The sequence below is a fragment of the Pelistega europaea genome, assembly GCF_013133775.1.
GTDB lineage: Bacteria > Pseudomonadota > Gammaproteobacteria > Burkholderiales > Burkholderiaceae_B > Taylorella > Taylorella europaea.
In genome coordinates this window covers 115,343-173,013 of record NZ_JABGBO010000002.1, presented here as the reverse complement: position 1 = coordinate 173,013, position 57,671 = coordinate 115,343, and the positions used below count along the sequence as shown (strand labels likewise).

Annotated in this window: 49 protein-coding genes; 41 read left to right on the top strand and 8 right to left on the bottom strand. The window is 41.4% G+C overall.

The annotated features are described in order from the left end of the window. Positions 1-88: 88 nt before the first annotated feature. The 3 genes from HKX40_RS02350 to map all read right to left on the bottom strand — a co-directional run bounded on the left by HKX40_RS02350 (position 89) and on the right by map (position 4,385). Positions 89-778, bottom strand: a complete 690-nt coding sequence (locus tag HKX40_RS02350) for a MarC family protein (RefSeq protein WP_171587969.1) — start codon at positions 776-778, stop codon at positions 89-91. 60 nt (positions 779-838) lie between these two features. After that, positions 839-3,427: a [protein-PII] uridylyltransferase gene (locus HKX40_RS02345; RefSeq protein WP_171587968.1), complete on the bottom strand. Its 2,589-nt coding sequence runs from the start codon at positions 3,425-3,427 to the stop codon at positions 839-841. A 151-nt stretch (positions 3,428-3,578) separates the two neighbouring features. Beyond that, complete coding sequence (gene map, locus HKX40_RS02340) at positions 3,579-4,385, bottom strand: type I methionyl aminopeptidase (protein WP_171587967.1); 807 nt, start codon at positions 4,383-4,385, stop codon at positions 3,579-3,581. A 259-nt stretch (positions 4,386-4,644) separates the two neighbouring features. Between map and rpsB the strand changes: the two genes are divergently transcribed. From rpsB to HKX40_RS02260, 16 genes are all read left to right on the top strand, one after another. Continuing rightward, on the top strand, positions 4,645-5,382 hold the full coding sequence (gene rpsB / locus HKX40_RS02335; protein ID WP_171587966.1) for a 30S ribosomal protein S2: 738 nt from the start codon (positions 4,645-4,647) through the stop codon (positions 5,380-5,382). A gap of 30 nt (positions 5,383-5,412) precedes the next feature. Further along, the gene (gene tsf, locus HKX40_RS02330; RefSeq protein WP_171587965.1) at positions 5,413-6,279 is read left to right on the top strand and encodes a translation elongation factor Ts; all 867 of its coding nucleotides are present in this window, start codon (positions 5,413-5,415) and stop codon (positions 6,277-6,279) included. A gap of 124 nt (positions 6,280-6,403) precedes the next feature. Continuing rightward, complete coding sequence (pyrH, locus tag HKX40_RS02325; protein ID WP_171587964.1) at positions 6,404-7,117, top strand: UMP kinase; 714 nt, start codon at positions 6,404-6,406, stop codon at positions 7,115-7,117. A 102-nt stretch (positions 7,118-7,219) separates the two neighbouring features. Next, positions 7,220-7,780: a ribosome recycling factor gene (gene frr, locus HKX40_RS02320; protein ID WP_171587963.1), complete on the top strand. Its 561-nt coding sequence runs from the start codon at positions 7,220-7,222 to the stop codon at positions 7,778-7,780. Positions 7,781-7,787: 7 nt separating this feature from the next. Then, a complete protein-coding gene (gene uppS / locus HKX40_RS02315; RefSeq protein ID WP_171587962.1) occupies positions 7,788-8,531 on the top strand; it encodes a polyprenyl diphosphate synthase in 744 nt (247 codons plus the stop codon). 2 nt (positions 8,532-8,533) lie between these two features. After that, the gene (locus HKX40_RS02310) at positions 8,534-9,445 is read left to right on the top strand and encodes a phosphatidate cytidylyltransferase (protein WP_171587961.1); all 912 of its coding nucleotides are present in this window, start codon (positions 8,534-8,536) and stop codon (positions 9,443-9,445) included. 26 nt (positions 9,446-9,471) lie between these two features. After that, positions 9,472-10,635, top strand: a complete 1,164-nt coding sequence (gene dxr / locus HKX40_RS02305) for a 1-deoxy-D-xylulose-5-phosphate reductoisomerase (protein ID WP_171587960.1) — start codon at positions 9,472-9,474, stop codon at positions 10,633-10,635. 91 nt (positions 10,636-10,726) lie between these two features. Then, positions 10,727-12,058 (top strand): RIP metalloprotease RseP, encoded by a 1,332-nt coding sequence (gene rseP / locus HKX40_RS02300; protein WP_171587959.1) that lies wholly within the window; start codon positions 10,727-10,729, stop codon positions 12,056-12,058. Between the two features lie 128 nt (positions 12,059-12,186). Further along, the gene (bamA, locus tag HKX40_RS02295; RefSeq protein ID WP_171587958.1) at positions 12,187-14,556 is read left to right on the top strand and encodes an outer membrane protein assembly factor BamA; all 2,370 of its coding nucleotides are present in this window, start codon (positions 12,187-12,189) and stop codon (positions 14,554-14,556) included. Positions 14,557-14,628: 72 nt separating this feature from the next. Beyond that, positions 14,629-15,234: an OmpH/Skp family outer membrane protein gene (locus HKX40_RS02290; protein WP_246233524.1), complete on the top strand. Its 606-nt coding sequence runs from the start codon at positions 14,629-14,631 to the stop codon at positions 15,232-15,234. Between the two features lie 3 nt (positions 15,235-15,237). Beyond that, positions 15,238-16,344 (top strand): UDP-3-O-(3-hydroxymyristoyl)glucosamine N-acyltransferase, encoded by a 1,107-nt coding sequence (lpxD, locus tag HKX40_RS02285; RefSeq protein ID WP_171587957.1) that lies wholly within the window; start codon positions 15,238-15,240, stop codon positions 16,342-16,344. Between the two features lie 17 nt (positions 16,345-16,361). Then, positions 16,362-16,817 carry a 3-hydroxyacyl-ACP dehydratase FabZ gene (gene fabZ, locus HKX40_RS02280; RefSeq protein WP_171587956.1) on the top strand — a complete coding sequence of 152 codons (456 nt, stop codon included), beginning with the start codon at positions 16,362-16,364 and terminating at the stop codon, positions 16,815-16,817. Beyond that, positions 16,817-17,608 (top strand): acyl-ACP--UDP-N-acetylglucosamine O-acyltransferase, encoded by a 792-nt coding sequence (lpxA, locus tag HKX40_RS02275; protein WP_171587955.1) that lies wholly within the window; start codon positions 16,817-16,819, stop codon positions 17,606-17,608. The genes fabZ and lpxA overlap by 1 nt, the downstream gene beginning before the upstream one ends. Positions 17,609-17,708: 100 nt before the next feature. Continuing rightward, a complete protein-coding gene (lpxB, locus tag HKX40_RS02270; RefSeq protein WP_171587954.1) occupies positions 17,709-19,013 on the top strand; it encodes a lipid-A-disaccharide synthase in 1,305 nt (434 codons plus the stop codon). A gap of 14 nt (positions 19,014-19,027) precedes the next feature. Further along, positions 19,028-19,636, top strand: coding sequence for a ribonuclease HII (rnhB, locus tag HKX40_RS02265; protein ID WP_171587953.1), 609 nt, complete (start codon positions 19,028-19,030; stop codon positions 19,634-19,636). A gap of 245 nt (positions 19,637-19,881) precedes the next feature. Continuing rightward, complete coding sequence (locus HKX40_RS02260; RefSeq protein ID WP_171587952.1) at positions 19,882-21,006, top strand: fatty acid desaturase; 1,125 nt, start codon at positions 19,882-19,884, stop codon at positions 21,004-21,006. A 301-nt stretch (positions 21,007-21,307) separates the two neighbouring features. Here the strand turns inward: HKX40_RS02260 and HKX40_RS02255 are convergent, their stop codons facing one another. Further along, positions 21,308-21,844: a tetratricopeptide repeat protein gene (locus tag HKX40_RS02255; protein WP_171587951.1), complete on the bottom strand. Its 537-nt coding sequence runs from the start codon at positions 21,842-21,844 to the stop codon at positions 21,308-21,310. Positions 21,845-22,068: 224 nt separating this feature from the next. On the opposite strand from HKX40_RS02255, the gene HKX40_RS02250 reads away from it, so the two are divergent. Together HKX40_RS02250 and HKX40_RS10830 are read left to right on the top strand one after the other, a co-directional pair. Further along, positions 22,069-26,166, top strand: coding sequence for an autotransporter outer membrane beta-barrel domain-containing protein (locus HKX40_RS02250; protein ID WP_171587950.1), 4,098 nt, complete (start codon positions 22,069-22,071; stop codon positions 26,164-26,166). A 219-nt stretch (positions 26,167-26,385) separates the two neighbouring features. After that, complete coding sequence (locus tag HKX40_RS10830; RefSeq protein WP_171587949.1) at positions 26,386-27,159, top strand: TrmH family RNA methyltransferase; 774 nt, start codon at positions 26,386-26,388, stop codon at positions 27,157-27,159. 76 nt (positions 27,160-27,235) lie between these two features. On the opposite strand, the gene ppsR is transcribed toward HKX40_RS10830, so the two are convergent. Continuing rightward, positions 27,236-28,063, bottom strand: a complete 828-nt coding sequence (gene ppsR, locus HKX40_RS02240; RefSeq protein ID WP_171587948.1) for a posphoenolpyruvate synthetase regulatory kinase/phosphorylase PpsR — start codon at positions 28,061-28,063, stop codon at positions 27,236-27,238. Between the two features lie 150 nt (positions 28,064-28,213). On the opposite strand from ppsR, the gene ppsA reads away from it, so the two are divergent. The 3 genes from ppsA to HKX40_RS02225 all read left to right on the top strand — a co-directional run bounded on the left by ppsA (position 28,214) and on the right by HKX40_RS02225 (position 35,206). Next, positions 28,214-30,583: a phosphoenolpyruvate synthase gene (gene ppsA, locus HKX40_RS02235; protein ID WP_171587947.1), complete on the top strand. Its 2,370-nt coding sequence runs from the start codon at positions 28,214-28,216 to the stop codon at positions 30,581-30,583. A 277-nt stretch (positions 30,584-30,860) separates the two neighbouring features. Beyond that, positions 30,861-31,184, top strand: a complete 324-nt coding sequence (locus tag HKX40_RS02230) for an FKBP-type peptidyl-prolyl cis-trans isomerase (protein ID WP_171587946.1) — start codon at positions 30,861-30,863, stop codon at positions 31,182-31,184. Positions 31,185-31,627: 443 nt separating this feature from the next. Continuing rightward, on the top strand, positions 31,628-35,206 hold the full coding sequence (locus tag HKX40_RS02225) for an autotransporter outer membrane beta-barrel domain-containing protein (protein WP_171587945.1): 3,579 nt from the start codon (positions 31,628-31,630) through the stop codon (positions 35,204-35,206). A 62-nt stretch (positions 35,207-35,268) separates the two neighbouring features. Here HKX40_RS02225 and argH read toward each other — a convergent pair whose 3' ends face one another. Next, complete coding sequence (gene argH / locus HKX40_RS02220) at positions 35,269-36,666, bottom strand: argininosuccinate lyase (protein ID WP_171587944.1); 1,398 nt, start codon at positions 36,664-36,666, stop codon at positions 35,269-35,271. A 282-nt stretch (positions 36,667-36,948) separates the two neighbouring features. Between argH and HKX40_RS02215 the strand changes: the two genes are divergently transcribed. From HKX40_RS02215 to HKX40_RS02200, 4 genes are all read left to right on the top strand, one after another. Beyond that, positions 36,949-38,619 carry an NAD+ synthase gene (locus HKX40_RS02215; protein WP_171587943.1) on the top strand — a complete coding sequence of 557 codons (1,671 nt, stop codon included), beginning with the start codon at positions 36,949-36,951 and terminating at the stop codon, positions 38,617-38,619. 149 nt (positions 38,620-38,768) lie between these two features. Further along, the gene (locus HKX40_RS02210; protein WP_171587942.1) at positions 38,769-39,107 is read left to right on the top strand and encodes a P-II family nitrogen regulator; all 339 of its coding nucleotides are present in this window, start codon (positions 38,769-38,771) and stop codon (positions 39,105-39,107) included. 49 nt (positions 39,108-39,156) lie between these two features. Continuing rightward, positions 39,157-39,882: a pseudouridine synthase gene (locus HKX40_RS02205; protein ID WP_171588070.1), complete on the top strand. Its 726-nt coding sequence runs from the start codon at positions 39,157-39,159 to the stop codon at positions 39,880-39,882. 99 nt (positions 39,883-39,981) lie between these two features. Continuing rightward, the gene (locus HKX40_RS02200; protein ID WP_171587941.1) at positions 39,982-40,524 is read left to right on the top strand and encodes a SecDF P1 head subdomain-containing protein; all 543 of its coding nucleotides are present in this window, start codon (positions 39,982-39,984) and stop codon (positions 40,522-40,524) included. Between the two features lie 137 nt (positions 40,525-40,661). On the opposite strand, the gene xth is transcribed toward HKX40_RS02200, so the two are convergent. Further along, a complete protein-coding gene (xth, locus tag HKX40_RS02195) occupies positions 40,662-41,435 on the bottom strand; it encodes an exodeoxyribonuclease III (RefSeq protein WP_171587940.1) in 774 nt (257 codons plus the stop codon). Between the two features lie 145 nt (positions 41,436-41,580). On the opposite strand from xth, the gene HKX40_RS02190 reads away from it, so the two are divergent. From HKX40_RS02190 to HKX40_RS02150, 9 genes are all read left to right on the top strand, one after another. Continuing rightward, the gene (locus HKX40_RS02190; RefSeq protein ID WP_171587939.1) at positions 41,581-42,765 is read left to right on the top strand and encodes an acetyl-CoA C-acyltransferase family protein; all 1,185 of its coding nucleotides are present in this window, start codon (positions 41,581-41,583) and stop codon (positions 42,763-42,765) included. Then, positions 42,701-43,570: a spermine/spermidine synthase domain-containing protein gene (locus HKX40_RS02185; protein ID WP_216605137.1), complete on the top strand. Its 870-nt coding sequence runs from the start codon at positions 42,701-42,703 to the stop codon at positions 43,568-43,570. Before HKX40_RS02190 ends, HKX40_RS02185 begins: the two co-directional genes overlap by 65 nt. Before the next feature lie 112 nt (positions 43,571-43,682). Then, entirely contained in the window at positions 43,683-44,651 is a 969-nt protein-coding gene (locus HKX40_RS02180; RefSeq protein ID WP_171587938.1) for an ABC transporter substrate-binding protein, read from the top strand. Positions 44,652-44,682: 31 nt separating this feature from the next. Beyond that, a complete protein-coding gene (locus tag HKX40_RS02175) occupies positions 44,683-45,561 on the top strand; it encodes an ABC transporter permease (RefSeq protein ID WP_171587937.1) in 879 nt (292 codons plus the stop codon). 7 nt (positions 45,562-45,568) lie between these two features. Then, positions 45,569-46,363, top strand: coding sequence for an ABC transporter ATP-binding protein (locus tag HKX40_RS02170; RefSeq protein ID WP_171587936.1), 795 nt, complete (start codon positions 45,569-45,571; stop codon positions 46,361-46,363). 107 nt (positions 46,364-46,470) lie between these two features. Further along, complete coding sequence (smpB, locus tag HKX40_RS02165) at positions 46,471-46,920, top strand: SsrA-binding protein SmpB (protein ID WP_171587935.1); 450 nt, start codon at positions 46,471-46,473, stop codon at positions 46,918-46,920. Positions 46,921-47,109: 189 nt separating this feature from the next. Continuing rightward, positions 47,110-47,541: a type II toxin-antitoxin system RatA family toxin gene (locus HKX40_RS02160; protein ID WP_171587934.1), complete on the top strand. Its 432-nt coding sequence runs from the start codon at positions 47,110-47,112 to the stop codon at positions 47,539-47,541. A gap of 125 nt (positions 47,542-47,666) precedes the next feature. After that, entirely contained in the window at positions 47,667-48,035 is a 369-nt protein-coding gene (locus tag HKX40_RS02155; RefSeq protein ID WP_171587933.1) for an RnfH family protein, read from the top strand. A gap of 106 nt (positions 48,036-48,141) precedes the next feature. Then, positions 48,142-49,278 carry an enoyl-CoA hydratase/isomerase family protein gene (locus tag HKX40_RS02150; protein WP_171588069.1) on the top strand — a complete coding sequence of 379 codons (1,137 nt, stop codon included), beginning with the start codon at positions 48,142-48,144 and terminating at the stop codon, positions 49,276-49,278. Between the two features lie 37 nt (positions 49,279-49,315). Here the strand turns inward: HKX40_RS02150 and ygfZ are convergent, their stop codons facing one another. Beyond that, complete coding sequence (ygfZ, locus tag HKX40_RS02145) at positions 49,316-50,317, bottom strand: CAF17-like 4Fe-4S cluster assembly/insertion protein YgfZ (protein ID WP_171587932.1); 1,002 nt, start codon at positions 50,315-50,317, stop codon at positions 49,316-49,318. 201 nt (positions 50,318-50,518) lie between these two features. Here ygfZ and mltG point away from each other — a divergent pair, with 201 nt between their 5' ends. The 7 genes from mltG (at position 50,519) to HKX40_RS02110 (ending at position 57,594) form a co-directional block, all read left to right on the top strand. Further along, positions 50,519-51,568, top strand: a complete 1,050-nt coding sequence (gene mltG / locus HKX40_RS02140; protein WP_171587931.1) for an endolytic transglycosylase MltG — start codon at positions 50,519-50,521, stop codon at positions 51,566-51,568. Positions 51,569-51,692: 124 nt separating this feature from the next. Next, complete coding sequence (gene tmk, locus HKX40_RS02135; protein WP_171587930.1) at positions 51,693-52,319, top strand: dTMP kinase; 627 nt, start codon at positions 51,693-51,695, stop codon at positions 52,317-52,319. 87 nt (positions 52,320-52,406) lie between these two features. Beyond that, complete coding sequence (gene holB, locus HKX40_RS02130; RefSeq protein ID WP_171587929.1) at positions 52,407-53,468, top strand: DNA polymerase III subunit delta'; 1,062 nt, start codon at positions 52,407-52,409, stop codon at positions 53,466-53,468. A 116-nt stretch (positions 53,469-53,584) separates the two neighbouring features. Continuing rightward, positions 53,585-54,358: a TatD family hydrolase gene (locus tag HKX40_RS02125; protein WP_171587928.1), complete on the top strand. Its 774-nt coding sequence runs from the start codon at positions 53,585-53,587 to the stop codon at positions 54,356-54,358. Between the two features lie 59 nt (positions 54,359-54,417). Next, positions 54,418-55,032, top strand: a complete 615-nt coding sequence (locus HKX40_RS02120; RefSeq protein WP_171587927.1) for an ankyrin repeat domain-containing protein — start codon at positions 54,418-54,420, stop codon at positions 55,030-55,032. Between the two features lie 213 nt (positions 55,033-55,245). Then, positions 55,246-56,760: a siroheme synthase CysG gene (cysG, locus tag HKX40_RS02115; RefSeq protein WP_171587926.1), complete on the top strand. Its 1,515-nt coding sequence runs from the start codon at positions 55,246-55,248 to the stop codon at positions 56,758-56,760. Between the two features lie 78 nt (positions 56,761-56,838). Continuing rightward, positions 56,839-57,594 (top strand): phosphoadenylyl-sulfate reductase, encoded by a 756-nt coding sequence (locus HKX40_RS02110; protein WP_171587925.1) that lies wholly within the window; start codon positions 56,839-56,841, stop codon positions 57,592-57,594. Positions 57,595-57,671: the final 77 nt, after the last annotated feature.

Genomic DNA, 57,671 nt, shown 5'->3' with positions numbered 1-57,671 from the left:
AAAATAAGTGAGATGTATTTAACTTGCCAAAAAATAGGGTAAATAGGAGTAATTACCTTGGGGTAAATTAGACATGGCTTATCCAAAACTAATTAGACATATCTAGCATATCCGCATAAAGACTCATCACAAGGTCATGAATGCCAGTCCACAGAATCTGCACACCTATGCATAACAAAATAAACGCCGATAGACGCATAAAAATCACAGATCCATTTTTACCTAGTCGATGCAAAAATTGAGCAGCAAACCGTAGGCAGAAGTATACTGTTAGCGATACTACAGCAGAACCCACAATCATACCGCTAATTGTCGAAAAAGTGGCTAAATTAAAACCACTGTTGCGTAGTGTTGCACCAATAGTAATTGCCGCAGCCACAGAGCCAGGTCCGCAAGTAATAGGAAAAGTGAGTGGATAAAAGGCGTTATTTTTGGCTTTGTCTAAAGAATATTCTTCATTAGTAATAGGGTGTTTGCTGGTATCAGGATCTTCAGCATTAAGAAGTTTCCATGCAGCAGCGACTACCAATAAACCACCACCGATACGCACTACTTCTAGCGAAATTCCCAACATATTGAGAATCAAACTACCTAGGAAAATTGCAGCCAGAATGATGATGGAGACGTTAACTGCTATGCGTTTAGCGAGCATGAGCCGAGTGGCATTGGATGCACCACTAGTCATAGTCCAGAAAATAGGTGCTACGCCAGGGGGATTCACAATGGGTAAAATAGTCGCTAACACGAATAGCAGGTTATTAATAAAAAGCGAAAACATGGAGATAACCTAAAGCCACTAAACACACAAAGGTCAATTATATCGTGAAAATACAGGAAGTTACTTTAATTTTGTTAAACGATTCAGCATGTCTAATATGTCTCGTTCAAAAGCTAGTTGGCTTTTTTCATTGTCAAGCTGAGGACTATCAATAACAAATACGTCTTCGGCACGTTCGCCTAGTGTCATAATCTTTGCCATGTGCAGATTAATGCGATGTTGATTAAAGATATGAGCAAGGTGATATAAAATACCAGGGCTATCGGTTGCGACAATAGAAAGCAACCAAGAGCTGCCGTATTCATCTTTGACCAACTCCACGCTAGGCACAATAGGGAAGGTACGAGAACGACGTATATCTGCCCCCACCATTAATGAGGTTGGTCGTTGAGCAATCATTTCCTCAGAAGGTAGCTCATCATGAATACTCTTGGCTAAGTCAGTCTCAATAAGCGATACAAAATCACGTGGATTTTGGAAAACGGCAGAAGAAACAGAGAAACTATCAAGAGCATAACCATCGGCATTAGTATGGATACGGGCATCTAAAATATTGATATTATGCAGATAAAAATACACAGCGATACGCTCGAATAAGTTAACTTTATCACGTGTAAATACTGCAATCTGAATATGCTCACTCTTTTCTACAGGACGTGCCTTGACAACAGTATCAGCGACACCTATGTGGGAGTAAAGGGTACGAGTATGCCACGCAATATCACTGGCTTCTGTCCGTAGAAAGTAGGCAACATCCATTTTTGACCAGAATTTATCGCGTTGCTCATCAGAAAGCCCCGCTAATTTAATGATGGCATCAGCCTCAGCCTTACGTTGCGATAAGATAGTGTTACGGTCAAAGTGATCACCTGCAAATAAGTGTGAGGTGCTTTGGAAAAGGTTTTGCAACAGTTGTCCTTTCCATGCATTCCATACTTTAGGACTGGTGCCACGAATATCTGCTATGGTAAGCAGGTATAATGCTACGAGATGGCGGCGATCTTTGACTGTCTCGCTAAAATGTTTAATCACCTCAGGGTCAGATAAATCTTTTTTCTGTGCTACGTTAGACATAACAAGGTGATTAGCCACTAAAAATTCAAGCAACTCTACATCTTCAGGGGCAAGGCGATGTAATTCAGCAAATTGACGGACTTCCACCGCTCCAAGAGTAGAATGATCGCCACCACGTCCTTTAGCAATATCATGAAAAAGTGCAGCGATATATAACAACCAACTTTTATCAAAATCCGCAATTAACTGGGCGGCTAACGGATTATCCTGTGCGTACTCCGGCATAGTAAAACGACGCATATTGCGAATTACTTGAAGGGTATGCTGATCTACAGTGTACACATGGAATAAATCATGTTGCATTTGGCCTACAATCTTGGACCAGCTAGGAATATAACGAGGTAGTATTTTCAGTTTAGATAGGCGTCTAAAAGTGTGTACAATCCCTCGAGGTTGCTTGACAATTTCTAAGAAAAGATCCTGATTAACCGGGTTAGCTCTAAATGCTGCGTCAATACGCTTACGGTTGCCCCAAATAAGGCGTTGCGTACGTACTGAAAAATCTTCAAGTTCAGAATGCTGTTGTAAAACCAAAAAAGCCTTGAGCAGTAATGATGGGTTTTTCTCAAAAGCATCATCATGACGAATATCTAATAATTGCCCAATACGCTGGAAATCCTCATCAATAATGGATACCTGTTTATCATTGGGAAAGAGATAGTCTTTAAAGTTTTGCAGCATAAAGTGGGTAATCAGATTTACCATACGGGCTGCACCGTAGTAGTCCTGCATAAACATCTCTGAGGGACGTTTACCCGCTTGAGCAGTATAACCATAGACTTCTGCAAGACGTGGCTGGACGTGAAAAAGTACACGATCGTCTCGCTTATTGTGAATAAGGTGCAACTCAATACGAAAACGCTTAAAACTATGCTCAGTTTTCTTAATGACCTCAGCCTCTTTGTCTGTCATTAAATTTGCATCTACAAGGGATTGCCAGCTTCCTTTAATTTGGTTAGATAAAGCAAGCCAATGGATAAGTTGAATATCACGCAATGCTCCAGGAGACTCTTTACAGTTAGGCTCTAGCGCATAAGGGGTATTGTTATAACGAGCGTAACGTTGTTTGAATTCGAGTTGTTTGGCAAGGAAAAAATCTTGTGGATTATGATTCTTCATGAACTTTTGATGAAGTTCTTCCACCAAAGCTCGATTTCCCAGCAAATAACGACATTCAAGTAAACTGGTCTCAATAGTAATGTCTTTTTTGGCTTCGTTAAGGCAATCCTTAATGGTTCGTACACTGGCCCCAATATCTAGACCTAGATCCCAGAAAGACTGCACAAGTGTCTCAAGACGCTCCTTATCCGCTGCAGACGGTTCTTTGGCAAGCAATAACAAAATATCAATATCTGAAAAAGGATAAAGCTCATCGCGTCCATAGCCGCCAACGGCGCATAAAGCCGCTCCTTCGGGTAAAGGATAGGCCTTGATTACCTCTGCAAATCCTTGGTCTACTAATTGACTATGTTGGTGTAAAAAATCTTCAGGTAATAAATTACCCTCTTTATATTGGTTTTTGAGAGCTTCTCTATGTTCAAAAATGTGTTGGCGGATAGCGATGAGAGGGGGCATAACAGAATCCTCAAATGACAATAAAACAATTTAAGGGAAATAAGTGCATATTGTGACTACAGGTTTGAGCAAACAGACTATCACAAGAGACTGACTTTATTTCCCATAAAAAATAAGGGTAGACGATGTTATTTATCGAATCGACGAGAACTTACAATGCAGATTTAAACTTCTTCACAAAATCAGGTGGTTGACGCATACCTTCGGAAACGGTTAAGACTTCATAACCATCTGCCGTGACAATTAACGTATGCTCCCATTGAGCAGACAGACTGCGGTCTTTGGTCACTACTGTCCAGTGGTCAGGCATTAAACGTGTGGCATAGTGGCCTGCATTAATCATAGGTTCGATGGTGAATGTCATGCCTTCGACTAATTTCATGCCAGTGTGAGGTTTGCCATAGTGCAATACCATAGGCTCATCGTGGAAAACCTGACCAATACCATGCCCACAGTAATCACGCACTACAGAAAAACCTTGTGCTTGAGCATGAGATTGAATGGCATGACCAATATCGCCTAGAGTTGCACCAGGGCGAACTTGTTCGATACCCAACCACATACATTCAAAAGCGGTTTCGCTTAGTTTGCGGGCTTGTATCGACGGTTCACCGATACAATACATACGACTAGTATCACCAAACCAACCATCTTTAATAATGGTGATGTCAATGTTCATAATATCGCCATTTTTAAGAACACGATCACCTGGAATACCATGACAAATTACATTGTTAATAGAGGTGCAAATGCTAGCAGGAAAAGGAGGATTGCCATAGCCAATAGTGGCAGATTTAACATGTAAAACATTATCAATATAATCAATGACTAAACGATCCAATTCACCAGTGGTGACTCCAGCTTTAACAAAGGGAGTAATATAGTCCAATGCTTTGGCGGCATCTTGGCACGCTGCCCGCATTTTTTGAATATCTTCAGGATTTTTTAAAATAGGCATAAAACTTGTGTAAAGATAAAAAAACAGTATATAATTATAGGCTTATTTGCGTATAAGTCCAAGAGCCAATTCGTTAGAATGCGTTATTTTTATTCATTTTTAGTTATTGATTTTGGATTTTTAGGTAAATAGTATTGGTGCACATTTTTTTGTGCGATTTATTTTTTAAATAGCGTGCATTACCGCATAGGGTGTTGATGATAGAAGTCTAATATCAATACTGGTAATGTACAAGACATAACCCTGTGGAGTTTTTAATATGTCATTAATGCGTCAAATGTTAGAAGCTGGTGTTCACTTTGGTCACCAAACTCGTTACTGGAATCCTAAAATGGCTCAGTACATTTTTGGTCAACGTAACAAGATTCATATCATTAACCTTGAAAAAACAGTTGTTAAATATCTAGAAGCACTTGAGTTTGTACGTCAAACAGCTGCTCGTGGCGGTGAAATCCTATTTGTGGGTACTAAACGTTCAGCTCGTGAAATCATTGCTGCTGAAGCTACTCGTGCAGGCATGCCTTATGTTGACAACCGTTGGTTAGGCGGTATGATGACCAACTTCAAAACAGTGAAGTCTTCTATCAAACGTCTAAAAGACATGGAAACAGCTCAAACAGACGGTACTGTTGACCGTTTGAGCAAGAAAGAAGCGTTGATGTTTACTCGTGAACTTGAGAAACTCAACAAATCAATCGGTGGTATCAAAAACATGAATAAGTTGCCTGCAGCTTTATTCGTTGTTGACGTTGGTTATCACAAAATTGCTATTCAAGAAGCACGTACACTAGGTATTCCAGTTATCGCTGTTGTGGATACTAACCACTCTCCAGAGGGTGTGGATTTTGTTATCCCTGGTAACGATGACTCTGCTAAAGCTATCGAATTGTACGCTTCTGGTATTGCTAATGCGATTTTAGAAGGTCGTGAGCAAGGCGAAAACGCTTTAGTTGAAGAAATTCAAGCGGCTGCTGAAGAAGAAACTTCTGCTGAGTAAGCATAATCACTATTTTAGATTGGAGAAAACATGGCTGAGATTACCGCTGCAATGGTAAAAGAATTGCGCGAAAAAACAGATGCTCCTATGATGGAGTGCAAAAAGGCTTTAACAGAAGCTGAAGGTAATATGGAGCGTGCAGAAGAGATTCTTCGCGTGAAATTAGGTAATAAAGCTAGCAAGGCTGCTACTCGTGTAACTGCTGAAGGTCTTATCGGTACTTATATCGAAGGTGGTAAGGGTGCAATGATTGAAGTTAACTGCGAAACAGACTTCGTTGCTAAAAACCCAGAATTCGTGGCATTTGTTGAAGCACTTGCTAAGAAAGTGGCTCTTGAAAATCCAGCAGATATTGCTGCACTTAATGAGTTGCCTTTTGGCGAGGGTACTGTTGAGTCTACTCGTGCTGCTTTAGTTGGTAAAATCGGTGAGAATATGACTATTCGTCGTTTCTTCCGTGTAGAAACTGACAAACAGCTTGCTCACTACAGCCACGGTGGTCGTATCGGTGCTTTAGTTGAGTTCTCTGGTGATGAAGTGGTTGGTAAGGATGTGGCTATGCACGTAGCTGCTACTAAACCTAAAGCATTAAATGCTGATGGTGTACCAGCAGAAGACATTGCTAAAGAGCGTTCAGTGGCTGAGCAAAAAGCAGCTGAATCAGGTAAACCAGCAGAAATCGTTGCCAAGATGGTAGAGGGTTCTGTAGCTAAGTTCCTTAAAGAGGTGACTTTATTGAATCAACCTTTCGTTAAAAACGATAAGCAAACTGTTGAGCAAATGCTTAAAGAAAATAAAGCAACTGTTCATAGCTTTGGCTTACTCGTTGTAGGCGAGGGTATTGAGAAAGTTGCTTCTGACTTTGCAGCTGAAGTAGCAGCAATGGCTAAGAACTAATCAAGCAACGCTTTTTTAAGCCTATATACAAGCCATGATGAGTGCATCATCATGGCTTTTTTAGTATAATGTACGACAATTTAACTATAAGCACATTGCTGTTTTTTATGTAAGGATTTGAGTCATGGCCACATCATATAAACGAGTTCTTCTTAAGCTTTCTGGTGAAGCCTTAATGGGAGAAGACGCTTTCGGTATTAACCGTTCCACTATTGTTCGTATGACAGAAGAAATTGCCGAGGTAGCAAAGCAGGGAGTGGAGTTGGCGATTGTTATTGGTGGTGGTAATATCTTTCGCGGCATTGCTCCAGGCGCCCAAGGCATGGATCGTGCAACAGCAGATTATATGGGTATGTTGGCAACCGTGATGAACGCATTGGCTTTGCAAGATGCTCTGAAAAATCATGGTGTGGTAGCACGTGTACAATCGGCCTTGAATATTGATCAGGTGGTTGAACCTTATATTCGTCCCAAAGCATTACGTTACCTAGAAGAGAAGAAAGTTGTCATTTTTGCGGCAGGTACGGGTAATCCGTTTTTTACTACGGATACGGCAGCCGCTTTACGTGGGGCTGAGATGGGGGTTGAAATTGTCCTTAAAGCTACTAAAGTAGACGGTATCTACACCGCAGACCCCAAGAAAGATCCTACAGCAACTCGCTATTCTCGCATTTCTTTTGACGAAGTGATTAGCAAGCGTCTAGAAGTGATGGATGCCACCGCTTTTGCACTTTGTCGTGATCAAAAACTACCTATCAACGTCTTCTCTATCAATAAGGCTGGTGCGCTTAAACGTGCTATTGCAGGGGAAGACGAGGGTACTTTGGTTCACATTTAATCACAGTAGAGTGACCTAGAAAGATTATGGTCGCCTGCACCCTATGATAAGGAGTTTGCCGTCGTTGCAACACTCAATAACTATTGAAGACAAAGGATAAAAATGAGTATTAACGAAATTACTAAATCAGCAGAGACCCGTATGGGAAAATCTATTGAGAGCCTTAAGACTAACCTTTCTAAAATCCGTACAGGTCGTGCTCATGCAGGTATTTTAGACCATGTATTAGTGGATTACTATGGCTCTATGGTGCCTGTTGGTCAAGTGGCTAACGTAACAGTCGTTGATGCACGTACTTTAAATGTACAGCCTTGGGAAAAACAAATGACCCAAGTGATTGAAAAGGCAATCCGTGAATCGGATTTAGGTTTAAATCCTATGGCTATGGCAGAGTCGATTCGTGTGCCTATGCCCCCACTTACCGAGGAGCGTCGCCGTGATTTGACCAAGGTGGTGCGTTCAGAGGGTGAGGATGCCAAGATTGCAGTGCGTAACTTGCGCCGTGATGCCAACGAGGCACTTAAGCGTTCTCTTAAAGATAAAGAAATCTCTGAAGATGATGAGCGTCGTGCACAAGATGTCGTACAAAAATTGACGGATAAATACGTAGCAGAAGTAGACAAGCTTGTGGCTGAAAAAGAAGCCGAAATTATGAAGGTATAAGTTCAATATGACTCAGATGCACAGTATTCCTACTGTTACTGACGTTCCCAGCCATGTTGCTATTATCATGGATGGCAACGGTCGTTGGGCAACAGAGCGTCATTTGCCCCGGACGGCAGGGCATATCCGTGGAGTGCGGGCCGTGCGTAGGGCTGTGGAGTACTGTGTCAGACATCATATTGCCTATCTGACCTTATTTGCATTTAGCTCTGAAAATTGGCGACGCCCTCCCGAAGAAGTGGGTTTGTTGATGAAACTTTTTGTCAAGTCGCTCCAAAAGGAAGTCTCTAAGCTACACAAGAATAATATTCGTCTTCGAGTGATAGGGGATTTATCTGCCTTTTCTTCAGAGTTGCAGACATTGATTCACGCTGCTGAACAGCAAACAATAAAGAATACTGGGTTAACACTCAATATCGCAGCAAACTATGGCGGTCGTTGGGACATCTTGCAAGCCATGCGTCGTATGATTCAAGAGCGGCCAGAGTTGCTCAATGCTGAGATAGAAGCAAGTGATTTTGAGCCATTTCTCAGTATGGCAGATATGCCTGAGCCTGATTTGTTCATTCGTACCGGAGGAGAGCGCCGTATCTCTAACTTTATGATTTGGCAACTGGCTTATACAGAACTTTTCTTCAGTGATAAGTATTGGCCAGATTTTTCAGCGGCAGACTTCGATGAAGCGCTTGCCTGGTATGCACAACGAGAGCGTCGCTTTGGACGTACCTCAGCTCAACTTCAAGAAACTTGATTATGCTTATTCCTCGCATCATTACGGCAGTAGTATTATTGGCAATTCTTGCTGTATTGCTCAGCCTAAAAGATTCCTTTTACTTTGCCACTTTTGTTAGTTTAGCCTCTGCAGGCGCATTATTTGAATGGCTGCGGATTTCTTTAAATCATCCCCATAAATCGCTACTTGCTGCCGTTATTGGCATAGTAGGTTTTGCCGTATTTGTTGGGTTGTATTCTTTATTATTACCCAGCGAAGGTAGTCACATTGTATTAGCGCTGAGTCACCCTGTTGAGTTTCAAGCCAATCCGTGGGCAACTGTGGCTTTTGCAACATTGATTACAATTTCATTCTTTGTGAGCTTTGTTTGGATTTTCATTGTCCCTATGGTACTTTACCAAGCTAAAACAGAAGTGACTGCCAACAGTATTTTTCATAGCATTTTTGCTGTTTTTGCTGTACTAGTCACTTGGTTTTCCATTGTGATGTGTTATACCTTTTTAGGGGCTTGGTTTTTATTAAGTTTTCTTATTATTATTTGGTGTGCCGATATTTTTGCTTATTTTGGAGGGCGTTTTTTTGGAGGCAGTAAACTAGCCCCAGCAATTAGTCCAGGGAAGACGCGTTCAGGTGCTTTGTGCGGTATTGCTAGTGTTGCAGTATGGATGTTGCTCAGCTCGTTTATTGATGGTTCTTTTGCGGCTCTTTTAGTCCAGTATATTGGTCTTCTTGGGGCCGTGGCAGTAGGTATGGCAATGGCTGTTGTGTCTATTTTTGGTGATTTATATGAGTCATTGCTTAAGCGTCGTGCTGGTATTAAGGACTCCAGTCAATTATTGCCAGGGCATGGAGGAGTATGGGATCGTCTGGATTCCGTAATTTCTGTTAGCCCTATTGCTATGATTTTTGTCTTCTTGTTTTATCTTCAATAAAAGCAAAGACAAATTGGGAAATTAACATGCAATCCATTGTTGTATTTGGAGCGACGGGTTCTATTGGTGACAGTACCTTAGATATTATTGCTTGTCACCCAGAGCGTTATCAGGTCTATGCGTTGAGTGCTTTTTCTCGTATGGAAAAGCTGGTGGCACTGACGCAAAAATTTCAGCCTAAGGTTGTCATTGTTCCTGATGAGGCACGTCGCGAGCAGTTTTTGACATTGAATAAAGAGGGTTTTCAGCCCGCAGAGATTCGATTAGGTCAAGAGGGGCTATGTGAAACCGCACGTGATTCGCAAGCGGATACTATTGTCTGTGCCATTGTTGGTGCAGCAGGATTGCCTAGTGCTTATGCTGCTGCTAAAGCAGGTAAACGCATCTTGCTAGCCAATAAAGAAGTGCTAGTGACGGCAGGCTCTTTATTTATGCAGGCGGTGGGGCAATATGGTGCAACACTATTGCCTTTGGATAGCGAGCATAATGCGATTTTCCAATGTCTACCTAAACATAATCCCAAACAGCACTTGCAAAAGGTAATCATAACAGCATCTGGTGGGCCTTTTCGTGAATATCCATTAGAACAACTTGTCGAGGTGACGCCAGAGCAGGCCTGTAAGCATCCTAATTGGAATATGGGTCGAAAAATTTCTGTAGACTCAGCAACGATGGTGAATAAAGGCTTGGAGGTTATTGAGGCCAAGTGGTTGTTTGATTTAGAGCCTGCACAAATTGATGTGGTTATTCATCCTCAGAGTACCATCCATTCTATGGTGCAGTTTGTGGATGGTTCGTTACTGGCACAATTAGGTAACCATGATATGCGTATTCCAATTTCCTATGCTTTAGGTTATCCTGAACGCATCACGCACAACGCTGCTCATTTTGATCTTGCCCAGCTTACTTGTTTGGATTTTTCAGCCCCTGACTTTAAACGTTATCCTTGTCTGAGATTGGCTTTTGATGCTTTAAAAGAGGGGATAGGGGCTTGCACTATTCTTAACGCTAGTAATGAAATCGCTGTTGCTCAGTTCTTGACTAAACGCATTAAGTTTACACAAATAGCTCAGACAATAGCACAGATGCTAAATTCCATAGTAGCACCGGAATTGTGTTCTATTGATGATGTTTTGGCTTTTGATGCTGAAGTGAGAGAGAGAACATTGTCATTACTAGAGTGGTTTTAGTTAAAACCATTTCACTAAATAACATAATGGTATTGAGACAACTCAGGCATGGTATAAACGTGCCTGACTAAATTGCAGTAAAAGGATAGCTTTGTTTAGTATTATTACTTTTATCATTACCATCAGTATTGTGGTGGTCTTTCATGAATATGGACATTATCTTGCGGCACGTCTTTATGGTGTGCATGTAGAGCGGTTTTCATTAGGTTTTGGTAAGGTCATCTATCAACGCACAGATAGAAAAGGCACTGAATGGTCTATCTCTTTGCTTCCATTTGGCGGATATGTTAAACCGCTTGCTGAACCTCGTCCTAATCACCCACATTACCGAGTAGGGGAGTCGGTAGCTGAAAAAACCTCCTTTCAAAAAATTATTATTTATGCTGCAGGACCTGCTTTTAGTTTTTTGCTTGGAATTATTATCTACACGGGTGTGTTTATGGTGGGTGAGAATCAACCTCAAGCTATTGTTGCTACACCCACAGCAGGCTCTGTGGCAGCTCAAGCAGGATTGCGGGAAGGGGATCGTATCGTACGTGTAAATGATACTGAAATTGATAGCTGGTCTGATGCAATGGAGCAACTGGTTGCTGCGATGGCCTTGGGTAAACCACTGACAATGGAAGTATCTAGTGCAGAGGGAATGGCACGTGAAGTGACTATGGATGTCCCTACAGTTTCAGGCAATTTAGAACAAGTGGATTGGTTAAAAGAAAGTGGTATCTCTTTGCGAGAGATGGCTCCTGTAGTGGCAAGGGTAATAGAAGGGGGTGTGGCTGCACAGGCCGGACTTAAAGCAGGTGATAAAGTACTCTCCCTCAATGGCATAACCATTAGTAGTTTAAATGGGTTTATTCGACAAATTCAATTACTGGCACATCAGTCGGTTCATTTGCTCATTAATCGAGATGGAGCAGAAGTGAGTCTTACGATGATGCCTGCAGAAGTGAGCCTTCCTGATGGTCGCAAAGTTGGACGTATTCAAGCAGAGTTTCAAGTGGATTACCCTATGCAATATGTCAGCTATGGCTTTATTGATGCTTTTGCCAAGGCGACCACTAAGACGTGGGATACCGCTTGGTTTTCTCTAAAAATGATTGGCAAAATGCTAATAGGTGAGGTTTCTCTCAGTAACATCAGTGGACCACTGACAATTGCAGATTATTCAGGCAAGGTTGCTCAATACGGTCTGAGTAATTTTATTCAATTCGTGGCACTTATTAGCATTAGTATTGGGGTACTAAATTTATTGCCTGTTCCCGGTTTAGATGGAGGGCAAATGGTGCTGAATTTTATTGAAATGGTGATAGGAAGACCATTGCCAGAAGCCATTTTTCAAAATCTGATGAAATTGGGCTATGGTCTACTGTTGTTATTGATGATTTTTGCCTTTCATAATGATTTAATGCGAATTTTTAATTGATTAGCAGGATTTTTGAAACGATTTCAGGTTTTATTAAAGGCAGATAGATTAATTTACTGACAAACAGCTTCTTTATGCCTTAAAATAGCTTGTTAAAATTTGGATACTCATCTTCAAGGAATGTACGAATGGATATTCGCTCATTAAAACGATTACGTAAAACAACATTGGCGACTTTGCTTTCCTCATTGGTATTGCCGATGGCTGCTCATGCTTTCTCACCTTTTGTTGTTCAAGATATTCGCATTACTGGTCTACGCAGTGCAGAGCCTGGTATGGTTTTTAGCTATATTCCTGCCCGTGTCGGTAAGACCTTTGATCAAGAAATGGCGACTGATTCTGTACGTCGTTTATATGCGACTGGCTTATTTAATGATGTTAAGATTACAACAGAAGGTCGAGTGGTTAATATCACTGTAAACGAGCGTCCTATCATCAGTTCTGTACTTTTTGAGGGGATGAACGCATTCAAGAGTGAAGATATTGTTAAGTCCCTTGCTGATCTTGGTCTAGGAGAGGGGCGAGCTTTAGATCCAGCCTTATTAGATAGAGCAACAAAAGAAATCCGTAATCAGTATGTTTCTAAGGGGAATTATAGTGTAGATGTTAACCATGTGTTGACCCCTCTACCCAATAACCGTGTGGGTATTAGCTTCCAGATTAAAGAAGGTAAGCTTGCTCGTATTGAAGAGATCAACTTTGTTGGCAATGAGGCTTTCTCATCGTCTACCCTTGAAGACCAGATGGATTTAACCACACCAGGATTTATGACTTGGTATACAGGCACAGATAAATTCTCGCGTGAAAAATTAGACTCTGATATTGAGAAAATCCGAGACTATTATATGGAGCGTGGGTATCTTGATGTCAAGGTTGATGATCCTCAGGTAACGATTTCTCCTAACCTTGAAGATATTGGTATCAACATCACCTTGCATGAGGGAGAAAAGTACACGATTCGCGATCTTAAAATGGCAGGTGACTTACTTGGTATGGGAGATGAACTTAAAGGGCTTATTGACACTAAACAAGGCGAGACCTTTAATGTCATGAAGATTCGTAGTAGTGCAGAGGCTATCAAGCAACGTTTAGGCGAGTTGGGGTATGCATTAGCAGAGGTAAATCCAGTGCCACAACCTGTGACAGGCACTCAAGATGTGGACGTTGTTTTTTATGTCAATCCTGGTAAACGCATTTATGTACGCCAGATTAACATTGGTGGCAATACTCGTACACGTGACCAAGTAATCCGCCGTGAAATGCGTCAGTCTGAGGCAGCTTGGTATGATGCGACTCGTGTATCGACTTCACGTGAGCGTATTGACCGTTTAGGTTATTTTAATGATGTGACTCTCACCCAAGCACCTGTCCAGGGGGTAGATGATCAGGTTGATATTAACGTCGATGTTAAAGAGAAACCTACTGGTATGATTAACCTTGGCGTGGGCTATGGTTCTACGGATAAATTATCGTTCCAAGCAGGGATTAGTCAAGACAACGTTTTCGGTTCTGGTACTGATTTGGCTTTAAGTTTTAGTACCTCTAAGTACAACCGTAACGTGGTGATGACCCATACTGACCCTTATTGGACAACTAGCGGCATTAGCAAGACAACAACAGCATACTATCGCTTAGATAAGCCTTATAGCACCTCTGTTAACCAGGATGACGATACTTATCAAGTACGTGCGGTTGGCTTTGGAATGAACTTTGGTGTGCCTATTTCTGAGTATGATCGCGTCTTCTTGGGTGCGACGGTTGAACAAAACAAAATTCGTTTGCCGGCAGAGGGTTCAGGTCAAATTATTCCTCAAGCCTATCGTGAGTTTGTGAATAATTATAAGGACAAGAATACTGCTGTTATTTTTAATATAGGTTGGACCAAAGATACTCGTGATAGTGCAGTAGCACCAACAAGTGGTTACCTGACCTCATTGAATGCTTCCATGAGTGTGGGGCACCTCAAGTATTACATGCTGAGCGCTCAACAACAATATTATCTTCCTTTGAACAAGGATTATACCTTGGCCTTTAATGTGTCTGCTGACTGGGGTCATACCTATGGTACCAAGAAACCATTCCCTGTTATTAAAAACCTTTATGCAGGGGGTATTGGTTCGGTGCGTGGTTATGAAGGTTCTTCTCTAGGTCCTAGAGACGCGGTTTCAGGGGACTATTTAGGGGGTAATACTCGCTTGCTTGCCAATGTACAATTATTCCTACCTTTCCCCGGTACTCAAAACGACCGTTCTTTGCGTTGGTTCTTATTTGCTGATGCAGGTAAAGTGGGCGTAAATGGTGGGCAACAATGTACTAATGGTAGCTCTCAGTACGGTGGTCTTGTGACTGACCCATGCGGTTGGCGCTATTCTGCAGGTATTGGATTATCATGGAATTCACCACTTGGCCCATTGCAAATTTCCTATGCTAAACCAATTAAATCTAAGCCAGGGGACAATAAACAGCAATTCCAATTCCAGATTGGTACATCGTTCTAATGATTTTTGGTGGCCTTTATGACGAAGACCACCCCCGTTTTATCTTATTTCATTTATTTCTTGAAGGTTCTTATGAAAACTTATTCAACAAACAAAGCAGTAATTAGTCGTGTGATGAAAGCATTGTTAGCGTTGTCATTCGGTGCTTCTGCAACTGTAGCATTGGCACAAACTACAGATAAACCAGCCACTGATAAAGCTACTTCTGCCGATGCTTCAAAGCCTCAGGCTGCCATTAAAATTGGTTTTGTAAATACTGAAAAATTATTGCGTGAATCAGCCCCTGCAAAAGAGGCAGAAGCTAAGATTGAAGAAGAATTTAAAAAACGCGATGCAGACTTGCAAAAACTTGCTAATGAGTTACGTGCTAAGTTTGAAAATTTTGATAAAAATGCACCTGTTATGTCTGATTCTGAACGTAATAAAGCACAGCGTGAATTGACAGATTTAGACACTGATTTACAACGTAAACGTCGTGAATTCCAAGAGGATTTTAACCGTCGTCGTAACGATGCATTTGCTACTATTGTTGAAAAAGCAAATACAGCTATTAAAGAAATTGCTGAAAAACAAGATTACGACTTGATTCTTCAAGATGCAGTGACAGTAAGTCCTCGTGTTGATGTGACTGACGAAGTTATCAAAGTATTAAACAGCTCTAACAACGCTAAGAAGTAATCTATGGCACATATTCTGACATTGAATCAAGCGGTTCGCCTAGATGAGTTGCTCACACAGGTTGATACCCAAGGGCTAACCTGGCAAATTCTTCCTTTTAATGGGGAGTTGCCTTTGATAGCGGGTATTGGTTCTTTGTCGGATGCTGCAGAGCATGAGATTGGCTTTTTGGCTAATCCCAAGTTTTTTGATTTGTTGCAGGTGACACAGGCTTCGGCAGTTATTCTTCCTCAAAGAGCCATTGATGCATTGCCTGCAAATTTGCCTTTTGCCATCGTGCAGTGTGAGAATCCTTATCTACTCTATGCACGTATTACACAGTGGTTTGATAAGTGGCGTACTGCTCATGATATACGTGGTATCCATGAAAGTGCGGTTATTCACCCTGGAGCACGCCTGGGAGTCAATGTAAGTATTCACGCCCATGCTGTGATAGAAGAGGGAGTGATAATTGGCGATGGTGTGACTATTGGTGCAGGATGTGTGATTGGTAAACATTGTATTATCGGTACAGATACCCTATTGCACGCTAATGTTACTCTTTACCACGGGGTGAGTATTGGTCAGCGCTGTATCATTCATAGTGGTGCAGTGATTGGTGCAGATGGTTTTGGTTTTGCTCCTGATGCCACTGTTGCTAAAGGCGGTTGGTCTAAAATTGCTCAATTAGGTGGTGTTATTATTGAGGATGATGTAGAAATTGGAGCCAACACAACAGTAGACCGTGGAGCTTTGGGTAATACCGTTATTCACCAAGGTGTGAAATTAGATAACCAAATTATGATTGCTCATAATTGTGAAATTGGTGCTTATACTGCAATGGCTGCCTGCGTGGGGGTTGCTGGTTCAACCAAGATTGGGGAGCGTTGTACCTTAGCTGGTGCTTCTATGGTGGCAGGACATTTAACCATTGGGGACGATGTTCATATTTCTGGAGGCACAGGGGTTATGTCAAATATTGATAAACCAGGGCGCTACACTGGTTTATGGCCAATCATGGAACATCGTGATTGGCAAAAGAATGCAGCAACTTTAGTGAATTTATATGAGTTGCGTCGTCGTATCCAAGAACTCGAAAAACGACTTGATGCGACCTCTCAGTCTGAATAATTTTAATGGGAAAAGTTATGGAATTAGATATTCGTGGCATTATGGAACATATCCCTCATCGCTTTCCGATGTTGTTAGTGGATCGTGTCATTGAGATGGTGCCGGGCGAAAGCATTGTCGCTATCAAGAACGTTACTATTAACGAGCCTTTTTTCCAAGGACATTTTCCTCATTTGCCTGTGATGCCTGGAGTGTTGATTATTGAAGCCCTAGCACAAGCAGCGGCAATCTTTTCCTTCTCCAAAGCCGATGGCGAAACTACGCTAGACAGCGGTACAACGGCTTATTATCTTGTAGGGGTTGATGAGGCTCGTTTTCGTAAACCAGTGGTGCCTGGCGATCAGTTGCGCCTTGAAGTTAAAGCATTACGTATCAGCAAAGTGATGTGCAAATATGATGCCAAGGCTTATGTTGATGACCAAGTTGTTGCAGAAGCAAAACTTATGTGTGCAATTCGTGATATAGGTGAATAATGGCTATAGTGCATAGTACAGCAATTGTGCATGAAGGAGCACAGTTGCATGATACCGTAGAGGTAGGGGCTTATTCTGTAATCCATGCCCATGTTAAAATCGGGGCAGGTACCAAAATAGGTGAGCATTGCGTGATTGATGGGCATACGACTATTGGAGAGAATAATGTCTTCTATCGTTTTTGCTCTATTGGTGGTATACCGCAGGACAAGAAGTATGCTGGTGAGCAGACATGTTTGGAAATAGGTAACGGCAATACATTTCGCGAGTTTGTGACGGTTAATACAGGTACGGTACAAGATGTAGGAACTACACGCATTGGTGATGATAATTGGATTATGGCCTATGTCCATATTGCGCATGATTGCCAAGTTGGAAACCACACTATTATTGCAAATGCAGTGCAGTTGGCTGGTCATATCCATATTGGTGATTGGGCTATCATTGGTGGTCTATCTGCTGCACATCAATTTACCCATATTGGTGCCCATTCTATGACAGGTGGTACCTCATCTATTCGTCAGGACATTCCACCTTTTGTGTTGGGGGCTGGTCAACCTTATAAACCTGTTGGTATTAACTCTGAAGGTTTAAAACGTCGAGGATTTACTACAGAGCAAATTCAGGTTTTACGAGAAGCCTACAAAATTATCTATATGCGTCAGTTAAGTCGTAATGAAGCTGTAGAAGAAATTAAACGTTTACAGACAGCTAACCCAGACTCTGCACAGCATTTACAACTGTTCCTAGACTTTTTTGCTGAGTCTGAACGTGGTGTAGGACGTGGTTAATCATTGAATTCTACAAGGTTTGCGAGATTAACCTGGATTTTGGGTAAAAGGCTATTGAAATCCAATAGCCTTTTTTTCACAGTCATAAAAGGAAATTGGTGTGGTAAAAAATTTTTCTCCTAAAATCGCCTTGGTTGCTGGAGAACCGTCAGGAGATTTATTAGCTTCGCGTATTATAGAGGGTATTCAGCAGCATAGTGCAGGCGCCACTTTCACTGGCATTGGGGGGCCTCATATGCGAGATGCTGGGATGGATATTCAGTTTCCTATGGATACACTAAGTGTATTTGGCTATGTGGATGCCCTGAAGTCACTTCCTAAACTTATCCATACCTATAAATCACTAGAAAAAAATTTACTTGCCCATCGTCCTGATGTATTTGTTGGAGTGGATGCTCCTGATTTTAATTTACGCTTGGAGCATAAGCTGCGTGGAGAGGGTATTCCTACGGTGCATTTTGTCGGACCATCCATATGGGCTTGGCGTTATGAGCGTATCTACAAGATTCGAGAGGCTGTTTCGCATATGCTGGTGTTATTTCCTTTTGAGACAGCTATCTATGATAAAGTTGGAATTCCCGTCACCTTTGTTGGTCATCCAACAGCATCACAGATTCCCCTTGTCCCTGATAGGGAAAAAGCTCGCCAAGAGCTTGGATTGCCGGCAGATGCTCGAATCGTAGCAATATTACCTGGTAGCCGTGCATCAGAGATTAAATTGCTTGCAGAACCGTTTTTAAAGGCAGCTCAGTTTCTTGCTGCCAAAGATACCAGCATACATTTTATTGTGCCAGTGGTAAACCAGGCTCGGGCAGAGCAGTTTAAAGAGATTGCACAGCATATTCCTGTACCTAACTTGCATATCTATGGCAACTATGAATATACACAGGCAAGTAGTGATAATTTGACAGGAGTGCAAGAGGCTAATCGTAATAGTGGCAAAAATGAAGGACACTCTACTACAAATGGACATGCACATTTTATAGAGCACCAACTAAAGAGAACTTCATCTCGTCCCATCTCTTGGTTAGTAATGGAGGCTTGTGACGCGGCTATTGCTGCTAGTGGGACAGCGACATTAGAGTTAGCCTTGTTTAAACGCCCTATGGTGATTGCCTATAAACTGACCCCATTGATGAAAATGTTGATGGCTTGGAAATCGGGGCAAGATAAGCCTTATTTGCCTTGGGTAGGTCTACCAAATATTTTATTAAATGATTTTGTAGTGCCTGAGTTGTTACAAGAGGATTGTACCCCTACTAAACTAGTAGAAGCGACCTGGAATGCTTTGGATAATACGACATATATTGCTAAGGTAAAACGCCAATTTCATGACCTACATCTAAGTTTAAAGCAAGACACGGCAGGCTTGGCGGCTCAAGTGATTTTAGAGATGTGCAAGTAACCCCAATCGCAGTTATGGAAAGCCTAAGTTTATTTGAAGAGCCTAGTTATACACTTATTGCTGGAGTGGATGAAGCAGGAAGGGGACCTTTAGCAGGTGAGGTTTATGCCGCTGCGGTAATACTTAACCCTGCTTGTCCCATAAAAGGATTGACAGACTCTAAAAAACTCTCCGAAACCAAGCGAGAAGCCCTTGCTGTTGAGATTAAACAAAAAGCATTGGCATGGCATATTGCTAGTAGTAGTGTTGAGGAAATTGATACATTGAACATTCTCCAAGCAACCATGCTTGCAATGACAAGAGCTGTAGAAGGGTTATCTACACGACCAGAACTTGTGATTATTGATGGCAATCGTATCCCTAAGCAGTTACAGCTACCAGCACGAGCAATTGTTAAAGGAGATTTAACCGAGCCTGCCATATCAGCGGCGTCTATTCTTGCCAAAACAGCACGTGATGCCGCTTTGTTGCAGTTGCATGAACAATATCCAGAATATGCTTTTGATCAGCATAAAGGATATGGAACCGCCTTACATTTACAACGTCTCCAACAATATGGAGCAAGTCCAGTTCACAGGCGTAGTTTTGGTCCTGTTAAAAAAATTCTAAAAATAGAAAAATAGCTTTTGTTATTGCTCCTACCTTTTCATATCCTGCCCTGACTTTTGGTGGAAGAGGGCATATTACACTGCTTATTGATAACCCGATATACCGTGCTGGTAGCCCCTATTTCTAGAAAAAGTAGACTGCTAGTTGTCAGAATAAAACCACACTTTGTAAAAGGTTTTTCAAATTGAGGGGAATTTTCCCATGTTGTTCTAATTTAGGCTACAATACAAACATTATTTCAAACATAGTTTAATTTATTATGACGACTGAAAAACCTTCGACTGCACAGGCAATCTCTCATACATCTACTGAAGTGCCATCTCTCCAACCTATTGATCCAGCCGCTGAGTTACCTCATCGTAAGGTGATTCGTGGTTGGTTAATTCCGTTATCAGATAAAAGTACGATAAGAGCAATTACTTTGCTGACAGTAGATTTCTGCATTTTAGCTGCTTTATTAGTAGGGACGGTTTATTTTCAATCTTGGTGGGCAAAGTTGCTTTGCTCATTAGTTGCTGGTTTTTGGATTGGACGTATTTTTATTATTGGACATGATGCATGCCACCAGAGCTTGACGGCACACCGTAAGTTAAACAAGTGGCTTGGTCGTATTGCGTTTTTACCCTCTGTTTCTCCTTATAGTTTATGGGATGTAGGACATAATGTTGTCCATCACGGTTACACTAATTTAAAAGGGGTAGACTTTGTCTGGGCACCAGCCTCAGAAGAAGAGTATCGAGCCATGAGTGCGGGTCGCAAATTTATGGAACATATTTACCGTAGCGGTTGGGCTCCAGGCGTGTATTATCTATATGAGATTTGGTGGAAGAAGATGATGTTCCCCTCCAAGGGAGCTATGCCAACACAACGTAAATCTTTCTTTTGGGATAGCTTATTGTGCGCCTCTTTTGGTGTTATCTGGGCTATAGTAGCCGTTATTGCAGCAATGGCAACAGAGCAGTCTGTCTGGTTAACATTACTGTACACATGGGCTATTCCGCTGTTTTTCTGGTTCTCCATGATAGGTTTTGTTGTTTATGTTCACCATACTCATACTCGTGTTGTTTGGCATGATGATAAAGCAGAATGGTCTAAAGCTCAGCCCTTTGTATCGACAACCGTGCATCTAATCTTCAATTTCAAGATTGGAGCATTACTCCACCATATTATGGAGCATACGGCTCACCATGTCGATATGTCTATTCCTTTGTATAAACTCAAAAAGGCACAGGCCTTTTTGGAGGAAATGCTTCCACAGCGAATTGTTATTCAGAAATTCTCTTGGCGGTGGTATTTCCGCACTGCTAAGGCATGCAAACTTTATGACTTTAAGAATAAGTGTTGGTTAGATTTTAAAGGACGCCCTACAGCCCAAGTGAGTTAAGGTGGGACATTATTATCAAAAGATTTTTTTGCTACATTAAAGTAGAGTGGTAAAAATTTTCCCCTTCTAATACGCCTTCAATAGTTCGCTCTATTAGGCGTATTTTTTTAACTATAAAGAGCAGGGGATTATGTGACGAAGCAAGGATGGTTTATGTAATACGGAGGGTACCCAATGATGAAACTTGTTTTTACCCGTCCTTAAGTGCAAGAACACGGCATAGGCGATAGACTAGCCCTCAACAGTAAGACTTTGTTGAAACATTGCTAACCTATCGTTAATTATGCGCTAAGAAAATTACTTAATAAATATAGGTTCTATGGATGGGAATAATGTAAATATTGTTGTTCTCTTCATATGACTTTAAATCATAAAAACGGTCGCAGGCATTTTGCTCACCGTTATTGCATGCTTTGCCATACCATTTGAGAGCTGTTTTATTACTCTGTGTGACTCCGTGACCAAGTTGGTATAAAACACCTAATCCGAGCTGTGCAATTGGACTATTGTGTTTGGCTGCCTTATCCCACCATTGCTTGGCAAGATGATAGTTGGGATGAGTGGTGCCATCTCCTAAATAATATAAACCTCCTAACATTGCTTGAGCATGGGAATTCCCACTCCGTGCCGCAGCTTCATAAGAAGACATAGAAGGGGTAGGAGCAGTGATAGTATTACCGAGATTTTGTGCAGTTCCATATACTGCCTCTGTAATGCTTTCAACAGCTTTTTCATCTAGGCTAAGTCTGCCAGAGTAAACACTATCTGCTAACGCTGCTTGCTGTACGGCAGCAAACAGACTTAAAGCACAACACAACTGACTTATTATTTTCATCATTGACTCCTCGGGATGTTTTAAAGTTTCATAGTTAGGATGCGATATAGCTATTCTAGCATTATTTCATTATGAAAATAGCCCTGCTGTTTTAGATAATCTCCCAAAAAGCAACAATTTATCCAAAATAACCCATTGTTTTCGTAACAAAGGTTTATTTTTTTTTTTTATTGTAAAAAGTAAGGAGGTAAATTGTTTTGTAACGTCAAAAATAAGGGAGAAATAAGATGGTACAGCGAAAATTTTCAAAAACAATATTGGTGCTTGCTTTACAAGCAACATGTGCAATCGCACTGGCCGACGAGGTGGAGAATGGTTTTGCTCCTCCAGAGTATTCTGGTTCTATTACTCAAACAGCAGAAAGTTGGGCCATTAATCCAATAAAGACAGATAATGATTGGAAACAAACTGCTATTGATTGGCGTAAAGTAGAGGATAAGTACATTAGTTCACTTGCTTTGACTGCTGCAGGGGAGGACCAACAAGGTTCAGCGGCATTGTCTATTTATGGTAACTATGGGGTAGGATATACGGACGGTAGTCGTAACGGTATAGTGGATGATTTAGGGAGTATTACACTGACAGCAGAAAAAGGTTCTGTTTTATTGAGGAATGGGGTTAATAACCTTGCTCTTAGGGGAGTAACAACTTATGATCCTCCTGCTATTAATGCGACTATATCTGCAGCCAAGCGTATTGATATGTTGCTTAACAGTGAGGATTATAAAGGTACGGACGGGCTTACTGGTTATCCTCATATCGATATAGCTAATATCAATATAGGTGCCAATCAAACTGTTAGCCTTAATGCTGGAGAAGCTATTAAGTTGAGTAATGTATTAAAGAAAGAAACTAATCCATTAGATGGCTATGCAGGAAACATTGTTACGCATGGAGGTACTGTAACGTTAGGTGATGTCACGGTAGATGATGAGTTTACTGAAGATATACTGCTTAACGTTGATGCAGATGCTACTGGTGCAAAAAAAATAAAAACAATCACTAATATTGCAAGTACAGCAGGAGGTAATGTTATCCTCAAGGGCAGAAATATTACCTTGAAAAGTGAACAAAATGGACAGAATATCTTTGCAGTAGGTGGCAGCAAGGTTCAGTTAACAGCCCAAGAGACGTTAAGTATTACTAACAAGAAGGGCCAAGATGCAGGTATTAGCCTATCAGGGGAAAATACGTCTGCAATATTATCTGCTAAAGATATCGTCATTAATACGGAAGCAAATGTCGATACTCGTGGAGCTAGCATTCGTGCAGTTAATAGCGCAAAAATACAATTAACAGCAGCAAATGGTGATATTCGCATCCATCATGAAGGAGCAAACGGGACAGATATGTCTGTGATTAGTTCAGGCTGGGTCAGTAGTACGACTACAGGGGCTTCTGACGCGCAAGTTGTTTTGACTGCTAACAATAACATACTATCACTTGAAGGTAATTTAAAAAATAGAGATGTTATCTATGCTATGCTGTCGCCAAAAGACTATCCTAGTGTGCGCATAACTGCACTCGTTGGGGATAATCAATTAAGCGCTAACAGCTGGCAAGCTGGTCAATTTATTCGAGTCATTAGAGGAGACGATAATGCCAAGATTGAGTTATCTGCTCGTCAGGGGACTAACCGTTTATGGATTAACCATAATGAACTTCAAGGAATTGATGAAGGAGAGATAAAATCCGGACAGCTACGCCCAGCGGTGGCAGCTATCGAATTTTATCCTGTAACAGGGGGAGCTCTGTCGACTGCCACATTGGTCGCACGTCAAAATGAATTGCATGTGGATGCACCGAAAGCAGATCGTGTAGCAGGTTTGTTTGCTATGCAAACCAAGAGTAATTTGCGATTATTCAATGAGAGGGAATTTTACCTTGAGGCTACCGAAGGTGATAATTCAATATGGGTGAATAATGTTGCCCTTGAAAATGGAAGTATTTACGCGGCAGATTTGCATGGGGCAACCGCTATATTAAAAGCTCCACAGGGAACTAATCATCTTAGTATTGGAGATAATCTTAGCACAGCACTATCATATGCACTGGCTGATGTAGCAGTGATTTCTTCAGGATTAAATATTGGAGCTGTCTTTGTTGCAGAAGGTCAAAATAATATTTTAGAGGCTTATGCACCTACTGCAGCAAAACAAAATATTATCAATGTCACTGGGGCAGTCACCAAAGGCAATGAGCTAAATAATGTGCGTCTAACAGCTGACAAACAAAATATTTTACGTGGACTAAATACAGGTATTAATGCCACTAAATCGGCTAAAGTGCTTCTCACTGCTGGTGAACTTAACCAGATTGAAGCTAATGAAAATGCGGTGATTAGTGAGACGGGTGCTAATGTGACGATAGAAGGACCTTTATCAATTACGGCACCTGTTGTGGCTAAAGCAAATAACACAGGTACGGTTAACTTGCATTACAAGGGTACTAGCACTATAAATGGTCATTTATTAGCGATGGGGGATAATAGTAAGATTGATGTGCACTCTACAGGTAGTACATTACAGCATGAGGGTGATAGTATTGCTTTAAATGGTGGGGTGATTGAAGAGCAGTTTACTTCTGGTAGTGTTAAAACAGGTCGTGTAGATGATTTTAGTGCGGCAACAGAGACAGCGCACAAGAGCTTATTTGGTACATCATTAGCACATGAATCCTTGCCTAGTGATGTACAAGCAGGTACTGTGAATATTGCACTGGCCAATCAAGCTCGTTGGAATGTCACAGGACAAAGTTGGGTTAGTACCTTAGGAGGTGCTGGTGGTATTGTTGATGTTAGAGCTCCAGTATTGGGTAGTACAGCACAACCAGAGTTTGGACGGGCACTTCATATTGGTACCTTAAATGGCTCACACCAGTTTATGGTTAGTTTGAATAAAGATGATTATAGCCATAGCGATATGATTTATATCAAACAGGGGACAAGCGATGAGCAGACATTGGTTATCAAAAATTTTGATGATTTGGCTGCAAGTATGAGTGTTGGTGAACGGGTACGTTTTGCTACCATAAAACAATCATTGAATGAGTTTAGAAATGGTAAGATTTATAGTTCGGATGCTGGGCTATTTACACAAAACTTGCGGGTACAGTATGTGGACCGTAGTGAGGAGAGTGAGCAGGATACGAACTTAAACACTCGTATCAATGGCGATAGGTTTGATGAAAATAAAGCAGGAGATGATTATACGCTCACCAATTATGAGGGAGACAGCTCTCAAAATGTGTACCTAGTAAAAGAAGCTTCTACGCCAAATCCGAGCAATCCAGATACGCCAGAAGTGCCAGATACACCGGATGTGCCAGATACACCGGATGTGCCAGATACACCAGAAGTGCCAGATACGCCGAGTAATCCTGTAGCACCTAATCATTCTGCTCAAGTTGCTGTGATGCAGATTCCAGATTTATCCCTTCGTTATGTCTCGCAGCTAGATACATATGCCAAGCGTGAAGGGTTGCGTGCTTATGCTAACCCAGCAGAGCAGAAAGGACTATGGTTGCGTGCTACACGCTTTGGTTTACGTGATGGTAGTGATTTTTCGTTAAAAGGTAATGAATACGAAATCGGTGTTGATTTCTTTACGCAAAATCAGGCTGATAAAAAACGTAAATGGGGGGTGTCTTACACATATGGCACAGTAGGTGGTGAGATGGATGACTTAAAGTCCTATGGCCATTTACGCAAGCATATGGTGAGCATTTACAATACTAACCATTTTAATGACTATAACCAAGATGCGTACTATAACGATAATGTATTACGTGTAGGTATACTAAAGAGTGAATACAGCAGTTATCGTAGTAATGGTCAGCTATGGGGCAAGGGAGACTATCGTCAATATTTCTTTACGGTTAGTACAGAGCATGGTTATAGAATGTTTTTAAATAAAAACAAAGACTGGTATGTGACACCACAAGTGCAGTTGCAATATACACATTTAGGAGGTCAGAGTTATACAACAAGTAATAATGTACATGTGAAATTAGGACATGGACATAGTTTAATTGGTCGTATTGGTACGGACCTAGTCAAAGTCTTAGATAAAGATAACCAGTCGAAGATTTATGCTCGTGCAAGTGTCTTACGAGAATTTATGGGTAAGCAATCCATTGATGCACGTGATCGCACGGGTACATGGCATGATAGACGTAATGTCAAAGGAACTTGGGGAGCCGTTGGTGTTGGTGTGAGTATTATGCCGAGTAAGAATAGTTATGTGTTCTTAGATGGAGAGACTGAGTTTGGTGCCCATCGCAAAGGGTATAACTTCCGTTTAGGAGTTTCTTGGAAGTGGAATTAAGACAATGAGGGAGCTGTGTATGAGTCTTCAAATGTTTTGAAGACTCGTAAGACATACGTTGAATGGTTAACGAAATAGCGACTTTTCCTTTACAATAGATACGTTACATTGTTTAATTATCTTGTGGTTTTACCAAGATTCAGCATTGTGACATGTAGGTGGTATTTGGTATTGTCATGCTACAGTACCATTCAACGTTGTTATGCCAGGGAACTCATTGTGCAGTATATTACATCTAAAAATAACCCTCTTTATAAACAATTAGCCAAGGTTGCGGCAGGCAAATTCAAAACAGATGTACTGCTTGAAGGCTATCATCTATGCCAAATGTATAAAACCTATCATCAATCCCCTAAAGCTGTTATTTTGCAGGAGGGGATTGACTATACGGATAATCCGTGGCGTGCATTGTTGCAGGATTTACATGGAATAGCTTTTATCCAGCTTAACTCAACTTTATTTAAAGCATTGAATCATGTTGAGAGTCCACAACCCATTATGTTTTGGATTCAGGTAGATTCGCCTGTGCAGATACCCTTGCCATCTTGCAACACAGTGTATTTAGATTCTATCCAGGATCCGGGTAATTTAGGCACGATTTTACGTACCTGTGCAGCAGTAGGAATTTCATCAGTGTATCTGAGCAAAGGGTGCGTCAACCCTTGGTCACCCAAGGTCTTACGAAGTGGGCAAGGTGCACATTTTGTCTTAGATATTTATACACAGGTAGATACAGAGGAATTCTTACAGCACAACCAGCTACCTGTTTATATCACTTATTTAGACCATCAGGCGGCTAACCTTTATCAAACGCAATTACCTAAAGATATAGTCTGGGTGATGGGAAATGAAGGGCAGGGAGTATCGGATATTTTCTTCCGTTACCCCCACCAGACGATTTTTATTCCCCAAAGCAATAAGGTGGAGTCGCTCAATGTGGGTATTGCTTGTAGTCTGGTTTTGTACGAACAATGGCGACAGCAGGGGAGTTAGCTATATAGTGATTTCTCTTTTATCGACTAAATATTAGCAGCTTGCACACTTATCAACCATGTCCCTATGTGATACCTCAATAAGTTTTGGTATTGAGTTTAAGAATTTGCAGTACAGTCGTTGCAATCTCTTCAATAGATTTGGTTGTAGACGATAACCAGGTAATTCCTTGCATGCGCATTAGGTGTTCTGATTCAGCAACTTCATGACGGCATTGCTCAATAGAAGCGTATTGGCTATTAGGGCGGCGTTCACTTCTAATTTCAGATAGACGCTCTGGCTGAATAGATAAACCAAATAGTTTATGTTTAAACGGTTTGATGGTTTTAGGTAATTGACCCCGTTCAAAGTCTTCCGGGATAAGAGGGAAGTTGGCTACCTTAAGACTATGTTGCATTGCCAAATATAAACTAGTTGGTGTTTTGCCACTACGCGAAACTCCAATAAGAATCACATCTGCTTCTTGCAATCCTTGAATAAACTGACCGTCATCATGTGCCAAAGTGAAGTTGATTGCTTCGATTCGTTTATGATAGGACTCTGAACTAGCATCTAGGTGAGAACGACCAACAGTAGGTTTAGAGCGGATTTGTAGGCTAAGCTCTAATGTGTTGACACAGGCACCAAAAATATCTAGGAAAATGCCTTTGGAATGGCGTAGATGCTCAACCAATTCTTGATCTACAATTGTGCTAAAAATAATAGGGGGACTATCTTTTTCTGCAATTTCATTGATGCTTTCAATGATTTCTTTCATCTTGGAGACTGTTGTTACAAACGGCTCTCGGACTTGCTTAAATGAATAAGCATGAGTAAACTGACTCAGTACTGAGTGGCTGAATGTCTCTGCAGTAATACCAGTTCCATCGGAAATCACAAAAACAGTTTTTTGAGGTAATGACATAAAAAAATTTCCTTAAAAATTCCCAATTATTTTCGCTAAGAGGTTACAATAACCTATATTTCAAAGTTTTTTTAGAGGAAGGCCTATTTATTTAGAAAATAGTGTTGTTTTTTGAATAAATATGCTTTTTTCTTTACTTGGGAGACCTAGATGTCTTATGTAATTCCTTTTGAAAACCTCCGCATGAGCGATGTTGATATCGTTGGCGGTAAAAATGCTTCTTTGGGCGAAATGATTAGCCAGCTTGCAGGAGCTGGTGTGCGTGTGCCAGGTGGTTTCGCGACTACAGCTCAAGCCTTTCGTGATTTCCTTAAAGACTCTGGTTTAGATCAACGCATTGCTGATCGTCTTAGCACCCTTAATCCAGATGATGTGCGTGAGTTGGCTAATGCAGGTCAAGAGATTCGTCAATGGATTGTTGAAGCTCCTTTTTCTGCTCAATTTGAGAAAGAAATTCGTGATGCTTTTGCTAAATTAGATGCAGATGGCAAAGGTACTTTTGCAGTTCGTTCTTCAGCTACTGCGGAGGATTTACCTGATGCTTCTTTTGCTGGACAACAAGAAACATTCCTTAATGTGGCTGGCATTGATGATGTACTAGACAAGATTCGCCATGTGTTTGCGTCTTTGTACAATGACCGTGCGATTTCTTATCGTGTTCACAAGGGCTATGCTCACGCTGAGGTTGCTTTGTCTGCCGGTGTACAGCGCATGGTTCGCTCAGACAAAGGTAGTGCAGGTGTAATGTTTACTATTGACACAGAATCAGGCTTCCCTGATGTTGTGTTTATCACTTCTTCTTATGGTTTAGGTGAGACTGTTGTACAAGGTGCGGTAAATCCCGATGAATTCTATGTATTCAAGCCAGCCCTTGCTAACAATAAATACCCAATCATCAGCCGTCGTATTGGTTCTAAGCTTATCAAGATGGAGTTTAACGAAGACCGTAAGCCAGGTGAAAATGCGGTTAAGACTGTTGATGTACCTGTGTCAGAGCGTAATCGTTACTCATTGACAGATGAAGAAGTGACTGAATTAGCTCGTTATGCCGTCATTATTGAAAAACACTACCAACGTCCAATGGATGTTGAGTGGGGACGTGATGGTATTGATGGCAAATTGTACATCTTACAAGCTCGCCCAGAGACTGTTAAATCCCAAGAGGCTAGCCATGATGTCCAGTTGCGTTACAAACTTAAAGCAACAGGTACTGTATTGACTACAGGTCGTGCGATTGGTCAGAAAATTGGTGCAGGTAAAGTGCGCATTATTCACGATATTGCCCATATGGATCAAGTACAGGCTGGTGATATTCTCGTGACCGATATGACAGACCCTAACTGGGAGCCTGTAATGAAGCGTGCTGCTGCTATTGTCACTAACCGTGGCGGTCGTACTTGTCACGCAGCGATTATTGCACGTGAATTAGGTATTCCTGCTATTGTCGGTACAGGTGACGGTACCGAGGTGCTTCGTGAAAATGCTGAGGTCACTGTTTCTTGTGCAGAGGGTGATGAAGGTCGCATCTACGATGGTTTCCTTGAAACTGAAGTAGAAGAAGTACGCCGTGGTGATATGCCAGAGATTCCAGTCAAGATTATGATGAACGTAGGTAACCCTCAGTTGGCGTTTGATTTCGCTCAAATTCCGAATGCGGGTGTGGGTTTGGCTCGTTTAGAGTTCATCATTAATAACAACATTAATGTTCACCCTAAAGCTGTTCTTGACTATCCAAACGTAGCGAGTGATTTGAAAAAAGCAGTTGAATCAGCCGCTCGTGGTTATGCAAGCCCTCGTGCTTTCTTTGTCCAGAAATTAGCCGAAGGCGTAGCAACGATTGCTGCTGCTTTCTATCCAAAACCAGTTATCGTACGTATGTCTGACTTCAAGTCAAACGAGTACCGTAAATTGGTGGGTGGCTCTCGTTATGAACCCGAAGAGGAAAACCCAATGTTAGGTTTCCGTGGTGCTTCTCGCTATATTTCTGAAGACTTTGCTGAATGCTTCCGTATGGAATGCGAGGCTTTACGTTTTGTACGTGAAGAAATGGGTCTGACTAACGTTGAAATCATGATTCCATTTGTGCGTACTTTAAGTCAAGCTGACCGAGTTGTTAGTTTGTTAGCTGAAAATGGTCTTAAACGTGGTGAGAATGGCTTACGCCTCATTATGATGTGTGAGGTGCCAAGTAATGCTATTTTAGCGGATCAATTCCTTGAATACTTCGATGGTTTCTCTATCGGTTCCAACGATATGACTCAGCTTAGTCTTGGTCTTGACCGTGACTCTGGTATGGAGTTATTGGCAGCTGACTTTGATGAACGTGATCCTGCGGTATTGTTTATGCTTGAGCGTGCGATTGCAGCTTGCTTAAAAGCAGGTAAATACGTGGGTATTTGTGGCCAAGGCCCCTCTGATCATGCAGACTTGGCACAATGGCTCATGGAAAAAGGCATTAAGTCTATGTCATTGAACCCAGATACTGTGGTGGATACATGGCAAAGACTGGCTGAGGACTAATCGCCTCGGTATCGTTTAGGATATGCTAAATAATAACGCTGGCTTAGGCATTAAGCCAGCGTTTTTTTGTCTGAATCTGTGTCGCTATATCGCAGCATTGCATGGTCGCTAATGTCGTTAATTAGATAGGTTTTTATCAAAGTTTTGCATGGTATAGTGGCTGAAATAGATGAAGTGTTGCTACAATGAACGTAGTTACTGTACACAACGGTGTATAAGACAGTTTTTAGCAATATATTTAGGATAAAAGTGGTTAATTGAATATAGGAGTAACAGAATGAGCTTAATAATTGAAGATATTAAAGTAGGAGAGGGTGCAGAGGCTAAAAAAGGCGACCACGTGGTAGTGCATTACACTGGTTGGTTAGTAGATGGTACAAAGTTTGATTCTAGCAAAGATCGTAATGATCCTTTCGTATTTCCTCTTGGTGCAGGCTATGTGATTAAAGGCTGGGATCAAGGTGTTGTTGGTATGAAAATTGGTGGTGTGCGTAAACTAACTATTCCTGCTGAACTAGGTTATGGTTCTCGTGGTGCAGGGGGTGTTATTCCTCCTAATGCGACGCTCGTTTTTGAAGTAGAGTTACTCGGATTACAATAAACGAACATAGATATACCCTTTGAACCTGTGACAGTGCATTGTGCTGTCACAGGTTTTTTTATTGATGATGGGTGTTGTTTATACACACAATAAATTGTTATAAATAATTTCAAATTGTGTTAAATTGAAATGTAAATTTTATTCTATGGGATAATTTATTGTTCTTTCTATGAAAAATTAATAGAGAATTCCTGGCGGTGTGTCAAAAATAGTTAATGCTTTGTTTTCCTAAATAAATTTTAATTTTTATCAAAAATATTTCTACCAAAAATACTATAAAAAGCAGATGTCGCTATTTACTTACTTCTTGCAATGTTTTTAATAAAAAACAAACAAAATTACTCGGCCAAGTCTGGAAACAGAGAAAGGGTAGATAGAATGGAAAGAAATTCTTTATTTTCATTTCCCTTTCTATGCACTGTAATTTTACCCAAACCATACTAATGTCTGCATTAAGTGTAAATCCAGCTATGGCATTAGTGAGCTCTCCCAGCGATTCTGAAGAAAAAACACTTGTTTTCAATCAAACGGTTGCTAATGAATATGATTCAGTGAGCAAAGAGGCTGGATTGATAATCATCAATGTCATCAATGATGATTATAGTAAACTACGAACTTATGCCGAAAACTCTCATGGCATCTTCTTTAACTTCCAAAAAAAAGGAGATTTCATCAAATTAACATCGACACAAGGTGATATCTCCGTTCATGTGGAAGAAGTTCCCAATATTTTTATGTCTCATTTGCCATCTACTCCTTTTGGTGCACCTATTTGGGCTTCTAATAAAAATATCCTCTTAAATAGTGCTCAAAATATTAAATTAGCGGCTATCACAAAGAATGTAGGTTATCGCAATGCTCAAATGATGAATGTTATTAGGGCAAATTCTGATGCGTCGGTTATCTTGAAAGCACAAGGAATAAATTCTCTTTTAATGGAGACTAAATCACCAGATGATACTAACTATTTTGTGAATTTGGCTTTAGGTATGCAGGCTTCGGGTAATGGGCATATTATGCTTCAAGGAAAATCAAATACTTTAACAATGGATGTTCCTAATGCTACACAACGCTATTTACTAAGAGCTGATACTGCATTAGCCAATATTCAATGGAATGCAACCGAAGGAAATAATGAATTATTTATCAATGGGGAATATTCTGCAAATAGAGCTAATTTCCTGATGGGAATAATGGCATATGGTACTTCCACTGTAAATGATACACATAGCATTACATTGTCTGCATTAACTGGGGATAATATTATTCAGTTAGGTGATAAAAATTTAACTCCCAATCCGCGGGGAAAGTTTAGTGTTGTCATGGGTATAAATACAGTGGATGGGTATACAAGCGGCATAGATGCACCATTCACTGGATCAGTTAATCTATTAGCAAAGCAGAATACTTTATCTATTTATGCTCCTAATACACCGCAAAAAATAGGGATGCAAGCATCAGGTAAAACAGCATATGGTGCTGAAAATATTAGATTAGAAGCTAGTGAAAAGAACAATGTTTTATTGATGGATACCCATATTACTCAATTTGTTTCATCGGATAAACCATTTCTTTATGGAATCGCTTCATCCAAGACATCTAAAATTCTTTTCTCCGCACTTAATGGTGCTAATATTATTGAGATTGGAGAACGAGAAGATGAAACTTCACGTATTGATGGAACTGCTATCGGGCTGTGGGCTAATTCCGCTGGAGTTTCTCTACAGGCTAAACATAATCAAGTCGTACTCCATTCTCCTGTGAGTATGCAACCTATAGCGATAAGTGCGAGAGGTTTTTATACAGGTGCCCCTAATATACTTCTAAATGCGAGTGATACCAACACCGTTTATAGTCTATCGCAAGGTATTTATGCAAGCACACAAGCCAAAGTAGTACTTAATGCTACCAACACAAACCAAATAGGGGCAGGTAGCACAGCTATTACCTCATGGGATAAGGCTGCTGTGCAACTATCAGCGGGGAAAATGAATAATATCTCCGCAGGAAATACGGCACTGTTGACAGCCACAGAGGGACAGATTGCCATTGATGGTCCTGTGAATATTCAGGCTCCTTCGGTGGCAGATGCGAGATCTAGTTCAAAAATTTCCATCTATTATGAAAAAAACAGTCAGATGCAAGGAAATTTACGAGCAACAGATAAAGGGATGATTGATGTCCGTTCTAAAGGGAGTACGATGGCATTGACGGGTGATAGTATAGCTATGAACCAAGGTGCCATTAACTTACAGCTTACCTCAGGAAGTATATTAACGGGAAGAGTAGACAATTCTTCGGCGTATCAACATACAGATTATCGGCGGTTGTTTGCACCTGTATCAGATACAGATACTCTTCCAGAGGCAATAGGGGCAGGGGAGGTTAATTTATCGCTTGCAAATAATGCTGTTTGGAATATGACAGGACAGAGCTGGGTAAGTCAGTTAGGAGGAGCTGGGGGAATAATTAATTTACGAGCAATGACGAATGGAGGAGCTGCTACACAAGGTCGTGCTTTGCATATTGATAGCTTAGAGGGGAAACAAAAATTTGTTCTTTCGCTAAATAAAGATGACTATACTCAGAGTGATATGCTGTATATCAAACAAGGAACGGCAGATGAGCAAACACTCGTTATTCAGAATTTAGATGAATTAGCGGCGAGTATGCAACCAGATGACAGAGTACGCTTTGCAACTGTCAGTCATTCCTTGGATGAGTTTAGAGAGGGGAAAATTTATCGTTCAGATGCTGGACTCTTTGAACAGTCACTAAAAGTACATTATGTGAGTCGAGCAAAAGAAAGTGAACAAGACTTAGCTCAGGATAGGTTGATAAATGGAACACAATTTACCCTAGAAAAATCAGGTGATGAGTATATCCGACAACAGTATGATGGAGATGAGTCTAAAAACGTTTATTTGGTAAAAATGACTCCCTCCCCAGTTAATCCTCCGGTTGAAGAGCAGCCTGTTGTAGAAGAACCTATTACCACACCAGGGAATCCTACTGACCAGCCTAGAGTGGAAGAACCAACAGAGACGCCAGAGGATTTAGTAGAGTCAACCCCTATTTTACCTCCTATAGTAAATAGGCCAGCTATGATAGCGATACAATATATTCCAGCATTATCACTTCGCTATCTGACAGATTTGGATACCTATACAAAACGAGAAGGTACTCAAGCCTATGCTAATCCCGCACAAAAAGCAGGATTCTGGGCTAGAGTGAGTCGATTAGGGCTAAAAGATGATTTTTCACTCAAAGGCAATACCTATGAAATAGGGTATGATCGATTCATGCGTAATGATATGAAGCGAAAACATAAATGGGGGGTAAGCTATACTTACGGTAGCGTTCATGGAGACTTTACAACATGGAGAGCAAATGCCCATCTAAAGAAACATATGCTAAGTCTGCATAGTACTAATCATTATGGAAATTATGACCAAGATGCTTACTACAATGATAATGCAGTTCGTATTGGTAAGTTAATACATGATTATCGTATTGATAGAGAAAATGGGAAATTATGGGGTGAAGGAGGCTATCATCAATACTTTGCTAGTGTCAGTACGGAGCATGGATACCGAGCATGGTTAAATAAAACGAAAACCTGGTATGTAACGCCACAAATTCAGTTGCAATATAGTTACTTAAGAGGAAAATCTTATCAGTCGAGTAACCAGGTAAATATAAAGCTCGGACATGTTAATAGCTTGATTGGACGTTTAGGAGTGGATGCAGTTAAGGTATTAGATAAAGAGACGCAAACACGTATCTATGCTAGGGCAAGTATATTGCATGAGTTTTTAGGTAAGCAACATATTCAAGCCCATGATCGAACAGGAAATTATCACCGTACGTTCAAAATGAAAGGAACTTGGGGAGTGATTGGTGGAGGATTTAGTATTATTCCTGACAAAAATACCTATGTGTTTCTAGATGGAGAAAAAACATTTGGAGCACATCGTGATGGTTACAATTTCAGAGTAGGGCTTTCATGGCGATTTAATTAGGAAGAATAATAACTTGCCATCAGGGGGAATAATTATTAATCCCCCCTTTTTTTTAATGTCGATTATTCAGCCAAAATACGTTCAGCTTCTGCTTTAACACGCTCTGGGGCGGTACCACCGATATGATTACGAGCAGAAACAGAACCTTCTAGCGTTAATACAGCAAATACATCGTCTTCTACCGAACTATTGATGGCTTTTAGTTCTGCTAGACTTAAATCAGCAAGGTCAATGCCTTTTTGCTCACATTGGCGTACAGCGAGAGCCACAGCTTCATGTGCATCACGGAATGGTAGACCTTTTTTCACCAGATAATCGGCTAAGTCTGTTGCTGTGGAGAAGCCTTGGAGTGCTGCAGCACGCATATTATCGGCTTTAACCTTGATACCAGAAACCATATCCACAAAGATAGTTAAGGTATCACGTAAGGTGTCAGCAGAGTCGAATAGCCCCTCTTTATCTTCTTGATTGTCTTTGTTATAGGCCAAAGGTTGACCTTTCATGAGAGTGAGTAAGCCAATTAGATTACCATTGACTCGACCTGTTTTGCCGCGGGCTAGCTCTGGTACATCAGGGTTTTTCTTTTGTGGCATGATAGAGCTTCCTGTGCAGAAGCGGTCTGCTAAGGTGATAAAGCCAACACGAGGACTCATCCACAAAATCAATTCTTCTGATAAACGAGAGATATGTGTCATAACCAAACTAGTGGCTGCACAAAACTCAATCGCAAAATCTCGGTCAGAAACGGCATCTAAAGAGTTACGGCAAACCCCGTCAAAGCCTAGTGTTTTGGCAACACGCTCACGGTCGATAGGATAAGATGTCCCTGCAAGGGCTGCTGCACCGAGTGGTAATTGGTTAACACGTTTACGGCAATCCATTAAACGTTGGTAGTCGCGACCAAACATTTCAGCATAAGCCAATAAATGATGGCCAAAAGTGACGGGTTGCGCTACTTGTAGGTGGGTAAAACCAGGCATAATGGTAGCATGGTGCTCTAGTGCCATTTTGGCTAGTGCTTTACGTAGCTCTACAAGTAAGGCAGCAGAGGTATCAATCTCACTACGTAACCAAAGGCGAATATCTGTTGCGACCTGGTCATTGCGAGAGCGACCGGTGTGTAGACGCTTGCCTGCATCACCAATCAGCTCAACCAAACGTTTTTCAATATTAAGGTGTACATCTTCAAGATCAAGTTGCCATTTAAGCTCACCTCGGCTAATCTCGTCAAGGATTTGTGACATACCTTTTTGAATGTCGGCATAATCTTGTTGTGAAATAACACCGACATGACTAAGCATCTCTGCGTGAGCAAGAGAACCTTGAATATCGAAAGGAGCTAGACGCGTCTCAAAGAAAATTGAAGCTGTATAACGTTTAACGAGTTCAGAAACTGGTTCAGAAAAACGTGCTGACCAAGCTTCGCTTTTTTTGTCGAATTGATTTTGCGTGTTGCTCATGATAAAACCTTTAAAAAGTAGAATGTTAGCAAACCAGTACTGGTTTATGTCGATATGCCTACAGTAGGGGAAGATACGACACAGTTCGTTTGAAAAACCTAATGATTCTTTGACTATTAATGAATGAAAAACAGCTAGTACAGGGAATCTCAATATAAGGGTTAAACGATAACTAGTTCTGCTAAAGCAATGTATAAATTTCGCATCAATTATAACGAATTTTCTGCAAAGAAACCCTTATCTATGTGATAATTTAAGCGTCTTACTTATTTATTTTGAAAAATGGCTTCATCTATTACAATTGGATTAGCACAAATTAACCCGACTGTTGGTGCTTTGTCTTACAACGTAGACTTGATGGTTCAAGCAGCAGAGCAAGCACAGCAACAAGGTGTTGAAATTTTAGTATTCCCTGAGTTGGCATTGACTGGCTATCAGCCAGAGGATTTAATGTATCGCCCTCATTTCTTGCAGCAGCACGATGAGGCATTACATGTATTGTTGGGACGTCTAGCCTTATTGACGGATATGCATATCTTAGTGGGTCATCTTCACCACGAAGATGGCAGGCTTTATAATGCAGCCTCTTTGATTGTTAATGGTCAAATTCTGCAGACCTATCATAAGCAAGCCTTGCCCAATTACGGGGTGTTTGATGAGCATCGTTATTTTTCTCCAGGTAGTACGCCGTCGCTGTTTACTTATAAAAATCATGTTTTTGCTATTGCAATCTGTGAGGATGTCTGGTTGACTGAGGTGGCAATACAGGCAAAGCAGCATGGGGCTCAAAGTTTATTAGTCCTCAATGCTTCCCCTTATACCATGCAGAAAGACGAACAACGTATTGAGGTGCTACGTGCCAATGTAAGCACTTTGCACATGAATACTTTCTACTGCAACATTGTGGGAGGTCAAGATGACCTTGTCTTCGATGGTAATTCGTTTGTGTTAGATTCACTGGGTAACGTAGTCAATGAGTTGACACCTTTTGTCAGTACTTTGGGTGTTTATCGTATGGCGTATTCAGCAATCGAGGCAGTGACAGCCTTGCCTTTAGGAGAGCATCAGCCAGCGCGCATGTCACAGCCTTTGATTAAAGACAATAAAGAATGTATTGAGTCAGAAGTATGGCGAGCGTTGATGTTGGCCACGGGGGATTATTGCCGCAAGAATGGCTTTAAAACAGTGGCATTAGGTCTGTCTGGTGGTATTGACTCGGCTGTAGTATTGGCCATTGCTGTGGATGTATTAGGCAAGGACAATGCTCATGCTGTGATGATGCCGTCTCGTTATACAGCAGATATTTCGGTCAATGATGCTGCTCAGATGGCTAAATTAGTTGGAGTCAAATATGATGAAATTGCTATTGCTCCTATGTTCAGTTCATTTTTAGAAAGTTTGGCTCCATCTTTTAAAGATTTGCCTCCAGATACAACTGAGGAAAATATTCAAGCCCGTATTCGCGGTGTGTTGATGATGGCATTTTCAAATAAATTTGGTTCATTGATTTTAACTACTGGCAATAAGTCTGAGCTGGCCACAGGTTATTGCACACTCTACGGTGATATGGTGGGTGGTTTTGCAGTGATTAAGGATATTCCTAAAACCTTTGTTTATCGTTTAGCGAAATGGCGTAATAGCATAGGATATGTTATTCCTGAGCGCATTATTACTCGACCACCAAGTGCAGAACTGCGTGATAACCAAACAGACCAAGATAGCTTGCCAGAGTACGATGTTCTTGATGCAATCTTGGAACGCATGATGGAGTTTAACCAATCTAGCGAAGAAATTATTGCAGAAGGTTTTGAACGCGAGGCAGTAGAAAAAATTGCTCGTTTGTTGCGTATCAATGAATATAAACGCCGCCAAGGAGCCCCTGGTCCTAAGATTACTCGTCGTGCTTTTGGTCGCGATTGGCGGGCACCAATTACTAATGGATATAGGTATTGATATATCAATGCTCCCCTTAAAGGAGATGGTGGTGGTTTGTTGGAGAAGCATAGTCAGAAAATAAATTATTGCCATCAATCCAGCAATAAGATGTATGGAATATTGACAGAATAAATGTGATTCGTATTAAGTGAGACAAAGAGGTTATTATGAAATTAATTACAGCCATCATTAAACCCTTCAAATTAGATGAAGTGCGTGAGGAATTAAGCGAAATTGGCATTACTGGGTTAACCGTGATTGAGGCAAAAGGCTTTGGTCGCCAAAAAGGTCATACCGAGCTTTACCGAGGAGCAGAGTATGCTGTGGACTTCTTACCCAAAGTAAAAATTGAGATGGTAGTAAAGGACGATATTGTAGAGTCTGCGATTGAAACAATTATCCGCGCTGCACGTACAGGTAAAATCGGCGATGGTAAGATTTTTGTGACCAATGTAGAACAAGTTGTCCGTATTCGTACTGGTGAGCTTAACGAACAAGCCATTTAAGTTCTAATCAAAAAAGGGCAAACTCAAGGTTTTTATTTGTACTATGTCTATAGAAAAAGTTCGAGTTTCTAAATTATTAAGCGAACAGGGTATCTGTTCTCGTCGCGAGGCTGATGCATATATTGAGCGAGGCTGGGTGAGAGTAGATGGAAAGGTCGCAACCTTAGGAACCAAAGCGTTTCCTTATCAAAATATTACGCTAGATAAACAGGCTTTAGCCCATCAGTCTAAACAGGCAACCATTATTTTGAATAAGCCAGTGGGCTATGTGTCTTCTCAACCTGAAAAAGGCTATAAGGCAGCAATTTCTTTAATTACTCCAGAGCGTCAGTTTGATAAGGCACATAACAAATTTGACCCGAATCACTTAAAGGGCTTGGCAACAGCAGGACGTCTGGATATTGAATCTCAAGGTCTACTAGTGCTTACTCAAGATGGTCGTATTGCCAAACAGCTTATCGGTGATGATTCAGAGGTTGAAAAAGAATATATCGTGCGAGTTGAGGGTAAAACTTCTGCTAACGGACTTAAATTATTAAATCATGGTTTGAGTTTAGATGGTCAACCCTTACGAGAGGCAGAGGTTGAGTGGATTAATGATGATCAGCTTCGCTTTATCTTGTGGGAGGGCAAGAAGCGTCAAATCCGTCGAATGTGTGAATTGGTTGGGTTAAAGGTTGTTGGACTTAAGCGTGTACGCATGGGAAATGTGACTTTAGCGGATTTACCGCAAGGACAATGGCGTTATCTTAAACCGTTTGAGCGGTTTTTATAGGAAATATTTGTTAAAATAGGCGATTGTTTCTATTAAAAGACAGTACGCTAGGTACTAAAAAATACAGTTTACTTATTTTTGGGAAAATTAAGGAAAGTTATGCAAATCAAACGATTAAGTCTATTGATGGGGTTGGTTGCTACATTAGCTGGCTGTCAAGCAGTGGATCGAATGATGGGAATTTCTCCTCAGCCTGCTACTCCTGCACAAGGGGTAGTGCCTGCCAATACTCCACTAACACCTATACAATCCCCTCAACTTAAACAAGTTGCGTCATCTTTGGTTATTTATGTTGGAGCAACTACACCTGTCGCTGGCTATACAGCAGTAAGCCAAAAGGGTATGACAGTTTATGTTGATCCTCGTCAAACCTTAGTGTTTAGTGATTTGAGCAATGCATTAGCAGTGGTGGATGAGCAGAACCGTCCTTATTTGAATCTGGTGTTTTCTCCTGCAGGTGCTCAGAAACTACAGTCATTAACAGCAAAGAATATTGGCAAAATTCTGATTATGACGTTGCGCAATGAGCTAATTTCTACTTCCAAGATTGGTGCTGCAAATACACAAGGTATTCTCCAAGTGCCTATGGATAGCGTCAAGAATGCTCAGATAATGGAACGTCGGATTTTAGATGGAGAATAGGGGACCTCTCTTGCTTTCTTGGTAGCTCGTTATGTTGTGGCTGTACTGTAACTAAACAAAGAGCAGCTTTCTGGCAAAGTGGCAAGACGTTGTTGTGAATGTAGCAATGTAGTGTATTAGGTATTCTTAGAAAAAATCTACATTGCTAATTCCACAATGACTGGGGTATGGTCTGAAGGGCGTTCATTAGCACGTGGTGCCTTATCAATCACACTTGCTGTACATTTGTTTGCCAATGCGTCAGAAAGCAGTAGATGGTCAATCCGTAGACCTGCATTGCGTTTAAAGCCAAATTGTCTATAATCCCACCAACTAAAACTTTTTTCTGCCTGCTCAAAAAGTCTAAAGGAGTCTTTCATGCCTAGTGCCAGTAAACCTTGGAATTGCTTGCGTTCAGCTGGGGAGATTAGTACATCACCACTATACTTGGCATGTACATCACGGTCTTCTGGGGCAATATTAAAATCACCTGTTAATACTAAGGCAGGATATTGCTGTAATTGCTCACGAACATACTGATTAAGGGCATCAAACCATGCCATTTTATAGATAAATTTATCACTATCAAGCGAGCTACCATTGGGGCAGTAAACCCCAATCACACGAACTAACTGTTCGCCTGTGCCTACATCCGCTGCAATAAGGCGTTGTTGCTCATCGTCATAAAGTGGGTTATTGATTTGTACATTGGCCAGTGGGGTTCTACTGAGAATCGCCACACCGTTATAGGTCTTTTGCCCAGACCATACTGCATGATAACCAATAGCTTTAAATGCTTCCTCTGGAAATTTATGTGTCTCCATTTTGAGTTCTTGTAGACAGAGAACATCAACTTGGCTTTGATTTAACCAATCAATGACTTGCTCAAGGCGGACAGAGAGGGAATTAACATTCCAGCTGGCAATTTTCATAAGAGGCATTTCAGAAAAGAATCTATAAAGCCGTTATTATAAGGCTTTTTAACATTCAGCTCTAATCTTCACACTTTTCAAACACTATTTGCCCTTATACTATCGCTTTTGAAGAACAAAACTGACTACACTCAAGGAGAAGACGATGACAACAGAAGTTTATGTGGTTTCAGCTATGCGTACGGCAATCGGTTCGTTTGGCGGTTCATTAAAAGATTTTGCTCCTCATCAGATGGCGACTGCTGTAATGAAGGAGGCTATGCAAAAAGCAGGTGTATCGGGCAAAGACATCAATCATGTGGTCATGGGGCAAGTGATTAGTGGGGAGCCGTCAGATATTTACCTCTCACGAGTGGCTTCAGTTAATGCAGGTGTCAGTATTGAGACTCCTGCCTTTAATGTTAATCGCCTTTGTGGGTCTGGTCTTCAGGCTATTGTTAGTGCTTCGCAAGCGATTATGCTAGGTGATGCAGATATTGCCTTGGCAGGTGGGGCAGAGAGTATGAGCCGTGCCCCTTATATTGTACCTGCCATGCGTTTTGGAGCACGTATGGGGGATGCACAAATGCAAGATATGATGCTAAGTGCCCTGCATGATCCATTTCAGCATATCCATATGGGTGTAACGGCAGAAAATGTCGCCTGCCAATTTCATATCTCCCGTGAAGAGCAGGATCAGCTTGCTTATGAGTCCCATGTACGTGCTTTAAACGCCATTGATAAGGGGTATTTCAGAGAGCAAATTGTTCCTATGGTATTAAAGACACGCAAAGGGGAAGTGGTATTTGATACAGATGAACACCCACGCCGTGATATTTCCCTAGCAGGGTTAGCTAAACTGAAACCTGTTTTCCTCAAGGAAAATGGTACGGTCACCTCAGGTAATGCTTCTGGCATTAATGACGGAGCTGGTGCTTTAGTACTTATGAGTGGCAAGGCGGTAAAAGAGCGTGATGTTAAGCCCCTAGCTCGTTTAGTTGCTTATGCTCATGCTGGGGTAGAGCCTAGTATTATGGGTATTGGTCCTGTGCCAGCAACTCGTCTAGCTTTGAAAAAAGCTGGTTTGACGGTACAAGATATGGACGTAATCGAGTCCAATGAGGCATTTGCGGCTCAAGCACTTGCAGTCGCTAAAGAACTCGGCTTTGACCCTGCCAAAGTCAATCCCAATGGTAGTGGGGTGAGTTTAGGTCATCCAGTAGGGGCAACAGGAGCGATTATTACAACTAAAGCACTTTATGAATTACATCGTATTCAAGGCCGCTATGCACTGGTTACAATGTGCATTGGTGGAGGCCAAGGTATTGCAGCAATCTTCGAGAGAGTCTAGAAAGATGCGGAAAACAGCTCCAGATGCAGAACGTGATATGCCCACCCTGTCTGAAATGGATGGGGTGCGTTGTTTGCATTTTGATAGTCCGTGGATACAAGGGGCAATGCAAGTGTCTAATCCATCTAGTTTGGTTTTTCTATACACTCGCCAAATGATGGGGTGGTTATTATTTTTGAGTACCACTTCCGTCAAACGGATTGATATGTTAGGGCTGGGTGCTGGGTCATTGGCACGTTATTGCTTACGTCACACAAAGGCGCATATCCATTGTGTAGAGTGGAATCCTGCAGTGACGGCGTTTTGTCAACAATATTTCAAATTGCCGCGTTCGCATAAACGTCTTGCAATTACACATGCGGATGCGCAGGACTGGGTGGTAGATATGCACAATCATGGTGCGTCTCAGGTGTTGTTGGTGGATTTGTATGACTACACTGCACAAGGGCCTGTAGCTGATTCTCTAGAATTTTATGAAAACTGTTACCGAGTATTGGATAATTGTGGTATCTTGGTAGTAAACTTATTTGGACATCACCCAAGTTATCGTAAAAACTTGCGCCATATTAAGCAGGCTTTTCAACAACGCGTGTTGGCTTTTGATGAAACAGAAGACGGTAACCGTATCGTCCTTGCCTTTAAGGGACCGATATTAGCTGTTGAGCAAGAAGAGCTACTCAAACGGGCAAGAGTAGTTGAAAGGCATAGTGAGCTTGAAGCGGTTAGTATGGCTCAGATGCTTATTCCACAAATGGAGAAAAATGCTCGTAAAGCTAAGGTTTCCCCTAATGTGTTAGTAGTTTAAATTTAGTTAGACTTACAAGGGATTTGAAATAGCCCAAACAGGTATTTTTTAGAGATAGATGTTTGGAGTGTTTTAGGTGACGATTTTTTTATATAGATAGAAAGGAGCAGTTATGTTGCTTAAAAAATTTAAAGTGTCAGCATTGGCGTTAGTTCTAGGAATGAGTGCAGCGAGTGCTGCTCTTGCCCAAGATAAGTTTGTAGCTATCACCGCAATTGTTGAGCATCCTGCGCTTGATGCAGTGCGTGATGGGGTGATTAAACAACTTGCCAATGATGGCTTTGTTGAAGGTAAAAACCTTAAAGTAAAATACCAAAGTGCACAAGGTAATACAGCAACAGCAGCTCAAATTGCACGCCAATTTATTGGTGAAAAGCCTGATGCCATCGTAGCTATTGCGACACCATCAGCACAGGCTGTTGTTGCAGCAACCAAGACTATTCCCGTTGTGTTTGCAGCGATTACTGACCCAGTAGCAGCACAGCTTGTTAAAAGCAAGGAAGCCTCTGGTACTAACGTGACTGGTGTGTCTGATGTATTAGAGCTTGAACCTCAAATTGAATTAATCAAGAAAGTCGTACCTAATGTAAAACGTGTAGGTGTTGTGTATAATCCAGGTGAAGCTAACTCTGCGGTTGTTGTTAAACAACTTAAAGAGATGCTTGCTAAGCAAAACATTACCTTGGTCGAGGCTTCTGCTCCTCGTTCTGTTGATGTGAGCTCTGCTGCACGTAGTTTAATTGGCAAAGTAGATGCTATTTATACCACTACCGACAATAACGTTGTTTCTTCTTATGAAGCACTTGTAAAAGTAGGTAATGAAGCGGATATCCCATTAATTGCTTCAGATACCGATAGTGTTAAACGTGGTGCAATAGCAGCATTGGGTCTTAACTACTTTAACTTGGGTGAGCAATCTGGTGCATTAGTGACTCGTATCCTAAAAGGAGAAAAAGCTGGTGCTATACCATTTGAGACTTCCAAGAACTTATCGTTATTCTTAAACAAAAAGGCAGCTAAAGAGCAAGGCGTGACTTTGAGTGATGATTTGGTTAAAACAGCAGAAAAAGTTTTTGAATAATCATTTTTACAACACGTTGAATCAATAGTATATGTCGTTATTTGCATCATTAGGGGCGTTAGAGCTGGGATTTATTTACAGCTTGGTAGCGTTAGGGGTCTTTATTTCTTTTAAAGTGTTGCGGTTTCCTGACTTAACCGTGGATGGTACATTTGCCACGGGTGGGGCGGTAGCTGCATTGATGATTAGTCAAGGCCTAGACCCATTCTTGGCCTGTCTTGTTGCCATGCTAGTGTGCGGTTTTGCAGGTATGGTGACAGGCTGGCTCAATGTCAAACTTGGTATTATGGATTTATTGGCCTCTATCCTAATGATGACAGCACTCTACTCAATTAACTTACGCATCATGGATGGTCCTAATATTCCATTGATTGTCAGTGATACTGTGTTTAGTCTGACACAACCTGCATCTATGGGTGATTTTGTTTGGCGACCAGTACTTTTGCTAATTGTGGTAGTTGTGGTGAAGTTATTAATGGATTGGTTCTTCTCCACCGAGACTGGTCTAGCAATGCGCTCTACAGGTTCTAACCTACGCATGGCTCGTGCCCAGGGTATTTCTACTGATTATATGGTGATGCTTGGTATGGCATTATCAAATGCACTCGTTGGTTTGGGTGGTGCATTATTTGTTCAATCACAAGGTGGTGCTGATATTTCTATGGGTATTGGTACCATCGTTATTGGTTTGGCTGCTGTGATTGTAGGTCAGAGTATCATTACCGCACGCCGTTTTGTGTATATCACTCTGTCTGTTGTGATTGGTGCGATTCTTTATCGTTTCTTTATCGCCTTGGCACTCAATAGTGATTTTATTGGTTTAAAAGCACAAGACCTCAACTTAGTCACTGCTTTGCTAGTGACAGTTGCCTTAATCTTGCCTAAACTTAAACAAAAGCTCAAGAAATAGGTGCGGTATGTTAAAAGCAGAAAAACTCTTTATCACTTTCAACAAGAAAACTCCTATTGAAACTCGTGCCCTGCAAGGGATTTCTCTGCAAATTCCAGAAGGGCAGTTTGTAACGGTGATTGGCTCTAATGGAGCTGGAAAATCGACTTTTCTTAATGCAATCGCTGGTGAGATTCTCGTCGATGAGGGGCATATTTATGTCGATGATGAGGATGTGACTCGTAAACGCAGTTGGCAGCGTGCCAATAAGGTGGCACGTGTATTCCAAGATCCTATGGCTGGAACTTGTGAGGATTTGACCATCGAAGAGAACATGGCATTGGCGTATCAACGAGGTACGCGTCGAGGTTTGCGTTCTTCCGTAAAAGCAGAAATGCGTGAGCTGTTTCGTGAGCGCTTAAGTATTCTAGGTTTAGGTCTAGAAAACCGTCTGACGGACCGTATTGGTCTATTGTCTGGCGGACAACGACAAGCAGTCAGCCTATTGATGGCAGCATTACAACCATCTAAAATTCTTTTGCTTGATGAGCATACTGCTGCATTAGACCCTCGTACAGCAGACTTTGTATTGCAGTTGACCGCAAAGATTGTGAGTGAGAAGAAGCTCACAACCATGATGGTAACCCATAGTATGAAGCAGGCATTAGAGGTTGGTGAGCGGACTGTGATGTTGCATCAGGGCAATATTGTGCTAGATGTAAGCGGAGATGAGCGCAGAAATATGACTGTGCATGATTTATTGCATATGTTTGAAAAAGTGCGCGGTGAGCAAATTGAGGATGATGCGTTGTTGCTAGGATGATTTCTTGATACAAGATAATTAGCCGTTAATTAGTCTGTTATACATAAGTGGGAATTGTTGGCGGTTCATGTATAATACTAGCTTACTAACAATTATTAGAAGAAATTATGAGTATTACAGAAAACAGAAAAGCCCATCATAACTATTTCATCGAAGACCGGTTTGAGGCGGGACTTGTTCTTGAGGGCTGGGAAGTGAAGTCTATCCGTGCGGGCAAGGTACAACTCGGTGAGAGCTATGTAATTGTGCGTGATGGAGAGCTTTTTGTGCTAAATATGCATGTTAGCCCTTTAGCGACAGCATCTACCCATATTCACCCTAATGCCACTCGTACACGAAAATTGCTTATGCACCGCCAAGAGATTAACCGCCTTATCGGCAAGGTGGAAATCCGTGGTTATACTTTAGTGCCGCTTAATCTTCATTACAAACACGGTAAAATTAAGCTAGAATTTGGCCTTGGCAAGGGCAAGAAACTTCATGATAAGCGCGATACTGCCAAAGAGCGTGATTGGCAGCGAGAAAAAGAGCGTATTATGAAAAACAATAGGCTTTAAATTAAATAAAGTGGGATTGTTGTTGACTAATAAGCAGTATGAGTGAATTTATTCCGCACATTGTTTTGAAAATACCAAGTTTATCCATATAATGCTTTACAATGACAAGCGATTCAACTGGGTGTTCTAGGCATAAATAAATTTATCACCTAGAACTTATTTATTATTATTCAGCTTAGAAAGGATACAATGCAAACGGTTAAACGTTCGGTACTGGTGCCTTATTCAGCAGAACAGATGTTTGATTTGGTTGCCGCTGTGGATAAATACCCGGAGTTTATGCCTTGGTGCGGTGGCGCTCAGATTAAAGAACGCACAGAGCAAGGATTAGTGGGGTCAGTGACTATTAGTTTTGCTAAACTAACTCAGACTTTTACCACGCGCAATACACATCATTATCCCCATAAAATTACTTTACAACTAGTGGATGGTCCTTTTTCTTCTTTGCATGGCACCTGGGAATTTATTAAGCTAGATGAAAAAGCCTGTAAGGTAGTATTCACACTAGACTATGATTTTAGTAATCGTGCTTTGGCATTAGTCATTGGTCCAGTGTTTAATCGTATCGCTAACAGCTTTATTGATTCTTTTACCCAGCGTGCTAAGGCGATTTATCGTTGATATAAGTCTTTGTCGTGAGATGCTTTACCTCTTTAAATGGAAACCTTGTTGCAGGTGCAATTAACCTAAGATGAAAATCTTATAGTTGGAAAATACCCTCCTGATTTGTTTTTGATACTAATGCTATGAATACTACTGCTCAGCCCATTACTGTTCAGCTTTTCTATGCTCACACATCTACACAAATATGGCAAAAGTCGCTATATTTACCAGTGGGTAGTACGGTAAAAATGGCGATTGAACAAAGTGGTATTGCACAAGCATTTCCATCACAGGATTTTAACTCGCTGGGTATAGGTATTTTTGGACAAAAAGCTACCCTTAATACAGTATTGTCTTCTAATGATCGCATTGAGTTGTGTAGGAAACTATCTTTTGACCCCAAGGAGTCTCGTAAGCGTCGTGCCCAGCATCGTCAGGCAGGCATTCTAAAGAAAAAGCACCTTAAACCAGATAGAGCAAAGAAGATTGTTGTTGATGTGCATAACGGATAACCCCTTGGAGCATATGTGACAGAATAGGTACAAAACAGGATAGACAGTAGTGGCAGAAATACGCTATAACAACGTATTTACATTACAACGCTTACAAGGAGACATGATGAGCTCAGTCGTCTTATTCGATACCATTAATACCACGAATGGCTTCACCATTGGCATAGCTACTCTCAATCAACCTCAAGTACTTAATGGTTTTTCTCTGGAGATGGCAACCTTGTTGCAGCAGCAAATGAACCGTTGGGAACAGGACCAATCTGTAGTTGCAGTGGTTTTGCGAGGGGCTGGTGATAAGGCGTTCTGTGCAGGGGGGGATTTGCATGCCTTATATAAATCAATGTTAGAGAATCAGACTAAAGAGCCTTGGGCTAATCGAGCAGCACGAGACTTCTTTGAGCATGAGTATCGTCTGGATTACCACATTCACTCTTATACCAAGCCTGTGATTTGCTATGGTGATGGTATTGTAATGGGTGGAGGTATGGGTCTAATGATGGGGGCTAGTCATCGAGTGGTTACTGAAACTACACGTATGGCTATGCCTGAGATTAGCATTGGCTTATTTCCTGATGTAGGGGGGAGCTGGTTACTTAATCGTCTTCCTGGCAAGACAGGGAAATTCCTTGCTGCGACAGGTGCTCAAGTTGGAGCTAAAGATGCTTTATTTCTTGGAATGGCTGATTACTATATTGACCGTGCTAGTTGGGAGACGGTACTGGTACAGCTTCAACAACAAGCATGGAGTGCCCCATCACAACGTACAGTGAATGATGAATTAATTCATCAGGTTCTTGTAGACCATGTAGGGACTTCATTAACCTCTACTGGTCCGGTAGAGACGCATTATGCACAGATTAATGCTTTGTCAAGACATACCGACAAAGTCAAACAATATGAAGTCTATGCTAAGTTGGCTAATCATGAAGATGAATGGCTAGCACGTGCAGCAAAAACAATGCTAAAAGGAGCTCCTATTTCTTTTGCCCTAGCAATGGACTTATTAGATAAAACCAAGCATCTATCCTTGGCAGATATTTTCCGGTTAGAGTTTAATGCAGCAGTGCATAGTGCATGTCTAGGCCAGTTTCAGGAGGGGATTCGTGCTTTGTTGATAGACAAAGATAAAAATCCCCAATGGAACCCGTCTTCTGTAGCGGATGTGAGCCGTGAACAGTTGGACTACTTCTATGAAGATCCTATGCCAGAAGGTGTTGCCCACCCATTGGCAGATTTGGGCTAATAGCTAGTGTAATTATTGGTGAAGCCCTTTATTGAGTTTATTCTGGTTTTTCTAAAGGATAAGGCACTGGTTGCACCTTGATAGATACATCAGGTACAAGTGCCAGTGCCAACTCTCCCTGCTCAAGGGCGTTGAGTTGAACTTCAAATAGTAGATAAGTCTTACCATCTGCAGAACTCGCGTTGACTACCTGACCGACAGGGGTATCCCCCTGCATAATATCAGAACCTAGGAGTGTGTGAGTATCGACAGGGTTTCCATGCTCAATGATGCCAATGAGGCTACGACGCTTTAATGACCCTAGATAATGGCTACGTGCAATTACTTCTTGACCTGGATAACAACCTTTTTTAAAGTTAATTGCACCAATGGCATCTAAATTAATACTTTGGGCTACAAAGACTTCTTTGGTTTGCTCTCCAATCCAGGGGATTGCTGCCAATATGTCCTGTGTAGCCCAGATAGATGCTGAGCTGGTTTGGTAAGTAGATAAATCAACGACAGTGTCATTTTCTACCGCATCATCTGTACTATCCACTATCGTAATATACAATGCCCGATAAACATCGGGGAGTGTAGGATAGCTAATTAGCACGCTGTTATTGCCTCTAGCATATACTTTAAAACGGTTTATAGCATGGCTGATTTCATCATTGGTAAAAAGATTCAATGCCTTAGTATCCCATAACCCACGAATATGTGCAGAGGCAATACTGATAGTCACTTTAGCACGCAGTACAAACATGCGCAGGCGTTTTTGTAAAAATGTAGCAATATCTTTGCGTACTAGAGCATAGTAGGTGCTATCTACCTGAGTATCTTGCCAGAATAAGAAAGTAGCAAAAACACGTCCTTTGGGGTTAGAGTAACTGGCTAATAAAGCAGTATCTCCCTTAACTAAACGCATATCTTGGCTGAGTTGCCCTTGCAAAAAAGTTAAGGTGTCTTCCCCTTCAAAACACAGTAATGCAAAATCATCCAAATCAGCGTATTGTGCCATTGTAAAATCCTCTGAAATACTTGTACTAGTGTTAGCCATTATGGTACGCCAAAATACGCTCAAATAAAACCAAAACACTGTTAAAATGAGGATTATTCTAGCCCAACAGTTTGATAATTGGATAAACAAGGTTTACTTATTTTTTACAAGTGAGTGGTTTGGCTAGTAGTGATTATTTAGCTAGTAGCGATAAGTAGTGATGATTCATTATATTCTGCATACAGTTGATAAATAAGAGGGATGTCAACATTGAGTTTTCTTAAAAGTAAACGTTTTTGGTCAGTTTTTTTTGTTTTCATCGCCATTATTGGAGGTGCTGTAGGTGCAGCGGTATATAAGTTGCACCACTGGCAAACCACGCCAGTTTCTTTAGTTTCAGACCGTGTGGATATTGATATTCCACGAGGCAGTTCAGTTAAAGCGGTAGCCAATCTATTAGAACAACAACATATTGATGTAGAACCTTTAATTTTTACACTTTATGCCCGCTATACTGGTCAAGCCACCCAAATCAAGGCTGGTGCTTATGAAATTAAACAAGGGCAGACGGCACTAGATATTCTTAATATGATGAGTAACGGTGATTTTAGTCGTCGGTCAGTGCTTTTTGTAGAGGGATGGAGCTATAAGCAAATCCGTCAAGCAATTGCTAAACATCCCGATATAAAGCAGACATTGGGTGATATGAGTGACACTGAACTGATGAGTAAACTGGGTGTTCCAGAGGAACTGAATGAGCATCACTCTTTGGAGGGATTATTATTTCCTGATACTTATGTGTTTGCCCCTGGTGATACTGATTTTGATATTATTCGTCGTGCCTATGAAGAAGGGCATAAACGTCTACTGAACTATTGGGATAAGCGTGCCGAGGGGTTGCCTCTGAAATCTCCTTATGAAGCCCTTATTCTTGCCTCTATTGTCGAAAAAGAAACGGGACATGGGGAGGATAGGGCAAAAATTGCTGGGGTGTTTATTAACCGTTTGCGTGCAAATATGCCTTTGCAGACTGACCCTACCGTAATTTATGGCATGGGAGATAAATATCAGGGCCGTATCCGCAAGGTGGATTTGCAGACAGATACTCCATGGAATACTTATACCCGTAATGGTTTACCTCCTACACCGATTGCCAGTCCTGGGCTATTAGCACTACAAGCAACGTTACATCCTGATGAGCATAAATTTTACTATTTTGTTTCTCGCGGTGATGGGACTAGTGAATTTGCTGAGAACCTGAATCAGCACAATCGCAATGTGCAAAAGTTTATTTTAAAGAAAGGACAGTAAGATTGGGTGGAGAAATTGCGTGAATGGGTCGCCAAAGCAAGGCATTGACGATGTAATCTCAATACGCCAACTTGATACAATGATTTTTTAGCAAGATTCTCCAGTACTTATTAAAGAGCATACAATGAGCAATAATGGTTTATTTATCACCCTAGAAGGTGTTGACGGAGCGGGAAAAAGCTCGCATACAGAATGGTTAGTGGACTATTTTAAGCAACAGGGGCGTGAGGTGGTATTGACCCGTGAACCTGGTGGCACAGACTTGGGGGAAAAACTGCGCGACTTGCTTTTGCATGACTCTATGACACAGACTTCGGAAGTTTTGCTAATGTTTGCTGCTCGCCAAGAAAGTCTTTCTCAAGTTGTAAAACCTGCACTGGCAGAGGGCAAAGTGGTTATTAGTGATCGTTTTACTGATTCGACACTTGCTTACCAAGGGGGCGGGCGAGGTTATCCTATCGAACGTATTTTGCAGTTGGCTCAATGGATTCATGGGGATATACAACCAGACTTAACGCTGTTATTCGATGTGCCTCTTGAAGTGGCTCGCGAGCGTTTGTCTGCAACTCGGGTGATGGATCGTTTTGAAAAAGAGGAAGCGTCCTTTTTTATACGTGTACGAGAGACTTACTTAGCACAGGCCAAGCAGCACCCAGAACGGGTGGTGGTAGTAGATTCAACTCAGACAATACCTGATATTCGTACCTTTTTGCAGCAAGTGGTTAATCAAAAGCTATTTTGCTTGAGATAGCGTTATTGCTAGTGTTGCTGATGCAGGCTTGGCTATTAAACAGGGTTTGGTGGTATACTTTTTCAAAAAATCTATTGAGTATCTTGAATGAATTCTTCTAGTATTACCCGACCCACTACTTTTTTTCCTTGGCAGAAGGATATTGCCCAACAGTGGCTCTCCCACCGCGAGCGTTTTGCCCATGCATGGTTGATTCATGGACAAGAGGGGATAGGTAAGCTGAATTTTTGTATTGCTGCAGCTAAAGCCTTGCTCTGCGAGAATCCTCAACATGGGCTAGCTTGTGGACATTGTCAGTCTTGTCATTGGATGGATTTAGGCAATCATCTTGATTATCGTCTTGTGCTACCCGATGCACTACGAGAAACATTGGGGTTAACAGATGAGGATAGCTCTTTAGCAGAAAGTGATGAGGATACGAAATTATCCAATGAAATTCGCATTGAGCAAGTACGTCAGCTAGAAGAGTTTATGACAGTCAGTACCTTGCGGGGAGGCTATAGGCTGATTGTCATGGGGCCGGCAGAAAGTTTTAACACAGCATCTTCAAATGCCTTACTTAAAATTCTTGAAGAGCCTGCAAAAGACACTGTTTTCTTGATTTTTACTCATGCACAGCAGAAAGTTTTACCTACTATTTTGTCGCGGTGTCGCCGTTTGCCTTTACCTATCCCTGATACAGAGCAAAGTCTTGCTTGGCTACGAGAAAAAGGGGTAGAGCATGCAGATATTTGGCTGGCTGCTAGTTCTGGGGCTCCACTTAAGGCATTGGAACAAAGTGAGTCTCCTGTAGAGCCTTTGAGTTATTGGTTAGGGGATTTTGTACAGGCTTTAGCACAAGCACAACTGCCCGATATGGATGATTTTGTTGGACGTTTGGAAAAGTTGCCCAAGGGCGATTGGTTGCGTAGTTTGCAATGCTTTATTGTGGACTTAAATTTGTGTCAACATGGTTTAGCACCAAGGTTTTTCCCTACTTTAGCGGACTCCTACAAGGCAATAGCAGCACGATCATCCCAAGTCAAAGTGAGCCAACTAAATTCGTATTTGTTAGATCAGCAAAAACTAGCTAATCATCCTCTGAATGCAAAGTTATTTATCCATGCAACATTACAGAGAGTGAGTCTAAATTGTGTGAGGGGGGCATAGCTAGTGGGGGACTGATTGCTATGTCTAGTAGTCTTCTAGACTGAATTCTCATTGTTTTTCGCTGGCTTCTATTTGCAGAAAACCCACCTTTACTGCATCAAAAGAGAGATTTTAAAATGTTTATTGATTCCCACTGTCATTTAGATTTTCCTGAGCTAAAAGAAGACCTTCCCAACATTCTTGCCAATATGCAACAAAACCAAGTTCGTCATGCTTTATGTGTGAGTGTGAATATGCCAGACTGGCCAGGAATCATGGAAATAGTGGCAACCTACCCACAACTGAGTGCTTCGGTAGGAGTTCATCCAGACTATGAAGATACACCAGAGCCTAGTGTAGAAGAGCTTGTGAGACTTACCCAGCACCCTAAAGTCGTAGCAATAGGTGAGACAGGGTTAGATTATTATCGCTTGGTTGAACCATTGGAGTGGCAAAGAGAGCGTTTCCGTACTCATATCCGTGCAGCTATTCAGGCACAACTCCCTTTGATTATTCATACTCGTAATGCGAGTGAAGATACTATTCGTGTAATGCGAGAGGAGAGGGCAGAGCGTTGTGGAGGTGTCATGCACTGTTTTACAGAAACCAAGGAAGTTGCTCAGCAAGCATTGGATTTAGGGTTTTATATTTCTATGTCAGGTATTGTAACCTTTAAAAATGCCCAACAAGTACAAGAAGTAGCAACATATGTACCGCTAGATCGTTTGTTGATTGAAACTGATTCTCCTTATCTTGCACCAGTTCCTTATCGTGGCAAGCGCAATGATCCATCTAAGGTTATGCATGTCGCAGAAAAAATTGCTGAATTACGTGGTTTAACACTTGCAGAGGTAGGAAAGGCAACTAGCGATAATTTTTATCGTTTGTTTAGTAAAGTAAGTCAAGGGTAATAGGTTATGGAGGAGAGGGGAAACACGGTATAATACCCCAAAACCTTTAAGGAGTAGAGATGAGAAAACACTTATTAGTGGCTTTAATCGCCTTATACACTCAAACTGCTATGGCAGGGGACTGGTGGAACGATGTCAAAAACGACCGTGTTGACTCGGTTGCACAGGATATAGCAGAGGGGCAAGACCCCAATGAAATTGGCTCTCAAGGCCATCCTGCTATCATATATGCTATTCGTCAAAACTCTCCCCGTGTATATATGGCATTAGCCCAAAATCCTCAAGTAGATGTCAATTTGGCAAATCGCTATGATGAAACTCCGCTGATGTATGCTGCGATTATCGGTAATGTCGACTTGGCCAAAGCCCTTATTGCTCGTGGAGCCAAGGTCAATCGTCTTGGTTGGTCGCCTTTGCATTATGCAGCATCTAAAGGGCAAACCCAGATGGTAGAGTATCTGCTTAGCCAAGGTGCCTCACCTAATGCTCCTTCCGACGATGGCAACTCTTCGCTGATTGTTGCTGTGACATCCGGTAATCTTGATACTGTTAAGACTCTGTTAGCTGCCGGTGCCGACCCCAAAGCCATTAATCAGAAAAATAAGAATGCTATTGATGTTGCCCGTGAAATGAAACGGGATGATATGCTAGAAGTGTTGGAAAAGAAGAACTAAATAACAACAAATTATCAGGCTAGCTAAATAAATACCATAAGGTTATTACTAATATTTAGCTAGCCTTTTTATATTTTTCTCATCAATAACAATCGCTTATAGATTTTTTTCATTAATATAACAGCAAATCATAACAAGATAATTTTTTAATATTTTTAGTAAATATTGCATTTATCGTATAACAATAAAGACGATTTATAAAGGAAAGATAATATGCAATATTTACCAATTTTTGTTGATTTACAACAAAAAACTGTGCTTGTTGTTGGGGGTGGGCATATTGCTCAACGCAAAATCGCTTTACTACGTGAAGCAGGAGCACAGGTACGTGTAGTTGCACAAGAATTAATTAGCGAACTGGCTCAATTATGGCAAGCAGGAGAGATTACATGGCTTGCTCGGCAATTCACTCCTAACCATCTCGAAGATGTGGCTTTGGTCGTTACAGCAACTGATGATAGTGCATTAAATCAGCAAGTTTTTGAGCAGGCAAAGAGCAAAAACTTATGGGTCAATACTGTCGATAACCAAACCCAATGCTCTTTTATCTTTCCTTCTATCATTGACCGCAGCCCTGTGCAAATTGCCATTTCTAGTGCAGGCAAAGCCCCAGTATTGGCACGTCTGTTAAGAGAAAAATTAGAGGCGATTTTGCCTCAGCATCTTGCTACTATGGCACAGCTTGCAGGTCGTTGGCGTAGTCAGGTAAAGGGGCATTTATCCAATATTCGTCAAAGACGTTACTTCTGGGAAAGTCTATTCGAAAATACGACATTTCAACGTTTAAGTGAGCAGCGACATATCCAGCAAGCAGAAGTGTTTTTGGAAAAAGAGCTAAAGAAAGCTGCTCAACATTTTGTAGCCAATACCAAGGATATTTCTCAGAATGCTCCAAGCACATTGCGAGCCATGGGGGAGGTGGTTCTTGTTGGCGCTGGTCCTGGTGATGCTGGTTTATTGACTCTTAAAGGTCTACAGGCGATTCAACGTGCTGATGTCATTCTTTATGATGCCCTAGTGTCAGAGGAAATTTTGGCGTTGACTCGCCGTGATGCAGATAAAGTACTTGTTGGCAAGCGAGCACAACAAACAAGTATTAGTCAACAGCAAATCAACCAATTATTAATCCAACATGCTTTGCAAGGCAAGCGTGTAGTGCGTTTAAAAGGTGGGGATCCCTTTGTATTTGGACGTGGTGGAGAAGAATTGCAGGCTTTGAAAGCAGAAGGAATTCCTTTTAGTGTGGTGCCAGGGATTACCGCAGCAGTGGGTGTGACAGCATATGCAGGGATTCCATTGACACACCGTGATTATGCTCAAAGTGTAACGTTTATTACAGGTCATCTACAGGCTAAAGGTCAACCTCTAGATTGGGCAGCATTAGCTAACTCTCATCATACTTTAGTTGTTTATATGGGTGTTTTAAAGTCAGAGGAAATCCAACAGCAATTACTACGTGGTGGACGTGATGCTCATACCCCTGTAGCTGTTATTAGTCGAGGCACATCAGAGAATCAACAAATCCATATCGGCACCCTGCAAAACCTTACTCAATTAGCAGAGCTAGCGGAAAAGCCTGCCTTGTTGGTCATTGGTGATGTGGTTGCTTTGCAGCAAAATTTACATTGGTTTGGTGAAGAGGCTATCCATGTAGAAACGTCTTTGCTTTTAGAAAAAACTGTTGATGTTTTGGTCGATGAGGAAATGTCCTGTAGGAAAGCGGCTTAGCAGATAACTCATTGATGATTAGGAAAAGTTGATGCTGTTGGGTGACAGCATAAGGCTAGTTTAGAGAAAAGGAAAAAAATGACCATTATCAGACCCGTTTTTTGGACCATCCCTGCTATTAGTCGGGTGGACGTACAAACACTGAAGGCAAAAGTAACTCAGCTAGATGAGCGTTTGCAAGCCATTACCTCCAAACATCAGCAAGTACGTTTAGCCCATAGCTTGGCTGTAGAAGATATGGTGATTATGGATAGAGTTGTGCATACGCAATCTCCTATTTCTATTTTTACATTGGATACCAGTTTATTGAACCCGGAAACCTATGCTTTTTTAGAGAGGCTTGCACAATTTTATCCAGATACTCCCATTGAGCATTGTTATGCAGATACACAGAAAGTGGAGGATTATGTGCAACAGTACGGTAAGACAGCCTTTTACGAAAGTGTGGACTTACGCAAACAATGTTGTCATATTCGGAAAGTTGAGCCACTGAACAAAGCCTTAGCACAAGCAGATGCATGGTTGACAGGGCAACGACAATCACAATCCGTGACACGCCAAGCATTGCCTTTTGAAGAGTGGGATAAACAGCGCAATATTGCGAAATTTAATCCAATTTTTGATTGGTCAGAAGAGGAAGTGTGGGCATATATTCAACACCATCAACTGCCATTTAATCAGCTTTATCGCCAAGGTTACCCTAGCATTGGCTGTGAGCCCTGTACCCGCCCTGTCAAACAAGGTGAAAACATACGTGCTGGGCGCTGGTGGTGGGAGTCTCAGGATAGTAAAGAATGTGGATTACATCAGACCAATTTGCAGGCAACAGCATAGCGAAAAACTGGCTAAGACATGATGTGGTGAACACAAGTCCTAGGTGGGCTAGCAGAAGGATGAAAGCAATGCTTAGC

What these genes read in the sequence shown, in the direction of transcription:
- HKX40_RS02350 (WP_171587969.1), bottom strand. Translation starts at nt 778, where the DNA reads ATGTTTTCGCTTTTTATTAATAACCTGCTATTCGTGTTAGCGACTATT.
- HKX40_RS02345 (WP_171587968.1), bottom strand. Translation starts at nt 3,427, where the DNA reads ATGCCCCCTCTCATCGCTATCCGCCAACACATTTTTGAACATAGAGAA.
- map (WP_171587967.1), bottom strand. Translation starts at nt 4,385, where the DNA reads ATGCCTATTTTAAAAAATCCTGAAGATATTCAAAAAATGCGGGCAGCG.
- rpsB (WP_171587966.1), top strand. Translation starts at nt 4,645, where the DNA reads ATGTCATTAATGCGTCAAATGTTAGAAGCTGGTGTTCACTTTGGTCAC.
- tsf (WP_171587965.1), top strand. Translation starts at nt 5,413, where the DNA reads ATGGCTGAGATTACCGCTGCAATGGTAAAAGAATTGCGCGAAAAAACA.
- pyrH (WP_171587964.1), top strand. Translation starts at nt 6,404, where the DNA reads ATGGCCACATCATATAAACGAGTTCTTCTTAAGCTTTCTGGTGAAGCC.
- frr (WP_171587963.1), top strand. Translation starts at nt 7,220, where the DNA reads ATGAGTATTAACGAAATTACTAAATCAGCAGAGACCCGTATGGGAAAA.
- uppS (WP_171587962.1), top strand. Translation starts at nt 7,788, where the DNA reads ATGACTCAGATGCACAGTATTCCTACTGTTACTGACGTTCCCAGCCAT.
- HKX40_RS02310 (WP_171587961.1), top strand. Translation starts at nt 8,534, where the DNA reads ATGCTTATTCCTCGCATCATTACGGCAGTAGTATTATTGGCAATTCTT.
- dxr (WP_171587960.1), top strand. Translation starts at nt 9,472, where the DNA reads ATGCAATCCATTGTTGTATTTGGAGCGACGGGTTCTATTGGTGACAGT.
- bamA (WP_171587958.1), top strand. Translation starts at nt 12,187, where the DNA reads ATGGATATTCGCTCATTAAAACGATTACGTAAAACAACATTGGCGACT.
- HKX40_RS02290 (WP_246233524.1), top strand. Translation starts at nt 14,629, where the DNA reads ATGAAAACTTATTCAACAAACAAAGCAGTAATTAGTCGTGTGATGAAA.
- lpxD (WP_171587957.1), top strand. Translation starts at nt 15,238, where the DNA reads ATGGCACATATTCTGACATTGAATCAAGCGGTTCGCCTAGATGAGTTG.
- fabZ (WP_171587956.1), top strand. Translation starts at nt 16,362, where the DNA reads ATGGAATTAGATATTCGTGGCATTATGGAACATATCCCTCATCGCTTT.
- lpxA (WP_171587955.1), top strand. Translation starts at nt 16,817, where the DNA reads ATGGCTATAGTGCATAGTACAGCAATTGTGCATGAAGGAGCACAGTTG.
- rnhB (WP_171587953.1), top strand. Translation starts at nt 19,028, where the DNA reads ATGGAAAGCCTAAGTTTATTTGAAGAGCCTAGTTATACACTTATTGCT.
- HKX40_RS02260 (WP_171587952.1), top strand. Translation starts at nt 19,882, where the DNA reads ATGACGACTGAAAAACCTTCGACTGCACAGGCAATCTCTCATACATCT.
- HKX40_RS02255 (WP_171587951.1), bottom strand. Translation starts at nt 21,844, where the DNA reads ATGATGAAAATAATAAGTCAGTTGTGTTGTGCTTTAAGTCTGTTTGCT.
- HKX40_RS02250 (WP_171587950.1), top strand. Translation starts at nt 22,069, where the DNA reads ATGGTACAGCGAAAATTTTCAAAAACAATATTGGTGCTTGCTTTACAA.
- ppsR (WP_171587948.1), bottom strand. Translation starts at nt 28,063, where the DNA reads ATGTCATTACCTCAAAAAACTGTTTTTGTGATTTCCGATGGAACTGGT.
- ppsA (WP_171587947.1), top strand. Translation starts at nt 28,214, where the DNA reads ATGTCTTATGTAATTCCTTTTGAAAACCTCCGCATGAGCGATGTTGAT.
- HKX40_RS02230 (WP_171587946.1), top strand. Translation starts at nt 30,861, where the DNA reads ATGAGCTTAATAATTGAAGATATTAAAGTAGGAGAGGGTGCAGAGGCT.
- HKX40_RS02225 (WP_171587945.1), top strand. Translation starts at nt 31,628, where the DNA reads ATGTCTGCATTAAGTGTAAATCCAGCTATGGCATTAGTGAGCTCTCCC.
- argH (WP_171587944.1), bottom strand. Translation starts at nt 36,666, where the DNA reads ATGAGCAACACGCAAAATCAATTCGACAAAAAAAGCGAAGCTTGGTCA.
- HKX40_RS02215 (WP_171587943.1), top strand. Translation starts at nt 36,949, where the DNA reads ATGGCTTCATCTATTACAATTGGATTAGCACAAATTAACCCGACTGTT.
- HKX40_RS02210 (WP_171587942.1), top strand. Translation starts at nt 38,769, where the DNA reads ATGAAATTAATTACAGCCATCATTAAACCCTTCAAATTAGATGAAGTG.
- HKX40_RS02200 (WP_171587941.1), top strand. Translation starts at nt 39,982, where the DNA reads ATGCAAATCAAACGATTAAGTCTATTGATGGGGTTGGTTGCTACATTA.
- xth (WP_171587940.1), bottom strand. Translation starts at nt 41,435, where the DNA reads ATGAAAATTGCCAGCTGGAATGTTAATTCCCTCTCTGTCCGCCTTGAG.
- HKX40_RS02190 (WP_171587939.1), top strand. Translation starts at nt 41,581, where the DNA reads ATGACAACAGAAGTTTATGTGGTTTCAGCTATGCGTACGGCAATCGGT.
- HKX40_RS02185 (WP_216605137.1), top strand. Translation starts at nt 42,701, where the DNA reads ATGCACTGGTTACAATGTGCATTGGTGGAGGCCAAGGTATTGCAGCAA.
- HKX40_RS02180 (WP_171587938.1), top strand. Translation starts at nt 43,683, where the DNA reads ATGTTGCTTAAAAAATTTAAAGTGTCAGCATTGGCGTTAGTTCTAGGA.
- HKX40_RS02175 (WP_171587937.1), top strand. Translation starts at nt 44,683, where the DNA reads ATGTCGTTATTTGCATCATTAGGGGCGTTAGAGCTGGGATTTATTTAC.
- HKX40_RS02170 (WP_171587936.1), top strand. Translation starts at nt 45,569, where the DNA reads ATGTTAAAAGCAGAAAAACTCTTTATCACTTTCAACAAGAAAACTCCT.
- smpB (WP_171587935.1), top strand. Translation starts at nt 46,471, where the DNA reads ATGAGTATTACAGAAAACAGAAAAGCCCATCATAACTATTTCATCGAA.
- HKX40_RS02160 (WP_171587934.1), top strand. Translation starts at nt 47,110, where the DNA reads ATGCAAACGGTTAAACGTTCGGTACTGGTGCCTTATTCAGCAGAACAG.
- HKX40_RS02155 (WP_171587933.1), top strand. Translation starts at nt 47,667, where the DNA reads ATGAATACTACTGCTCAGCCCATTACTGTTCAGCTTTTCTATGCTCAC.
- HKX40_RS02150 (WP_171588069.1), top strand. Translation starts at nt 48,142, where the DNA reads ATGAGCTCAGTCGTCTTATTCGATACCATTAATACCACGAATGGCTTC.
- ygfZ (WP_171587932.1), bottom strand. Translation starts at nt 50,317, where the DNA reads ATGGCTAACACTAGTACAAGTATTTCAGAGGATTTTACAATGGCACAA.
- mltG (WP_171587931.1), top strand. Translation starts at nt 50,519, where the DNA reads ATGTCAACATTGAGTTTTCTTAAAAGTAAACGTTTTTGGTCAGTTTTT.
- tmk (WP_171587930.1), top strand. Translation starts at nt 51,693, where the DNA reads ATGAGCAATAATGGTTTATTTATCACCCTAGAAGGTGTTGACGGAGCG.
- holB (WP_171587929.1), top strand. Translation starts at nt 52,407, where the DNA reads ATGAATTCTTCTAGTATTACCCGACCCACTACTTTTTTTCCTTGGCAG.
- HKX40_RS02125 (WP_171587928.1), top strand. Translation starts at nt 53,585, where the DNA reads ATGTTTATTGATTCCCACTGTCATTTAGATTTTCCTGAGCTAAAAGAA.
- HKX40_RS02120 (WP_171587927.1), top strand. Translation starts at nt 54,418, where the DNA reads ATGAGAAAACACTTATTAGTGGCTTTAATCGCCTTATACACTCAAACT.
- cysG (WP_171587926.1), top strand. Translation starts at nt 55,246, where the DNA reads ATGCAATATTTACCAATTTTTGTTGATTTACAACAAAAAACTGTGCTT.
- HKX40_RS02110 (WP_171587925.1), top strand. Translation starts at nt 56,839, where the DNA reads ATGACCATTATCAGACCCGTTTTTTGGACCATCCCTGCTATTAGTCGG.